We start from the raw sequence: 57,671 nt of genomic DNA, 5'->3' as shown, positions 1-57,671 counted from the left end.
GCGCCCTGCCATGCCTTCGAAGGCGTGCGTATCGTCATCACCCACAAGGACATTCCGGGGCTGAAAGACATCGGCCCGCTGCTGCCCGGCGACCCGCTGCTGGCCATCGACGACGTGCAGTTCGTCGGCCAGCCGGTGCTGGCCGTGGCCGCCCGCGACCTGGAGACCGCGCGCCAGGCGGCCATGGCCGCGGTCATCGAATACGAGGACCTGGAGCCAGTCCTGGACGTGGTCGAAGCCCTGCGCAAACGTCACTTCGTCCTCGACAGCCACACCCACCAGCGCGGCGACTCGGCCAAAGCCTTGGCCAGCGCCGAGCATCGCCTGCAGGGCACGCTGCACATCGGCGGCCAGGAACACTTCTACCTGGAGACCCAGATTTCCTCGGTGATGCCCACCGAAGACGGCGGCATGATCGTCTACTGCTCGACCCAGAACCCCACCGAGGTGCAGAAGCTGGTGGCCGAGGTGCTGGACGTGTCGATGAACAAGATCGTGGTCGACATGCGCCGCATGGGCGGTGGTTTCGGCGGCAAGGAAACCCAGGCCGCCAGCCCGGCATGCCTGTGCGCGGTAATCGCGCACCTCACCGGCCAGCCAACCAAGATGCGCCTGCCGCGGGTCGAAGACATGCTGATGACCGGCAAGCGCCACCCCTTCTATATCGAGTACGACGTCGGCTTCGACAGCACCGGGCGCCTGCATGGCATCCAGCTGGAGCTGGCCGGCAACTGCGGTTGCTCGCCGGACCTGTCGGCCTCGATCGTCGACCGGGCGATGTTCCACGCCGACAACTCGTACTACCTGGGCGACGCCACCATCAACGGCCATCGCTGCAAGACCAACACCGCGTCGAACACCGCCTACCGTGGTTTCGGCGGCCCGCAAGGCATGGTCGCCATCGAGGAAGTGATGGACGCCATCGCCCGCCATCTCGCCCTCGACCCGCTGGCAGTACGCAAAGCCAACTACTACGGCAAGACCGAACGCAACGTCACCCACTACTACCAGACCGTCGAGCACAACATGCTCGAAGAAATGACCGCAGAACTGGAAGCCAGCAGCCAGTACGCCGAGCGCCGCGAAGCGATCCGCCGCTACAACGCCGGCAGCCCGATCCTGAAAAAAGGTCTGGCGCTGACCCCGGTGAAATTCGGTATTTCCTTCACCGCCAGCTTCCTCAACCAGGCCGGCGCACTGGTGCACGTCTATACCGACGGCAGCATCCACCTCAACCACGGCGGCACGGAAATGGGCCAAGGCCTGAACACCAAGGTGGCGCAGGTGGTGGCCGAGGTGTTCCAGGTGGAGATCGACCGGGTGCAGATCACCGCGACCAACACCGACAAGGTGCCCAACACCTCGCCGACCGCCGCCTCCAGCGGTGCCGACCTGAACGGCAAGGCGGCGCAGAACGCAGCGGAAATCATCAAGAAACGCCTGGTGGAGTTTGCCGCCCGACAGTACAAGGTCAGCGAGGAAGATGTGGAGTTCCACAACGGCCATGTGCGGGTCCGCGACCAGATCCTGAGTTTCGAGGAGCTGATCCAGCAGGCCTATTTCGCCCAGGTCTCGCTGTCCAGCACCGGCTTCTACAAGACCCCGAAAATCTACTACGACCGTGCCCAGGCCCGTGGCCGGCCGTTCTACTACTACGCCTACGGCGCCGCCTGCGCCGAGGTGATAGTCGACACCCTGACCGGCGAGTACAAGATGCTGCGCACCGACATCCTGCATGACGTCGGCGCCTCGCTGAACCCGGCCATCGACATCGGCCAGGTGGAAGGTGGCTTCATCCAGGGCATGGGCTGGCTGACCATGGAAGAGCTGGTGTGGAACGCCAAGGGCAAGCTGATGACCAACGGCCCGGCCAGCTACAAGATTCCGGCAGTGGCCGACATGCCGCTGGACCTGCGGGTCAAGCTGGTGGAAAACCGCAAGAACCCGGAAGACACGGTGTTCCATTCCAAGGCCGTGGGCGAACCGCCGTTCATGCTCGGCATCGCCGCCTGGTGCGCGATCAAGGACGCCGTGGCCAGCCTTGGCGATTACCGGCACCAGCCGAAGATCGACGCACCGGCCACGCCGGAGCGGGTGTTGTGGGGCTGCGAGCAGATGCGCCAGCTGAAGGTGACGAAGGCCGTCGAGGCCGAGTCTGAACTGGCTCCGCTCTAGAACGAGGTGCGCCTATCGCGGGCAAGCCTCGCTCCTACAGACCCGTGCAGATCGGTAGGAGCGAGGCTTGCCCGCGATGAGGGCCGAACAGACAACAGCGATGTTGAGGTAAAACATGTACAACTGGATCAGCGCCCTCGCCGACCTGCAAACCCGCGGTGAACCCTGCGTGCTGGTGACCATCATCGAAGAGCTGGGTTCGACGCCACGCAATGCCGGCTCGAAAATGGTCATCAGCGCCACCCAGAGCTTCGACACCATCGGCGGCGGCCACCTGGAATACAAGGCCATGCAGATCGCCCGCGAGATGCTCGCCAGCGGCAAGCAGGACACCCACCTGGAGCGCTTCAGCCTGGGCGCCAGCCTCGGCCAGTGCTGCGGTGGGGTAACGGTGTTGCTGTTCGAACCCATGGGCCAGGTCCAGGCGCAGATCGCGGTCTTCGGCGCCGGCCATGTCGGCCGCGCCCTGGTGCCGCTGCTCGCCAGCCTGCCGTGCAAGGTGCGCTGGATCGACTCGCGGGAACAGGAATTCCCCGAGCAGATCCCCCAGGGCGTACGCAAGATCGTCAGCGAAGAGCCCGTCGATGAAATCGACGACCTGCCCGCCGGCAGCTACTGCATCGTCATGACCCACAATCACCAGCTCGACCTGGAGCTCACCGCCGCGATCCTCAAGCGCAACGACTTCGCCTACTTCGGCCTGATCGGCTCGAAGACCAAACGGGTGAAGTTCGAACACCGCCTGCGCGAGCGCGGCTTCGACAGCGGCGTGCTGCAACGCATGCGCTGCCCAATGGGGCTCGGCGAAGTCAAAGGCAAGTTGCCTGTGGAAATCGCCATCTCCATCGCCGGCGAAATCATCGCCACCTATAACGCCAATTTCGGCCAGCACAGTGCCCGCGCCGAATCCATTGCCAAGCTGCTGCCGGCCTCGCGCCGCAGCCATGCCACTCATTAAAAAGCCACGAACCGAGACTGCCTCATGCCTCTGACTCGCAAAGCCTACCGTGCCGCCATCCTGCACAGCATCGCCGACCCCGCCGAGGTCGGCATCGAAGCCTCCTACGAGTATTTCGAGGATGGCCTGCTGGTGGTCGACAACGGCCAGATCAGCGCCCTCGGCCACGCCAGCGAATTGCTCGCCAGCCTGCCCGCCGATATCGAGATCACTCACTACCAGGATGCGCTGATCACCCCAGGCTTTATCGACACCCATATCCACCTGCCGCAGACCGGCATGGTCGGTGCCTATGGCGAGCAGTTGCTGGACTGGCTCAACACCTACACCTTCCCTTGCGAAAGCCAGTTCGCCGACCAGGCCCATGCCGAAGAAGTGGCGGGAATTTTCATCAAGGAACTGCTGCGCAACGGCACCACCACCGCCCTGGTCTTCGGCAGCGTGCATCCGCAATCGGTGAATGCCTTTTTCGAAGCGGCCGAGAAGCTCGACCTGCGGATGATCGCCGGCAAGGTGATGATGGACCGCAACGCCCCCGACTACCTGACCGACACCGCCGAATCCAGCTACCTGGAAAGCAAGGCGCTGATCGAGCGCTGGCATGGCAAGGGCCGCCTGCACTACGCGGTGACACCGCGTTTCGCCCCGACCAGCACCCCGGAACAACTGACCCTGGCCGGGCAACTGCTCAGTGAATACCCCGACCTGTACATGCAGACCCATATCAGCGAGAACCTGCAGGAAGTCGAGTGGGTCAAGGAGCTGTTCCCCAAGCGCAAGGGCTACCTGGATGTGTACGACCACTACCAGTTGCTGGGCGAGCGCTCGGTGTTCGCCCACGGCGTGCACCTGTGCGACGACGAATGCGCGCGCCTGGCGCAGACCGGTTCGGCCGTGGCCTTCTGCCCGACCTCGAACCTGTTCCTTGGCAGCGGCCTGTTCAACCTGCCGATGGCCGAGAAGCACAAGCTGAATGTCGGCCTGGGCACTGACGTCGGCGGCGGCACCAGCTTCTCGCTGCTGCAGACCCTGAACGAAGCCTACAAGGTCATGCAGTTGCAGGGCGCGCGCCTGAGTCCGTTCAAGTCGCTGTACCTGGCCACCCTCGGCGGCGCGCGCGCACTGCGCCTGGAAGAGCGGATCGGCACCCTGCAGCCAGGCACCGACGCCGACTTCCTGGTGCTCGACTACAACGCCACGCCACTGCTGAGCTATCGCCTGAAACAATCCAAGAGCATCGCCGAGACGCTGTTCGTGCTGATGACCCTGGGCGATGACCGCACCGTGGCGCAGACCTATGCCGCGGGTAATCTGGTGCACCAGCGCTAAGTTGTTCCAGGCATAAAAAATCCCCCGTGATCGTTGGATTCCGGGGATTTTTTTGTGCCTTTCAGGCCATCATCGCGGGCAAGCCTCGCTCCTACGCGAACGTCGCAATCCGTAGGAGCGAGGCTTGCCCGCGAAGGGCCCGCCGCAATGTCTCAGAGCTTGGCGGGAGAGCGGCCCGGCTTCTTGGTTTGCAGCAGGTGCGAGAACACCGCATGCAGGTCGTCCGAGGCGCTTTCTTCGTCGAGGTTGAGCTTGCTGTCGATGTGATCCATGTGATGCATCATCAGGGTCACCGCCAGCTCCGCGTCGCGGGCCTCGATGGCGTCGATCAACTGGGTGTGCTCATCGTAGGAACAGTGCGAACGGTTACCGCTTTCGTACTGGGCGATGATCAGCGAGGTCTGCGACACCAGGCTGCGCTGGAAGCTGATCAGCGGGGCATTCTTCGCCGCCTCGGCAAGTTTGAGGTGGAACTCGCCCGACAAGCGGATACCGGCGCCGCGATCGCCGCGGGAAAAACTGTCGCGCTCGTCGTTGACCATCTGCCGCAGCTCGGCAAGCTGTTCGGCCGTGGCGTGCTGCACCGCCAGCTCGGTGATCGCCCGCTCCACCAGCCGGCGCGCCATGAACACCTGGCGGGCTTCCTCGACACTCGGGCTGGCCACGACCGCGCCGCGATTGGGCCGCAGCAGCACCACGCCTTCATGGGCCAGGCGCGACAGCGCACGACGAATGATGGTACGGCTGACCCCGAAAATTTCCCCCAGCGCCTCTTCGCTCAACTTGGTGCCGGGCGCCAGGCGCTGTTCGAGGATGGCCTCGAAGATATGCGCGTAGACAATATCGTCCTGGGTCCCGCTGCGACCGGCCTTGCCTGCTCGCGGTTGTTTCTTGAGGGGTTGCAACTGTTCGTTCATGGGCACTCGAGTCGGGAGAACTGCGGCGAATTGACCGTGACTGTAATACGGCACAGTGGGTCGCTGACAAGTATCGCGTAAAAACAATGGCACATTGTACACAACCCATAGGGTTTATTCGCAATAACTGTATGGTCCACGGGCTGTCGCAACGACTGTACGGCCATTTGCCGCCCTGGCTGTATTGCAATGAATGGTTACTTTTACGTTTAGGCTTGGCCCCTGCTTTCGTCACCCAACGCCCCTGCGCCGGGCTTTCGGGCGACAGATATCTTTATCAGAACAAGGAACAGCGCTCCATGTCCGACGCCTCCCTCGCGCCATTACGCCCCCTGGCCGATACTTCGCCCTCGGCCGTAGTCGCCGGCTTCATCGCCATGATGACCGGCTACACCAGCTCCCTGGTGCTGATGTTCCAGGCCGGACAGGCCGCCGGGCTGACCAGCGGGCAGATTTCCTCGTGGATCTGGGCCATCTCCATCGGCATGGCCATCTGCAGCATCGGCCTGTCCTTGCGTTATCGCACCCCGATCACCGTCGCCTGGTCGACCCCCGGCGCCGCGCTGCTGATCACCAGCCTGTCCGGGGTGAGCTACGGCGAAGCCATCGGCGCCTATATCACCTGCGCGGTGCTGGTAACCATCTGTGGCCTGACCGGCAGCTTCGAACGCCTGGTCAAGCGCATCCCGGCCTCCCTCGCCGCGGCACTGCTGGCGGGCATCCTGTTCAAGATCGGCAGCGAGATCTTCGTCGCCGCGCAGCACCGCACCGGCCTGGTGCTGGGCATGTTCTTCAGCTACCTGCTGGTCAAGCGCCTGTCGCCACGCTATGCGGTGCTCGCCGCGCTGCTGATCGGCACTGCATTGGCCGGGGTGATGGGCCTGCTGGACTTCAGCCAATTCCACCTGGAAGTTGCCACGCCAGTGTGGACCACCCCGCACTTCTCCCTGGCGGCGACCATCAGCATCGGCATCCCGCTGTTCGTGGTGGCCATGACCTCGCAGAACATGCCCGGGGTCGCCGTGCTGCGCGCCGACGGCTACAACGTCCCGGCCTCGCCACTGGTCACTACCACCGGTATCGCCTCCCTGCTGCTGGCGCCGTTCGGCTCCCACGGCATCAACCTAGCGGCCATCAGCGCGGCGATCTGCACCGGCCCCCATGCCCACGAGGACCGCAACAAGCGCTACACCGCGGCGGTCTGGTGCGGGATTTTCTACGGCATCGCCGGGGTCTTCGGCGCCACGCTGGCGGCGCTGTTCGCGGCCCTGCCCAAGGAACTGGTGCTGTCGATCGCCGCGCTGGCGCTGTTCGGCTCGATCATCAACGGCCTGAGCATCGCCATGAGCCAGGTGAAGGAACGCGAGGCGGCGCTAATCACCTTTATGGTGACCGCCTCGGGCCTGACCCTGTTCTCCGTCGGCTCGGCGTTCTGGGGAATCGTGGCCGGCGTGCTGACCCTCGCGATCCTGAACTGGAACAACGAATAAGCCTGTAGCCGCCCACGCGAAATCCCGGGAAACAGGCCCGAGGCATATAAAGGTTCTGCGGGGGAAATAAATAGAGAAGGCTGTACAGCGACAGCCGTGAGTCGGCGGCCCGGACGGGCCACCGACTCAGCACATCAGGCTACCGGATTGATCGAGTTTTCCGGGTACCAGACGTCCAGCAGCGGGCTGACTTCAACGCTGGTCAGCTCGGTGCGGGCCTTGAGCCAGGCTTCGACCTTGGCACGTTGCTCTTCGCTGACCGAACCGCGTTTGCTCAGGCAAACCAGGCCGAAGTCATCGCCACCAACATAGCCGAGGCCGTTGGCTTCCATCGCTTCTTTCAGGAACGCGTCGAGGAAAGCGTCAATAGCCTCTTCGGCCAGATCTTCTTTGAAATCCAGGTTCAGCTCAAAACCCAGCTCCTGAAATTCATCTACGCACAGTTTTTTGCGCAGACGGCGGGAACGGTTAGTGGCCATGGAACAATCCTCATAAGTAATAACGGGCGGCACTTTACCAGTTTAAGCAACCGATTGCCTGACTCTATGAGGGCCTTGGCCTGCCATTGGGAAAAAAATAGCGCATTAGCCCGCCGCGGCACGGCACAAGCCGCTATACCTTGGGGCATAATGCCGACACTTTCGTGACCACTGAGGGAATTTATCGTCATGCCCTCGTCTTTTCTCCCCTCGGCTGTAGGGTTTTACTTCACATGATCAAATCTTTGCGTCCACTTTTTCTTGCCGGTCTTCTTCTGCCCCTGGCCATTTCCGTTTCCGCCGCCCCCGTCAACACCACCCTTTCGCCCAAGGTTCAACAGGCCCTCAAGGCCAGCAAACTGCAAGACAACGCCCTGTCGCTGGTGATGATCCCGCTCAGTGGCCCGGGCACGGCCACCGTTTACAACGCCGATGTGTCGGTCAACCCGGCCTCGACCATGAAACTGGTTACCACCTACGCCGCCCTGGAAATGCTCGGCCCGACCCACCAGTGGAAAACCGAGTTCTACACCGACGGCACCCTGAGCGGCGGCATCCTCAATGGCAACCTGTACCTCAAGGGCGGCGGCGATCCCAAGCTGAACATGGAAAAACTCTGGTTGCTGATGCGCGACCTGCGGGCCAACGGCGTGCAGCAAGTGACCGGCGACCTGGTGCTGGACCGCAACTTCTTCGTGCAGCCGCAGCTGCCGCAGTTCAACGACGACGGTAACGACGAGAACAAGCCGTTCCTGGTCAAGCCCGATGCCCTGCTGGTTAACCTCAAGGCCCTGCGCTTCGTGGCGCGCAACGATTCGGGCAAGGTGCTGATTTCCGTCGAGCCGCCGATTGCCAGCATTCGCATCGACAACCAGGTCAAGGCCATCGGCGGCAAACAGTGCACCGGCAACGTGCGCTACAACCCGGTCCCACAGGCGGACGGCAGCGTCACCGTGACCGTCAACGGCCAGCTGGGCGACGGTTGCAGTTCGCAGACCTACCTGTCGCTGCTCGACCACGCGACCTACACCGCCGGCGCCGTACGCGCCATCTGGAAGGAACTGGGCGGCAGCATCCAGGGCAAGGACCGCCTGGCCGCCGTGCCATCCAGCGCCAAGGTGCTGGCCCGGGCCTTCTCGCCGGACCTGGCGGAAATCATCCGCGACATCAACAAATACAGTAACAACACCATGGCCCAGCAACTGTTCCTCAGCCTCGGCGCGCAATACCGCACCGAAGCCGATGGCGACGATGCCAAGGCGGCGCAACGGGTGGTGCGTCAGTGGCTGGCGAAGAAAGGCATCACCGCGCCGCACCTGGTGATGGAGAACGGTTCGGGCCTGTCCCGTGCCGAACGGGTCAGCGCCCGCGAAATGGCCTCCATGCTGCAAGCGGCCTGGAGAAGCCCGTACTCGGCGGAGTTCATCAGTTCGATGCCGATCGCCGGCATGGACGGCACCATGCGCAAGCGCCTGAAGCGCACCGCGATGTCCGGTGAAGCCCACGTGAAGACCGGGACCCTGAACACCGTCCGCGCCATCGCCGGCTACAGCCGTGACAGCAACGGCAACACCTGGGCCGTGGTAGCGATTCTCAACGATCCGAAGCCCTGGGGCGCGTCCTCGGTGCTCGATCAAGTGCTGCTGGATCTGTACCGCCAGCCGAAACTGGCAGACACCGCTTCGACCCTGTAAGCCGTCATTCAGGTGGCGCGAGGGCAACCTCGCGTCACCCCACTTCTGCGCCCCTGCCTACCCCATCTCGGCCTCGACCCGGTCGCGCCCAGCCTGCTTGGCCGCATAGACCCCGGAATCCGCCCGCAGCAACAGCCCGTCGGCCCCTTCGTGCTCCCGCCAGCTGGCGATGCCGAAACTGGCCGTGACAATGCCCACGCCATCGATCGGCGAGCTGCGCAGCCCGCGCCACAGCTCCTCGGCCAGGACATAGGCTTGCTGGCCATCGGTGTCCGGGCACAGCACCATGAACTCTTCGCCGCCCAGCCGGCAAAACACATCCGTGCGCCGCAGACGAAGGCCGATGCGCTCACAGACACCGCGCAGCACCATGTCGCCGATGGCATGCCCGTACTGGTCGTTGATCCGCTTGAAGTGGTCGATATCCAGCATGATCACCGCCAGGCTGCCCACCCCGCGCTCGACCCGCGCCATTTCCATCTGCAGGCGCTCCTGGAAATAGCGGCGGTTGTGGATACCGGTCAGCGAGTCGGTGACCGACAGGGCCCGCAACTCTTCCTCAACCCGCTTGAGGTCGGAGATGTCCGACAGATAGCCATGCCACAGCACCCCGCCCCCTGCCAGCTTTTCCGGGGTCGCTTCACCGCGTATCCAGCGCAGGCCGCGCTGTGGCAACTGCACCCGATATTCCTCGCGCCAGGGGCTGAGTTTTTTCGCCGAGGTCCAGATCGAGCCGCGCACCCGGGCCGCATCGTCCGGATGAATACGCTCGAACACCGGGTTGGCATCGCGCTGCAACTGCTGTGGATCGATCTCGTAGATATCGCGGATGCCGTCACTGACGTAGCTGAAGCTGGAATGGCCTTCGGTATCTACCTGGAACTGATAGATGGCGCCCGGTACATGGGCGCTGAGTTTCTTCAGCAGGCGATCGCGGGCCGCCAGCGCCTCGTGGACCCGCTTGCGTTCGGTGATGTCGATACAAATCGCCAGGTGCCCGACCCATAAACCGTGATCGTCCAGGACCGGGGTGGCCAGCATATTCACCACCAGATGGCTGCCATCGCGGCGCATCAGGGTCCACTCGCGGGTTGCCTCGCCCCGCTCTTCGGAACCGTCCACCAGCATCGCCTGGCACATCGGGATCTGCCGGCCGTAACGCTGGCTCAGGGCTTGCGCGCGCGCATTCAGCTCCGCGGGCAGGTGCAGGCTTTCCAGGGTCAAGTGGCCCACCACCTCGGCGCTGTTGTAACCGAGCATATGTTCGGCGCCGGCATTGAAGGTGCTGATCACGCCCCGCAGGTCGGTGGCGATGATCGCCACCTGGGTCGCCGCATTGAGCACGCTGCGCAGCTGTCCGTGGGTGCCACGCAACTCCTGCTCCCTGGCCCGCAGCTCCCCGGTGCGCTGCTCCACCAACCGCAGCGCGCGCTGCCGCTGGCTGACCAGGACATACAGCAAGGCACTGAGCAGCAGGCTCAGCAGCGTGCCCAGGACCACCTGGCTGGACACCGAAGAATGGTTGGCCTGGAGGAACACCGCGCTGGGGCGGATGTTCACCTGGTAATCATGATCGGCCAGGCTCAGCACCCGGCTCACCGCCAGTGGGCTGTCCCCCGGGCCGTTGCTCGATTCATAGAGTTTGCCGTACGACTCGGCGGTCGACAGGTCGATGATCTGCACGAACAGGTTGTCCTGACTCTGCTCGGGCAGACCATCGACCACCAGCTGGCGCATGCTGATCACCGCGATCACATAACCGTAAGGCTCGGGGGTCGACATGGCCACATCGGCACGCAGGCTGACGGGAGTCGCGAGGATGATGCCGCGCGCGTAGGAAGGCTCGACTCCGACCAAGCGCACCGGCTGCGAAACCGCCACGCCGCCGCGCCGCCGCGCCCGCTCGAGAGTGTCGCGGCGCATTGGCTGGGCCAGCAGGTCGAACCCCAGGGGCGAGCCCAGCGGGCTTTGGGTCTGACTGTAGAGCACCGGTATGTACTCATCGCGCTCGGCGGCTCGCTGCAGCTTGCCTTCGGCATTCAGGTCGGCAATGAAATAATCCGGCGCCCCCTGTTCCTGCGCCATGCGCTCGAACAGCGCACGCTCGGCACCGCTGACGCGCGGCGCCCAGGCGTAGGCCTGGGTGCGATGCAAGAGCGGTTGGGTGTAGCCGTCGAAATCCTGGCGCGAGACCGCGCCGGAATTGATGAAGAAGCGCTTGAGACCATCCAGGCGCTGCTCCTGATCTTCGAAGCGCTCTTCGATGCGGCTATAACGTTCGCTGGCCAGCAGCTGGAAGCGTTGGCGCAACTGCTGCTGATACAGATTGAGGGTCGACCAGGCCAGCAGCCCGGTCAATACACAGCCAAACAGCAATACCACTAACGCGACCAGCCAGGCCGACACGTCTTCGCTGATGAAGCCCAGGATTTTCGGGCGTACCGAGTGCAACGACATAAGCAAAACTCATAACGCCAGCGAACGTGAGCGTCACATGGGCTTGCATTGAGTTATAGCTATTCGCCACTAATTTGGCTAGAGCAAAGAGCCTTGAAAATCAAGGCTCTGTGGATCCAATCAACCTCAGCGGGCGGTGATTTTCCAGGCCCGGTGGATCTTGCCGTTACGGGCGAAATCCGGGTCGATGGTCTTGGCGGTGATCTCCTCGACGGCATAACGCGCCGCCAGGTTTTCCTCGAGCTGGAACTTGCGGAAGTTGTTGGAGAAATACAGCACGCCACCGCTGGCCAACCGGGCCATGGCCAGGTCGAGCAGTTGAACGTGGTCACGCTGCACGTCGAACACCCCTTCCATGCGCTTGGAGTTGGAGAAGGTCGGCGGGTCGATGAAGATCAGGTCGAACTCATCGCGGCAGGTCTCCAGCCAGGCCATGACATCGCCCTGCTCCAGACGGTTCTTGTCGGAGAAACCGTTGAGCGACAGGTTTCGTCGCGCCCAGTCCAGGTAGGTTTTCGACAGGTCGACGCTGGTGGTGCTGCGCGCACCGCCCTTGGCCGCGTGCACACTGGCGGTGGCGGTGTAGCAGAACAGGTTGAGGAATCGCTTGCCGGCGGCTTCTTTCTGGATCCGCAGGCGCATCGGCCGGTGGTCGAGAAACAGCCCGGTGTCGAGATAGTCGGTGAGGTTGACCAGCAGCTTCACGCCACCTTCGCTGACCTCGGTGAACTTGCCCTGGGCGCTCTGGCGTTCGTACTGCTTGGTGCCGCTCTGGCGTTCGCGGCGCTTGATCACCACCCGGCTCTTGTCGACGTTCAACGCTTGCGGAATGGCCGCCAGGGCATCGAACAGACGGGCCTGGGCCTTTTCCGGGTCGATGGATTTCGGCGCGGCGTATTCCTGCACGTGCACCCAGTCGTGGTACAGGTCGATGGCCAGGGAATATTCCGGCATGTCGGCATCGTAGACGCGATAGCACTCGACGCCTTCGCGCTTGGCCCACTTGCCCAGCAGCTTGAGGTTCTTCTGCAGGCGGTTGGCGAACATCTGCCCGCCTTCGCTCAGGCGCGCCTGCTCGACCACGGGGGCTGGCGCCGGCGCCGGTTTGATCGGGTTGCCGTTCTTGTTGTACTGGCGCTCCTGCGGAACCAGCGGCGCCTTGTCGGCCTCGGCCTGTTCGCGTTCGATCTGCCGTTGCTCCGGGGTACGCCGCTCGCCGGTGACGAACTGGTCTGGCTGCACCTTGATCAACAGCAGCTTGCACGGCAAGGCGCCGTTCCAGAACGAATACTGCTTGTGGCTGCGGATGCCCATGCGCTTGCCCAGATCCGGCGCGCCGGTGAATACCGCCGCTTCCCAGCCCAGGCAGGCCTGACGCAGGCGCTCGCCGAGGTTCTGGTAGAGATACAGCAGGCTGGCTTCGTCACCCAGGCGCTCGCCGTAGGGCGGGTTGCTGATCACCAGGCCTTTCTGGTTCTGGTCCGGGCGCGGCTCGAAAGTCGCCACTTCGCCCTGGTAGATCTTGATCCACTCACTGAGGCCGGCGCGCTCGACGTTGTTGCGCCCTGGCTGGATCAGCCGCGGGTCGGCTTCGTAACCGCGAATCCACAGCGGCGGCTTGGCCAGGCCGGCCTGTGCCCGCGCCTGGGCTTCTTCATGCAGCTTGCGCCACAGGGCCGGGACGTGACCGAGCCAGGCAGTGAAACCCCATTGCTCGCGCTTGAGGTTGGGGGCGATGTCGGCGGCGATCATCGCAGCTTCCACCAGGAAGGTCCCCACGCCGCACATCGGGTCGGCCAGGGCGCCGCCATTGGCCGCGATACGTGGCCAGCCGGAACGGATCAGGATCGCCGCCGCGAGGTTTTCCTTCAGCGGCGCCGCGCCCTGCTGCAGGCGATAGCCGCGCTGGTGCAGGCTGTGGCCGGACAGGTCGAGGGAGAGGATGGCTTCGCCGCGATCCAGGCGCAGGTGAATGCGCAGGTCCGGGTTGAGCTTGTCGATGGAGGGACGCTCGCCGGTCGGCGTGCGCAGCCGGTCGACGATGGCGTCCTTGACCTTCAAGGCGCCGAAGTGAGTGTTGTCGATGCCCGAGCCGTGGCCGCTGAACTCCACAGCCAGGGTGCCGTCCGCCAGCATGTGGTCCTGCCAGTCGACGTCATGCACGCCGTGATAGAGGTCTTCGGCGTCCTTCATCGGGAAGCGCTTGAGCACCAGCAGTACCCGGTTGGCCAGGCGCGACCAGAGGCACAGGCGGTAGGCGGTCTCCATGTCGGCCATGCCGCGCACGGCCGAGGTATGTTCGCGCGCGTCTTCAAGGCCAAGCCCGGCGGCTTCCTCGATGAGCAGGCCTTCAAGGCCTTTGGGACAGGTGAGGAAGAGTTCGTAGCGATCCGACATGGGAGTTCAGGGCCTTTAGCAATAAGTGAACGGACAACGCATCGTCCGCCCGGTTTTCAATCAAGCGCTTTTCTTGAAGAGCGCTCGCGTGGCACGAATCTGTGCCGTCCCGCCCCTGCTGTTCAGCTCGCCGCTAGCGGTGACCACTGGGGTCAAAAGAGCTTAGATGCCGGGGCAGATAATAAAGTCAGCGAAACAAAAGGTCATAACTCGACCTTTCATCGAATAATACCTGAGTGCAACGGAATGGAATTCTCACTAAAGCATTAAGCCCATCATCCAGTAAGAGGCTGATCAGAGCGAGGTTTGCCTGATCAACCCGATGTAAAGCAGGCCATTCTTATGGCCTCAACATCATTATCGTTACGTCCTTATGACAAAACGATCATTCCCTCGTTGTGACGCATTGGTTAGAAATCAACTCAGGTTGGCGCCGCAATGACGCCAACGCCACGCTCGCGACGCCGGCAGCGAGCACCAACGGCAGAAGCATTCTGCCCGGCCTCAAACGAGGCCGACGGGACATAAGACAGTCAACAAGTGAGGGAAACACCCTATGAGAAGACTTAAGCGTGATCCGTTGGAAAGAGCATTTTTGCGCGGATATCAGTATGGCGTTCATGGCAAGTCCCGTGAGCTTTGCCCATTTACTCTACCGTCGGTACGCCAAGCCTGGATCAATGGCTGGCGCGAAGGACGCGGCGACAACTGGGACGGTATGACCGGCACTGCGGGAATCCACAGACTCAACGAACTTCACGCCGTCGGCTAAAACAGGGCACACATTCCGACACCAAAATCTGAATACGTAACGACTTAACCACGCACGTCCCATCCGGACGGCGGGCTGCGGCCCAGGGGCTCCTTTCAGGAGCCCTTTTTATTGGCCGCGCAAAAAGCCGCTGCCCTCAGCGCAACGCGGCGATCGCGTCCACCGACTCGCGAATCAGCGCCGGGCCCTTGTAGATGAAGCCCGAATACAACTGCACCAGGCTGGCGCCGGCAGCGATCTTTTCCGCCGCATGCTTGCCTTCGGTGATACCGCCCACCGCAATGATCGGCAAACGCCCGGCCAGTTCGCCCGCCAGCACCTTCACGGTGTGGGTGCTCTTGTCGCGCACCGGCGCGCCGGACAGGCCGCCCGCCTCGTCGCCATGCTCCATACCTTCGACGCCAACGCGGCTCAGGGTGGTGTTGGTGGCGATGACCGCGTCCATTCCGGTCTCGATCAGCGCTTGCGCCACTTCGGCGGTTTCTTCGTCGGTCATGTCCGGGGCGATCTTGATCGCCAGCGGTACCCGCTTGCCATGCTGCATCGCCAGTTCCTGCTGACGCTGGCTGAGGGCGCCAAGCAACTGCTTGAGCGACTCGCCGAACTGCAGGCTGCGCAGGCCCGGGGTGTTGGGCGAACTGACGTTGACCGTCACGTAGCTGGCGTGGGCATACACCTTGTCCAGGCAGATCAGGTAATCATCCACCGCACGCTCGACCGGGGTGTCGAAGTTCTTGCCGATGTTGATCCCCAGCACGCCCTTGTACTTGGCCGCCGCCACCCGGGCCAGCAGGTGATCGACGCCCAGGTTGTTGAAGCCCATGCGGTTGATGATCGCCTCGGCTTCCGGCAGGCGGAAGATCCGCGGCTTGGGATTGCCCGGCTGCGGACGCGGAGTGATGGTGCCAATTTCAACGAAGCCGAAACCCAATTGGGCGAAGCCGTCGATGGCCGCGCCGTTCTTGTCCAGGCCGGCCGCGAGGCCGACCGGGTTCGGGAAGTCCAGGCCCATGACCTTCACCGGCATCTGCGCCGGCGCCTTGCACAGCAAGCCATTGAGGCCCAAACGCCCGCCCGCGCCGATCAGGTCCAGGGACAGATCGTGGGAGGTTTCCGGGGAGAGTTTGAACAACAGCTGGCGGGCCAGGGTATACATGGGCGGGCTTGACTCGGTGGCGGCGAAATGAGGCGGCGATTATAGCCGGGCATGGGGGCCGCAGGCGAGGCACGCGGCGAAATCAGCGGTGAATGGCATATGCCTTGCACCACAACCTGCATCAGCACCCAGGCCAATGGCGGCGTGGGTCGAAAGACAAAGGCGTCGTTACCCCGCCGGCTCTGCCTGGCGCGGGTGCGACGTTTTTTTATGGAAGCTTTTTATGGCCGCTTTTTTATGGAGGACGCCAGCCCATGAATGAACTCCCCGTCAGCCCGCTGGCCTGGGTCAACGGCAGCGATGCCCCGGAAAAGACCGCGATCAACCTCGGTTTCATGGCCTTGAGCGACTGCGCCTCGGTGGTGGTCGCCGCCACTCAGGGCTTCGCCCAACCTTACGGCCTGACCCTGAACCTCAAGCGCCAGGCGTCCTGGGCCAACCTGCGGGACAAGCTGGTGAGCGGCGAGCTGGATGCCGCCCACAGCCTGTACGGCCTGATCTACGCCGTGCACCTGGGCATCGGCGGGGTCAACGCCAGCGACATGGCGGTGCTGATGGGCCTGAACCAGAACGGCCAGAGCATCAACCTCTCGCGGGAGCTGCAAGCCCTGAACGTGACCACTCCTGAAGCGCTTCACCGGCACGTGCACCAAAGCCGGGCAAGGCTGACCTTCGCCCAGACCTTCCCCACCGGCACCCACGCCATGTGGCTGTATTACTGGCTGGCCGCCCAGGGCATCCACCCGTTGCAGGACGTCGACAGCGTGGTGGTGCCGCCGCCGCAAATGGTCGCGCACCTGCAGGCCGGGCGCATCGACGGTTTCTGTGTGGGCGAACCCTGGAGCGCCAGCGCGGTGAACCAGAACCTGGGCTTCACCCTGGCCACCAGCCAGGCGATCTGGCCCGACCACCCGGAAAAAGTCCTCGGCTGCACCCGTGCCTTCGTCGAGCAGTACCCGAACACCGCGCGGGCCCTGGTCATGGCAATCCTCGAGGCCAGCCGCTTCATCGAGCAGAGCCGCGAGAACCGCCAGAGCACCGCGCAACTGCTGAGCGCCCGCGAGTACCTCGATGCGCCGCTGGACTGCATCGAGCCGCGCCTGCTCGGCGAATATGCCGACGGCCTTGGCCACCGCTGGCAGGACCCGCACGCGCTACGCTTTCATAATGAAGGCGCGGTCAACCTGCCGTATCTGTCCGACGGCATGTGGTTCATGACCCAGTTCCGCCGCTGGGGCCTGCTGCGCGAAGATCCGGATTACCTGGGCATCGCGCGCCAGGTGCAGCAACTCGAACTCTATCGTGAAGCCGCCACCGCCGTCGGCGTCGCATCCTGGGGCCAGGACATGCGCAGCAGCCAGTTGATCGACGGCAAGCTATGGGACGGTTCGGACCCGGCCGCCTATGCCCGCAGCTTCCAGCTGCACGCCATGAGCGACAGCTCCCCTCTTCTCGCCAGCCGCTGACAGGAGCCCGAGACCATGTTGCGTATCCTGCTGATCAACGACACCGCCAAGAAGGTCGGTCGGCTCAAGGCGGCCCTGATGGAAGCCGGTTTCGAGGTGATCGACGAGTCGGGCCTGACCATCGACCTGCCGACGCGCGTCGAAACGGTGCGTCCGGACGTGATCCTGATCGATACCGAATCACCGAGCCGCGATGTGATGGAGCAAGTGGTGCTGGTCAGCCGCGACCAGCCACGGCCGATCGTGATGTTCACCGACGAGCACGACCCCGACGTGATGCGCCACGCTATCAAGTCCGGGGTCAGTGCCTACATAGTCGAAGGCATCCAGGCCCAGCGCCTGCAGCCCATTCTCGACGTGGCCATGGCCCGCTTCGAGAGCGACCAGGCCTTGCGCGCGCAGCTACAGGCCCGCGACCAGCAACTGGCCGAGCGCAAGCGCATCGAGCTGGCCAAGGGCCTGTTGATGAAGATGAAAGACTGCAACGAAGAACAGGCCTACACCCTGATGCGCCGCCAGGCCATGAGCCGCCAGCAGAAGCTGATCCAGGTGGCGGAGCAGATCATCGCCATGAGCGAGTTGCTGGGCTGAATCCCGCAGCTGTGGTGCGGCCGCCTATCGCGGGCAAGCCTCGCTCCTACGGAGACGACCGTGAGTTTCTGTAGGAGCGAGGCTTGCCCGCGATCCGGGACACCTGGACTGCAACTCTTGGCACAAATCTGGCTATGTAATCGACACAGGTAACCAACGGCGGTTGCCCCACCTACGACAAAGACGTCGCACACCCTTCTCGCCCCAGGCGATGCGGGTTGCGGCGTTTTTTCGTTTTGGCCCCACAGCCCGGGCCGGTGGAGCGGCCGTAATGGCGCCCCACGCAAAAGCTCATGACTCCTTTCGAGACTCTTAACAGCTGAGGTGCGCGATGAATTCAAGCTTCTGGAAATCCGGCCACACCCCGACATTGTTCGCGGCCTTCCTCTACTTCGACCTGAGCTTCATGGTCTGGTACCTGCTCGGCCCACTGGCCGTGCAGATCGCCGCCGACCTGCAACTGACCACCCAGCAGCGCGGGCTGATGGTGGCCACGCCGATCCTGGCCGGCGCCGTGCTGCGGTTCGCCATGGGCCTGCTGGCCGATCGCCTGTCCCCCAAGACCGCCGGGCTGATCGGCCAGGTGATTGTCATCGGCGCGCTGTTCTGCGCCTGGAAGCTGGGCATCCACAGCTATGAACAGGCCCTGCTGCTGGGGCTGTTCCTGGGCATGGCCGGCGCTTCGTTCGCCGTGGCCCTGCCGCTGGCCTCGCAATGGTATCCACCACAGCACCAGGGCAAGGCGATGGGCATCGCCGGGGCCGGCAACTCCGGCACGGTATTCGCGGCGCTGTTCGCACCGTTGCTGGCCGGTGCCTTCGGCTGGAGCAACGTGTTCGGCTTCGCCCTGATCCCACTGATCCTGACCCTGGTGCTGTTCGCCTGGCTGGCCAGGAACGCCCCGGAACGGCCCAAGGCCAAATCCATGGCCGACTACTTCAAGGCCCTGGGCGACCGCGACAGCTGGTGGTTCATGCTCTTCTACAGCGTGACCTTCGGCGGCTTCATCGGCCTGGCCAGCGCCCTGCCCGGCTACTTCAACGACCAGTACGGCCTGAGCCCGGTCACCGCCGGCTACTACACTGCCGCCTGCGTGTTCGGCGGCAGCCTGATGCGCCCGCTGGGCGGCGCGCTGGCCGATCGTTTCGGCGGCATTCGCACCCTGCTGGTGATGTACAGCGTCGCGGCGGTATGCATCGCCGCGGTCGGTTTCAACCTGCCCAGCTCCTACGCGGCCCTGGCCCTGTTCGTATGCACCATGCTCGGCCTGGGTGCGGGTAACGGCGCGGTCTTCCAGTTGGTGCCGCAACGCTTTCGTCGCGAGATCGGAGTGATGACCGGGCTGATCGGCATGGCCGGCGGCATCGGCGGTTTCGCCCTAGCCGCGGGCATGGGCGCGATCAAGCAAAGCACCGGCAGCTATCAACTGGCCCTGTGGCTGTTCGCCAGCCTGGGCGTGCTGGCCTGGTTCGGCCTGCACGGGGTGAAACGCCGCTGGCGGACCACCTGGGGCTCCGCCGCTGTCACCGCGGCGCGGGTCTGAGCCGTCCATGAGCCTGCAACTGAGCCACGCCCAGGCCAGCGCCATCGGTCCGCGCGCGGAGAACCAGGACGCCTTGCGCCTGGTCACCCCGGCGCCGACCCTGGCCGCCAGCAAGGGGCTGCTGTTCGCCATCGCCGACGGTGTCAGCCAATGCGCCGATGGCGGCCTGGCCGCGCGCTCGACCTTGCAGGCGCTGGCGCTGGACTACTACGCCACCCCGGAAACCTGGGCCGTGGCCCAGGCCCTGGAACGCCTGCTGCTCGCGCAGAATCGCTGGTTGCAGGCCAACGGCGGCGGCCAGCCGCTGCTGACCACCGTCAGCGCCCTGGTGCTGCGCGGCCGGCGCTTTACCCTGGCCCATGTCGGCGATTGCCGGGTCTATCGCTGGCATGCCGATCAGTTGCAACGCATCAGCGACGATCATGTCTGGGACCAACCCGGCATGCAGCATGTGCTCAAGCGTGCCCTGGGCCTGGACCAGCACCTGGTGGTGGACTTCCTCGACGGCGAGCTGCGGGAAAACGAAAGTTTCCTGATGCTCAGCGATGGCGTCTGGGCGACCCTGGGCGACACCGCCATCGCCGCGATCCTGCGCGACCAGCCCGACCTCGACAGCGCGGTGCAGACCCTGGTCAGCGCCGCGCACCTGGCCGGCAGCCAGGACAATGCCAGCGCCCTGCTGGTGCGGGTCGAAGCCCTGGGCGAAAGCTCCATCGGCGACGCCCTGATTCACTTGCAGCAATGGCCACTGCCGCCGCCTCTCAAACCGGGCCAGCACTTCGAAGGCTGGCAGGTCGTCGAGGTGCTCGGACAGAGCCAGCAATCCCTGCTGTACCGCGTGCTCGATGCGCAACAACAACCCTGGCTGCTGAAAACCCTGCCCGGTCATCTGCACGACGATCATCAGGCCGGGCAATCGCTGCTGTCAGAGGAGTGGTTCCTGCGTCGGGTGGCCGGCCGGCACTTTCCCGAAGTGCATGCCGCGACCAGCCGCCAGCATCTGTATTACGTGATGCGCGAATACCCGGGGCAGACCCTGGCCGAGCATCTGCAACAACATGGTCCCTTGCCGCTGGCGCAGTGGCAGGACCTGGCCGAGCGCCTGCTACGGGCCGTAGGCCTGCTGCACCGCCGGCAGATCCTGCACCGCGACATCAAGCCGGAAAACCTGCTGCTCGGGGACGACGGCGAACTGCGCCTGCTGGATTTCGGCCTGGCCTATTGCCCCGGCCTGTCCGAGGACCAGGCGCACCTGCTGCCCGGCACCCCGAGCTATATCGCCCCAGAGGCTTTCAACGGCGTGGCGCCGACACCGCGGCAGGACCTGTACGCGGTAGGCGTGACCCTCTACCACTTGCTGACCGGGCATTTTCCCTACGGCGAAATCGAAGCCTTCCAGCGCCCGCGCTTCACCACCCCGGTCAGCGCCAGCCGCTATCGCCCGGACCTGCCGGACTGGCTCGAACAGAGCCTGGAACGCGCGGTACAGGCCGATCCGGCCCAACGTTATGAAACCGCCGAAGAGTGGTTGCTGTTGCTGGAACAGGGCGAGCGCCGCAGCCTCAGCGTGCGCCCCAGACCGCTGCTGGAACGCGAGCCCTTGAAAGTCTGGCGCACCCTGGCGCTGGTCTCGCTGTTGCTCAACCTGCTGTTGCTGTACCTGTTCCTGCATCACTGACCTCAGTGTTCTCCTGTAGCCGCTGCCACAGGCTGCGACCGGCACCGCAGGGGCCGCAGAACCTGACGACGCGGTTTTACCCGCAGGTAGGGGATGCCGCCTTACGCCGGCTACGCCGTCGATCGCAGCCTGCGGCAGCGGCTACAGGGATCGCGCAGCGTGCGCCAGAAACGGGCAAGACGCTTTGAATCAGTGCAGAAAATCCTCCCTGCTGGCCAGAGGCAGGCTTTCAGCCCCGCTGAAACCGCCATTGGCGGAACTTGGCACAACCGCTGCATTAACTCTCCCAACAGCATATACGACCCGGCCTTCAACGACGAAGGATGGGTTTTCCCGAGAGAACGGGACCGGACAAAGGCGTCCTGCCAGGCAACTGGCGGGGCGCCTTTTTTGTTTGCGCAACGTTTATCGAGCCAGGCCCGGCATGCCCGACGGCCTGTCTACGCGGAGAGCGAAATGAACAAACTCAAGCTGGTGATGATCGGCAACGGCATGGCCGGGGTACGCACCCTGGAAGAGCTGCTCAAGCTGAGCAATGAGCTGTACGACATCACGGTCTTCGGCGCGGAGCCCCACACCAACTACAACCGCATCCTGCTCTCCCCGGTACTGGCCGGCGAACAGACCTTCGAAGAGATCGTGCTCAACGACCTGAGCTGGTACCTGGACAACCACATCAAGCTGCTGCTCAACCGCAAGGTGGTGCAGATCGACCGGGTCAAGCGCCGGGTGATCGCCGAAGACGGCAGCGAAGCCGAGTACGACCGCCTGCTGATCGCCACCGGTTCGACCCCGTTCATCCTGCCGATTCCCGGCAACGACCTGCAGGGCGTAATCGGCTACCGCGATATCGCCGACACCCAGGCGATGATCGACACCGCCAAGACCCACAAGCACGCAGTGGTCATCGGCGGCGGCCTGCTCGGCCTCGAAGCCGCCAACGGCCTGATGCTGCGCGGCATGGACGTGACCGTGGTGCACATCGGCGAATGGCTGCTGGAGCGCCAGCTGGACAAGACCAGCGGCCAGCTGCTGCAAAGCGCCCTGGAAAGCCGCGGCCTGAAATTCCGCCTGAGCGAACAGACCCAGGCCCTGCACGACGCGGGCAATGGCCGGGTCGGCTCGGTGCAGTTCAAGAACGGCGACATCATTCCCGCCGACCTGGTGGTGATGGCCGCCGGCATCCGGCCCAATACCGAGCTGGCGGAAAAAGCCGGGCTGCCGTGCAGCCGCGGGATCCTGGTCAACGACACCCTGCAGACCTACGACCCACGCATCTACGCCATCGGCGAATGCGCGAGCCATCGCGGCATCGCCTACGGCCTGGTGGCGCCGCTGTTCGAACAGGCCAAGGTCTGCGCCAACCACCTCGCTCAACTGGGCTTCGCCACTTACAAGGGCTCGGTGACCTCGACCAAGTTGAAAGTCACCGGCATCGACCTGTTCTCCGCCGGCGACTTCATGGGCGGCGAAGGCACCGAGACCATCACCCTCTCCGACCCCATCGGCGGCGTGTACAAAAAACTGGTGATCAAGGACGACATCCTGGTCGGCGCCTGCCTGTATGGCGATACCGCCGACGGCGGCTGGTACTTCCGGCAGATCCGCGAGAACCACGCCATCGGCGAGATCCGCGACCACCTGATGTTCGGCGAGAACGCCCTGGGCGATGTCGGCCACCAGGGCCAGGACAAGGCCATGAGCATGGCCGACAGCGCCGAAGTCTGCGGCTGCAATGGCGTGTGCAAGGGCACCATCGTCAAGGCGATCCAGGAGCACGGCCTGTTCAGCGTCGACGAGGTCAAGAAACACACCAAGGCCGCCAGCTCCTGCGGCTCCTGCGCCGGCCTGGTGGAACAGATCCTGATCAACACCGTGGGCGGCGCGGCCGACGTCAAGCCAAAAAGCGAGAAAGCCATCTGCGGCTGCAGCGACCTCAACCACGGGCAGATCCGCCAGGCGATCCGCGAACAGCACCTGCTGACCATCGCCGGCACCATGAGCTACCTGAACTGGCGCACGCCCAACGGCTGTGCCTCCTGCCGCCCGGCGCTGAACTACTACCTGATTGCCACCTGGCCGGGCGAGGCCAGGGACGACCCGCAATCGCGCCTGATCAACGAACGGGCCCACGCCAATATCCAGAAAGACGGCACCTATTCGGTGGTGCCGCGGATGTGGGGTGGCGTCACCACCCCCTCCGAACTGCGGCGCATCGCTGACGTGGCGGACAAGTACCAGGTGCCGATGGTCAAGGTCACCGGCGGCCAGCGCATCGACCTTTTGGGTATCAAGAAACAGGATTTGCCTGGGGTCTGGAAAGACCTGGACATGCCCTCCGGCCACGCCTACGGCAAGTCCATCCGCACCGTGAAAACCTGCGTCGGCAGCGAGTTCTGCCGCTTCGGCACGCAGAACTCCACCCAGCTGGGCATCGAACTGGAGCATGACCTGTTCAACATGTGGTCGCCGCACAAGGTCAAGCTGGCGGTCTCCGGCTGCCCGCGCAACTGCGCCGAGGCCGGGATCAAGGACGTCGGCATCATCGGCGTCGACTCGGGCTGGGAGATGTATATCGGTGGTAACGGCGGGATCAAGACCGAGGTCGCGGAGTTCTTCGTCAAGCTGAAAACCGCCGACGAAGTGCGCGAATACAACGGCGCTTTCCTGCAGCTGTACCGCGAGGAAGCCTTCTACCTGGAGCGCACTGTGCACTACCTGCAGCGGGTCGGCATGGCGTACATCAAGCAGGCCATCATCGAAGACCCGCAACGGCGCAAGGCCCTCAACGAGCGCCTGCAATTCTCCCTGTCCTTCGAACAGGACCCGTGGAAGGAGCGCCAGGAACAGCCGCAGTTGAAAAAAGAGTTCGAGCCGATCCGCGTCAAGCAACTGGAGGTGCTGCCATGAACTGGCTGGATATCTGCGCCCTGGACGAGATCAACGCCCTGGGCTCGCGCATCGTCAACGGCCCCAGGGGCGACATCGCGATCTTTCGCACCAGCGACGACGAAGTCTTCGCCCTCGACGACCGCTGCCCGCACAAGGGTGGGCCGCTGTCCCAGGGGCTGATCTACGGCAAGACGGTCGCCTGCCCGTTGCACAACTGGCAGATCGACCTGGAGTCCGGCGAAGCACAGGCGCCGGATATCGGCTGCGCCCATCACCATCTGGCGCGGGTGGAAAACGGCCGCGTGCTGCTGGCCCTGCGGGATGCCGGCTGATGAACCGCCAGACGACCGCCTCGACCTGCTGTTACTGCGGCGTTGGCTGTGGCGTGCTGATCGAGCACGACGGCGAACGCATCCTCGGCGTCAGTGGCGACCCGAGCCATCCGGCCAACCACGGCAAACTGTGCAGCAAAGGCTCCACCCTGCACCTGACCGGCGACCTCGCGGCCCGCGCCCTGTATCCGGAATTGCGCCTGGGCAAGGCCCTGGCGCGCAGCCGCACCGACTGGGACACCGCACTGGAACATGCGGCCAACCTGTTTGCCGAAACCATCGCCGAACACGGCCCGGACAGCGTGGCCTTCTATATCTCCGGGCAATTGCTTACCGAGGATTACTACGCCTTCAACAAGCTGGCCCGGGCCCTGGTGGGCACCAACAACATCGACAGCAATTCGCGGCTGTGCATGTCTTCGGCGGTGGTCGGCTACAAACGCAGCCTGGGCGCCGATGCCCCGCCCTGCAGCTACGAAGACCTCGAACTGAGCGATTGCGTGATGATCGTCGGCAGCAACATGGCCTACGCCCATCCGGTGCTGTTCCGCCGCCTGGAGCAGGCCAAGCGCCTGCGGCCGCAGATGAAAGTGATCGTCATCGACCCGCGGCGCACCGACACCTGCGACCTGGCCGACCTGCACCTGGCGATCCTGCCCGGCACCGATGTCGCACTGTTCCACGGCATCCTGCACCTGCTGCTGTGGCAGGACTGGATCGATCGCGACTTCATCCAGGCGCATACCGAAGGCCTGGCCGAGCTGAAGAACCTGGTCCACGACTACACCCCGCATATGGTCGCGCAGCTGTGCGGCATCAGCGTCGAGCAACTGCGCCAGTGCGCCGAATGGGTCGGCACCTCGCCGAGCTTCCTGTCGCTGTGGTGCATGGGGCTGAACCAGTCCAGTTCCGGCAGCGCGAAAAACAGCGCACTGATCAACCTGCACCTGGCCACCGGGCAAATCGGCCGCCCCGGGGCCGGCCCTTTCTCCCTCACCGGCCAGCCGAATGCCATGGGCGGCCGGGAAACCGGCAGCCTGTCGAACCTGTTGCCGGGACACCGGGACGCCGCCAACCCGGAGCACCGGGCTGAAGTCGCGGCCTACTGGGGCGTCGAGCAATTGCCGGCCAACCCCGGCCTGAGCGCGATCGAGCTGTTCGAACAGCTGCGCGGCGGCAAGATCAAGGCGCTGTGGATCGCCTGCACCAACCCGGCGCAATCGCTGCCCGACCAGAACGCGGTGCGAGAAGCCTTGCTGGCCTGCCCGTTCGTGATCCTGCAGGAAGCCTTTCGCACCACCGAGACCGCGACCTTTGCCGACCTGCTACTGCCCGCCGCCAGCTGGGGCGAGAAGGAAGGCAGCGTGACCAACTCGGAACGGCGCATCTCCCATGTGCGCCGCGCCGTGGCCGCGCCGGGCGAAGCACGCCCGGATTGGGCCATCACCCTGGACTTCGCCCGGCGCCTGGAACAGCGCCTGCGCCCGCAACGGCCCAGCCTGTTTGCCCTGGATACGCCTGCCCAGCTGTTCGATGAGTACAAACAGCTGACCCGCGGCCGCGACCTGGACCTTTCCGGCATCAGCCACGCGCTGATCGACCGTATCGGCCCGCAGCAATGGCCCTTCCCCGTCGGCGCCGAACAGGGGACGCCGCGGCTGTACGTCGACGGCCGCTTCCCGACCGCCAGCGGGCGGGCGCACTTCGTCAGCGACCCGTATCGCGCGGCCAAGGAACAGCGGGATGCGCGCTTCCCCCTGACCCTGATCACCGGCCGCCTGCGGGATCAATGGCACGGCATGAGCCGCACCGGCACCGCCGCCCAGCTGTTCGGGCATGTCAGCGAGGCCGCCCTCAGCCTGCACCCGGACGAACTGCGCCGGCAGAACCTGCAAGCGGGTGACCTGGTCTCGCTGAAAAGCCGTCGCGGCAGCGTGATAGTCGCAATAACGGATGACGACAGCGTGCGCCCGGGCCAGGCTTTCCTGCCGATGCATTGGGGCGATCGGTATCTCAAGGGCGGCGTCAATGCCGTGACTCAGCCGGCGTTCGATCCACTGTCCAAACAGCCAGAACTCAAGCACAGCGGTGTACGCCTGGAGCCGGTCCAGCTGCCGTGGCAATTGTTCGCCCTGATCGAAGGCGACGTGCAGCGGCATTTCGAAGCCCTGCGCCCGCTCTGTGAAAGTTTCGCCTACGTCAGTCTGAGCCTGGCCGGTCGCGAACGCCCGGCCCTGCTGCTGCGGGTGGCCAACGCCGAGGCGCCGGCGCCGCAACTGCTCAAGGACATCGACCAGTTGCTGGGGCTCAACGAAGGCCCGGTGCTGGCCTATGACGATCCTCGGCGCTCCATCGGCAAGCGGGTACGCATCGAACAGGGGCGGATCACCGCCATTCGCCTGGCCGGTGAAACCCTGGCCCGGCACTGGCTGCAGAACCTGTGGCTGGAAGGCAAGGCCGATGAGCAACTGCGCCGCTGGCTGCTGGCGCCGATGAGCGCACCGCCAGGGGCGGCCGGGTTGATTGCGTCGAACGGCAAGACCTTGTGCAACTGCAAGAACGTCAGCCAGAGCGCAGTCTGTGCCGGGATCTCCCGCGGCCTGGACCTCGATGGCCTGAAACAGGAGCTGGGCTGCGGCACTCAATGCGGCTCCTGCGTCCCCGAAATCAAACGTCTGCTGGCCAGCTCGGCACAGCCCGTCGCAATCCCCCTGTGAGGAAACAAACATGAGCGCAAAAGTCTGGCTGGTGGGTGCGGGCCCTGGCGATCCTGAACTACTGACCCTCAAGGCCGTGCGTGCCCTGGGCGAGGCGGATGTGGTGCTGATCGACGATCTGGTGAATCCGACGGTGCTGGAGCACTGCCCCCGGGCACGGGTTATTGCCGTGGGTAAACGCGGAGGCTGTCGTTCGACACCCCAGGCGTTCATTCATCGGCTGATGCTGCGCTACGCCCGGCATGGCAAGTGCGTGGTACGCCTCAAGGGTGGCGATCCGTGCATCTTCGGCCGTGGCGGCGAAGAAGCGCAGTGGCTGCAGGAACGTGGCGTCGAGGTGGAACTGGTGAACGGCATCACGGCCGGCCTGGCGGGAGCTACCCAGTGCGGTATCCCGCTGACCCTGCGCGGTGTCGCCCGTGGCGTCACCCTGCTGACGGCCCATACCCAGGACGACAGCAGCCTGAACTGGCAAGCCCTGGCACAAAGCGGTACGACGTTGGTGATCTATATGGGAGTGGCCAAACTGGGTGAGATCCGTGAACAGCTGATCGCTGGCGGCCTGGCGCCGCATACCCCGGTGGCCATGATTGAAAACGCGTCCCTGCCCGAGCAACGGCTGTGTCGGAGCGATCTGCACGCCATGCAGGACGATGCCCATGCCTTCCAGCTGAAAAGCCCGGCCATCCTGGTCGTCGGCGAAGTGGCCGCTTGCGGTGCACAACTGCCCGCCCTTTCCGAAGCGGCCCTGGCGGCGGCATTCTCGGCCTGACTCCAGGCGCGTTCATCAAATCGCGGACAAAGAAAAACCCGGCCTAGGCCGGGTTTTTCAAAGCTGCAAGCTACAGATTACTGAGCTTGTTGAGCTTGTGCTTCAACCTGCGCTTCTACGCGACGGTTTACAGCGCGGCCAGCTTCAGTTGCGTTGTCAGCAACTGGGCGGGACTCACCGTAACCAACGGATTGAACGCGGCTCGACTCAACACCGTACTGGCTGGTCAGAACTTGCTTAACGGCGTTTGCACGACGCTCAGACAGTTTCTGGTTGTAAGCGTCAGGACCGACGGAGTCAGTGTGACCTTCAACAACGGTGGTGGTTTGTGGGTACTGCTTCATGAAGTCAGCGAGGTTCTTGATGTCAGCGTAGCTGTTAGGCTTAACGACCGACTTGTCGAAGTCGAACTTCACGTCCAGCTCAACACGAACAACTTCAGCAACCGGAGCTTCTGGTTCTGGAGTTGGCTCTGGAACTGGAGCAGGAGCTGGAGCAACCTTGCCAGCGTTGCCGCCGAAGTTCACACCCAGACCAACCAGAGCGGAGTAGTCCCACTTGCCGTTGTCCATTGCGTAGTCGGCTTCAACGCCGGCACGAGCGAACAGGTTGTCGGTGAAGTAGTACTTAACACCGGTACCGATGATAGCCAGGGTCGACTGGTCGCGACCGCTGTGGCCGTCAGCCAGGACGTTGGTACGGCTCTGGTGACCGAAACCACCGGAAACGTATGGACGCAGGGAGTCCACGCCAGCTTGACCGAAGTGGTAGGTAGCCAGCAGGCTGCCGGTGTCACCTTTGATCTTCTGGTTGCCAGTGCCGTCGTTCGAACGGGTGTGGTTGGTTTTGTCGTAGTTCAGGTCCAACGACAGGTCATCGGTCAGGAAGTAGCCGATACGAGCGCCTGGGTTGAAGCCGTCTTCGATGTGCTTAACGCTGTCGTTGTACTGTTTTTTGTAAAACAGTTCACCCTCGACCGCGCCTTGGCCTTGCGCCAGAACGCCGAACGAAGTCACGGCAACAATAGAACCAATGGCAATGCCCAAGGTGTTTTTCAGTTTCATCCGTTAAATCCCCATCTGGTGATTGTAAAGCAGTCCCACATACCGGGGGACAACTCGGCGGTAAGTCTATCAGAACTTACCTAGACGTAAGAGATATTTGCGCCGAACTAAGTTTCAGCAATGCCTGCAAATTTCTCACGCAATTTATCAAGCGCACGCTTGTACCGCATTTTCGTAGCACTCAACCCCATGTGCATGATGTCTGCGATCTCCTGGAACTCCAGTTCTGCGACGAATCGTAGCACCAGAATCTCCCGATCGATCGGGTTCACATGCACCAACCAGCGGTCAAGTCCGCCCTTTTCCTCAGGTTTCGGCGCCTTATCTTCAGACGCTTCCTCGAGGGGATCAAGACTTAACGCATCCATCAAGCGGCGTTTCCGCCGTTCTTTCCGATACTGCGTGATGCATTCGTTGTACGTGATGCTATAGAGCCATGTCTTGAACTTCGATTTCCCCTCGAAGTTCTTGAGGCCATACAGCACCTTCAACATCACCTCCTGACAGACATCGTCAGCATCACGATCGTTCCCTAAATAACGTGCACAAACGTTGAAGAGGGTTCGCTGATAGCGTCGCATCAACTCTTCATACGCACGCGTTACGTGAAACAGCTCCGTGTGCGAGCGCGCAACCAACTCCTCGTCAGAGAGCTCACGGGGGTCATAGCGCGTGGATAGCGATTGGGCTTTATTCAAAACGAGTCGGGCCGACAGTCAGGTCAATGTCCACCGCAGCCCAGACACGGGCATTTTGCGGCGGCATACATTAGCAGGGTTTGCCGGGTTAGCGGCTACTTACATGCTGCTCCAGCATGATCCGATTGGAGAGCGAGACCAGCTCGCCCTCATCGGTCAGCAGTGTAGTCTTAACCGTGCCGATCTCCTCGATCTGCCCTTCGACCTCGCCAACTCGCACTTGTTGCCCAACCTGATACAACTCACGCACATAGATTCCCGCAAGAATCTGACCGGCAATATCCCGGCTTCCCAACCCCATGGCCAAGGCAACAGCCAGACCAACGGTAATCAAAACGATCACGATCACATGGTTGAGCAGGTCGGTTTTGACCTCCAACTGACTGATCGCAACGGAAATACTGATGATGATCACCAGGCCCTGGGCGATTCGCCCCAGGCCACTGGCGTAATCCAGACCGACCCCTTCGGCCGCTCCGCGCACCAGCCCATTGGCCAATTGCGCCAGCAATACCCCCACCAACAGCACCAGCGCGGCCCCGAAAACCTTCGGTAAATACAACGCCAGCATGTCGAGCGTAGCCGAAACCCGCTCCAAGCCAAGGGATTCTGCAGCAGAAACCAGAAAAATCAGTAATACGAACCAATACACGATTTTACCGATCAAGGTAGAAATCGGTACCTGCAAGCCCGCACGGGACAGCAGCTTGGTCAAACCGGTACCGCCCATCAAACGGTCCAGGCCCAGTTTGGCGAGCAATTTGGAAAGCAGGGTATCAAGCAGTTTGGCAACCACAAAACCCAGCAGCAGCACGACCAGCGCGCCAAACAGATTGGGAATGAAGTTCGCTACCTTGGTCCACAACGCAGTCATCGCAGTGACGAGGCTCTGAGTCCAGAGATCAAGTTCCATATTCAATCAGCCTTATCAGCAGTGCGAGCAGTAGGTTTACGACGGGAAACCGGCGAGATATGGGCCGATCCGTTATTCAGAGCAATCATCAGCGCCGGCAACCAGCGGCCGAGCAGGCTGAACAGATCGCCCGCTCCCACCTGCCGGTTGGCGGTTTTCAGTACGCGGCCCAGGCACGCATCGTCGTCCCGGGTGGACGGTGTGGCCTTGAGCATGTCACGCAACGACTGTTCAAACGGATCGTGCATACGCACCTCTCGATATGTCAGTGAAAGACGCGATCAAAATTCCTTGGGTCACATAGTTCATGATCAGACCCAGCGCAAACGTCGGAATAACCACCACTGTCCCAGCGCGACCAGCGCCATCAACAGGCAGGCCACCAGAAACCCGTAGGGGCTGTTGGAAAGCGGAATGCCTCCCACGTTGATCCCCAGCAAGCCGGCCAGAAAACTCATCGGCAGAAAGACCCCGGTGATGATCCCGAAGCGAAACATGATGCGGTTCATGCGCACGCTCAGGCGCCGGTCTTCGGCCTCCAGCACAAGCCCCACGCGCTCTCGGGTCAATTCGAGCTCTTCCAGGTAGCGGGTCAGGCTGTTGTTCAATTCATTCCAGTAATCGCCATCGTCATCGGCGAACCAAGGCAGCCTGATGCGGCTGAGCTGACCGAAAATATCCCGCTGCGGAGCGAGGAAACGCTTGAGTCCGGCAGCCCGTCGACGAATCTGCAGAATGTTGCTGTGCTCGGGGGTATACCGTTCGTCGGCATCCAGTTTTTCTTCCTCGGCATCGACCACTTCCGACAGGTCGCTGACCAGATCCTGCACTTTATGGGTCAGGTACTCAGCCATATAAAGGATGAGTTCGGAAGCGGTTTTCGGTCCCTTGCCTTCACCCAGTTGCACCAGCAGCTCATCCGTCGCGCGCAATGGCCGCAGGCGCAGGGAGATCACTCGCTGGGCCGAACCGAAGATGCGTACCGAAACCATGTCCTCCGGCTCGGCACCGGGGTTGAGGTTGATGCCGCGTAAAAACAGCAGGAACTCGGAGTCCGGCAGCGCCAACAGGCGCGGCCGGGTGTTTTCTTCGAGTAGGAGGTCACAGCTGAACTCGCTCAGACCGCTGGATTTACGCAGCCAGGTCTGGGTTTGCGGATGGCTGCGATCCCAATGCAGCCAGAGGCTCTCATGGGCTTGCAGTTGCAAGTCGTCCAGTTCAGTTCGGGCAATCGCACGCGCACCACCTTTACCGTCCAGCACCAGGGCATGTACCAGCCCCCATTGCGCGTTGTCTTCCTCGAACATCCTCATCCCTTGCTTGGTCGACTGCTTATTCGGGCATTTTCAGCGGGCTTGGCGAAACGATCACGCCATTGTTGTCGGCATAGACATATTCGCCCGGACGGAACGTCACCCCGGCAAAAGTCACCACCACGTTGAGATCGCCAATGCCGCGCTTGTCGGTTTTCATCGGGTGACTGGCCAGCGCCTGAACGCCCAGGTCGGTTTGCGCGATGACATCGACATCACGGATACAACCGTAGATCACCAGCCCTTCCCAACCGTTCTTCGCCGCCTTCTCGGCCAGCATATCGCCCAGCAGCGCACGGCGCAGGGAGCCGCCACCGTCGACCACCAGCACCTTGCCGTGGCCCTTGAGCTCGACCTGTTCCTTGACCAGCGAGTTGTCTTCGAAGCATTTGATGGTCACGATTTCGCCGCCAAAGGAGTCGCGGCCACCGAAATTGCTGAACATCGGTTCAACCACCTGTACCAGATCCGGGTAGGCGTCGCACAGGTCGGGAGTGAGGTAATGATTCATCGAGAAACTCCTGTAATGGAAAGAACACGTCGCGGTGTCGGAATTCGCAGGGTTCATGCTGAGTGATACGAGGGCAGACGGAGAATGTTTAACATTTCAGCTAGCCCTCACCATACGCCAATTTCAGCAGGCTCGGCGGCACGAACAAGATGCTTGACCGGAGACCGAATGTGACCAGAATCGCTCAACGCGTCATATCTTAGCCGCAAGCGCATCGGAACGAAATGCTCTTGTCAGAGCCTTCTGAACTCAACTGGCGGCAGCCAGTTCAGTGCCCGACGCCAACAACGGGCTCTGCTGATCCTTCAACCAACGCGCGACCAAAGGCCAGACTTCGGCCTGGGCGGCTTTGCTCACCAGCATCTCCACATGGCCGAAATTGCCGCTGAACCCTTGTTCGCGCCCCAGGCAGACAAACTGCTTATGCTCGGAACTCAACTGGTCAAACAGCTTGCGACAAGCCCAGGTCGGATCCTGATGATCCCCGGCCGCGCTCACCGCCAATACCGGCAGCGAAACATCGGACAAGCCGGCCCACCAGTCCTTCTGCCCATCGCCGAAACGCCCGAACAGCCCGTACCAGCGCATGCCTTCCAGGGCCAGGCCAATGGGCTCGTCCTCGGGACCGCGCTTGAGTCGCGAGCCGGACAACTGGGCAAAACGCTTGAGAATGAAACGACCGCCCCACTCCACCGCCGGGATTTTCAATGGCCAATAGGTGCGGCTGACCTGACAGCCGAACAGCGCCGCCGACGCCACTGCCGGCTCTCCCAGGTACTGGCCGCCCAGGGCCGCCGCCAGGGTAATGCCGCCCAGGGAATGACCGATCCAGTGCGGAACCTGGCCGCTTTGTTCCCGCACGAAGGCGCCGATGGCAGGCAGATCGTACTGCGCATAGTCGGCGACGCGATTCTTGCGATAGTCGGCATTGCGTCGCGACAGGCCGTGACCGCGCATCTCGGGGATCCATACATCGAAGCCCATGCGCGCCAGATACGCGCCCAGGCCGATGCCCTTGGGCGAATACCAGAAACGCCGATTGGAGAAGCTGCCGTGCAGCAGGATCACCGGGACACCGCGGGATTCGGGCTCGTCCGCCATCCCCAGGCGGGTGACGGCCAGCTCGACCGTGGCGTCCGGGCTATTGCCGGGCTTCAGGCGGTAGACGTCTTCACTCAGGTCACCTCGACGTTCGGCACTGATCAAGGCGACGGGAAACAGGTTGCTGCTGCTTTGCATAATGCTCTTGCACAAAAAAGGGCGGCTTCCAGATGGAGCCCGCCCTACTTGAATCTCAAAGCCCCGGCCAACCCGAAGGCTGGCCGGGGCTTCATTCTGCTTAGACCGCACCCTGCCCCTCGGCCAGGAAGAACCAGGTTTCCAGTACGGAATCCGGGTTCAGCGAGACGCTTTCGATGCCCTGTTCCATCAGCCACTTGGCCAGGTCCGGATGGTCGGACGGGCCCTGGCCGCAAATACCAATGTATTTGCCGGCCTTGTTGCAAGCGGCGATGGCGTTGGCCAGCAGTTTCTTGACCGCCGGATTACGCTCGTCGAACAGGTGCGCGATGATGCCCGAATCGCGGTCCAGGCCCAGGGTCAGCTGGGTCAGGTCGTTGGAGCCGATGGAGAAACCATCGAAGAACTCGAGGAACTCTTCGGCCAGGATCGCGTTGGAAGGCAGCTCGCACATCATGATCACGCGCAGGCCGTTTTCACCGCGCTTGAGACCGTTTTCAGCCAGCAGATCCACCACTTGGCTGGCTTCACCCAAGGTACGGACGAACGGCACCATGATCTCGACGTTGGTCAGGCCCATGTCGTTGCGCACGCGCTTGAGGGCGCGGCATTCGAGCTCGAAGCAGTCACGGAAGGATTCGCTGATGTAACGCGAAGCGCCGCGGAAGCCCAGCATCGGGTTTTCTTCTTCCGGCTCGTAGAGCTTGCCGCCGATCAGGTTGGCGTATTCGTTGGACTTGAAGTCCGACAGGCGCACGATGACCTTTTTCGGCCAGAAGGCCGCAGCCAGGGTGCTGATGCCTTCAACCAGCTTGTCGACGTAGAAACCGACCGGCTCGTTGTAACCGGCGATGCGCTTGTCGACGCTGTCCTTGATTTCATGGGGCAGGCCGGCGTAGTTCAGCAGCGCCTTGGGGTGCACGCCGATCATACGGTTGATGATGAACTCCAGGCGGGCCAGGCCGACACCGGCGTTCGGCAGCTGGGCGAAGTCGAAGGCGCGGTCCGGGTTGCCGACGTTCATCATGATCTTGAACGGCAGCTCCGGCATGGCGTCGACGGAGTTTTTCTTCACGTCGAAGCCCAGCTCGCCTTCGAAGATGAAACCGGTGTCGCCTTCAGCACAGGACACGGTCACGCCCTGGCCGTCTTTCAACAGTTCGGTGGCATTGCCGCAACCGACAACGGCCGGAATCCCCAGCTCGCGCGCAATGATCGCGGCGTGGCAGGTACGGCCGCCACGGTTGGTGACGATGGCGCTGGCGCGCTTCATCACCGGCTCCCAGTCCGGGTCGGTCATGTCGGATACCAGCACGTCGCCGGCCTGGACCTTGTCCATCTCCGACACGTCCTTGATGATCCGCACCTTGCCGGCGCCGATGCGCTGGCCGATGGCGCGACCTTCCACCAGCACGGTGCCGGTCTCCTTCAACAGGTAACGTTCCATGACGTTGGCCTGGGTGCGGCTCTTCACGGTTTCCGGACGGGCCTGGACGATGTACAGCTTGCCGTCGTCGCCGTCTTTGGCCCATTCGATGTCCATCGGGCACTTGTAGTGCTTCTCGATGATCATCGCCTGCTTGGCCAGCTCGCTGACTTCGGCGTCGGTCAGGCAGAAACGCGCGCGATCGGCCTTGTCGACGTCGACGGTCTTGACCGAGCGACCGGCCTTGGCTTCGTCGCCGTAGATCATCTTGATCGCCTTGCTGCCCAGGTTGCGGCGCAGGATGGCCGGGCGACCGGCTTGCAGGGTGCCTTTGTGGACGTAGAACTCGTCCGGGTTCACCGCACCTTGAACGACGGTTTCACCCAGGCCGTAGGCACCGGTGATGAATACCACATCACGGAAGCCCGACTCGGTGTCGAGGGTGAACATCACGCCGGCGGTACCGGTTTCCGAACGCACCATGCGCTGCACGCCGGCAGACAGGGCGACCAGCTTATGGTCGAAGCCCTGGTGCACGCGGTAGGAAATGGCGCGGTCGTTGAACAGGGAAGCGAAGACTTCCTTGGCGGCGCGAATGACGTTCTCGACGCCACGGATATTGAGGAAGGTTTCCTGCTGGCCGGCGAAGGAAGCGTCCGGAAGGTCTTCGGCGGTAGCCGAGGAGCGCACGGCCACGGCCATGTCAGGGTTGCCCGCGGACAGCTTGGCGAACGCGGTGCGGATTTCGCTATTCAGTTGCTCGGGGAACTCGGCTTCCATGATCCATTGACGGATCTGAGCGCCGGTCTTGGCCAGAGCATTCACGTCATCGACGTCCAGGGCGTCGAGCGCGGCGTGGATCTGGTCGTTAAGACCGCTCAATTCGAGAAAATCACGATAGGCCTGGGCCGTCGTGGCAAAGCCTCCAGGGACGGATACACCGGCGCCTGCAAGGTTACTGATCATCTCGCCCAGGGATGCGTTCTTGCCCCCCACATGCTCTACATCATGGACGCCGAGCTTATCGAGGGAAACTACGTACTCTACCAAGGTGATCTCTCCACTAACTGTGTTGGAAAAGCTCAGAAGCCGGCTGCTCGGGGGAGCGCTTGCCAGCTGTATGGCCTGGACCTGGAAAATAAGTGAGAATGCGGGCCATTGGAGGCCGGCAAATCGCGCCTATCATATCCAAGATTCGTCACTAGCTTAAGGCCCAAGGTGCAAATGAAACGATCTGCTTTCTTTATCTCCGACGGTACCGGCATCACCGCTGAAACCCTCGGCCAGAGCCTCCTGGCGCAGTTCGAAAACATTACCTTCAGCAAAATCACGCGGCCGTATATCGACAGCGTAGATAAAGCGCGGGCCATGGTACAACAAATCAACATCGCCGCCGAAAAGGACGGATTTCGCCCGATTATCTTCGACACCATCGTCAATCAGGACATCCGTGAGATCCTCGCGACGTCCAATGGTTTCATGATCGACATCTTCTCGACCTTCCTCGCCCCCCTGGAGCTGGAGTTGAGCGAGCACTCGTCGTACTCGGTCGGCAAGTCCCACTCCATTGGCGGCAACTCCAACTATATGGAGCGGATCGAGGCGGTGAACTTCGCCCTCGACAACGACGACGGCGCCCGCACCCACTACTACGACAAGGCTGACCTGATCCTGGTCGGCGTGTCGCGCTGCGGCAAGACCCCGACCTGCCTGTATATGGCCATGCAGTTCGGGATCCGCGCCGCCAACTACCCGCTGACCGAAGACGACATGGAACGCCTGCAGCTGCCGACGGCCCTGCGCGCCCACCAGCACAAGCTGTTCGGCCTGACCATCGACCCCGACCGGCTTACCGCCATCCGCAACGAGCGCAAGCCCAACAGCCGCTACTCGAGCTACGCCCAGTGCGAGTTCGAAGTGCGCGAGGTGGAAAACCTGTTCCGCCGCGAGAACATTCCGCACATCAATTCCACCCATTTCTCGGTGGAAGAGATCTCGGCGAAGATCCTCGTGGAAAAAGGCGTCGAGCGGCGCTTCAAGTAGCGTTATCTGACCAATAGAAGGCTATCGCGAGCAATCGAACGTCGACCGGCTGCTCCTGCATGGTTTACAAGATCTTGTAGGAGCGAGCTTGCTCGCGATCGGACCAACGGTCCGCCCTGCTCTCAAATCACCAACAGATCCACGAACCGGTGCACCGCCGTGGCTTCCAGCTGCGCCTGGTCCTTGCACAGGGCAAAGATCTGCGCTGAACGCTGGGCCGTGAAGCGGGTGGCCAGGTTGGCCTTGAACTTGTCTTCCAGCAGCGCAATGCCTTCGGCGCGACGCCGGCGATGGCCAATCGGGTATTCCACCACCACCTGCTCGGTGCTCGAGCCATCCTTGAAAAACACCTGTAGCGCATTGGCGATGGAGCGCTTGTCGGCCTCCAGGTACTCGCGGGTGTAGCGCGGCTCCTCGACGACCTGCATCTTCTCGCGCAACTGATCGATGATCGGATGGGCGGCATGGAAGCTGTCTTCATAGTGCTCGGCCACCAGGTTGCCGAACGCCAGCGGCACGGCGGTCATGTACTGGATGCAGTGGTCGCGGTCGGCGGCGTTGGCCAGCGGGCCCACCTTGGAAATGATGCGGATCGCCGATTCGTGGGTGGTGATGACGATCCTGTCGATCTCGCACAGGCGATTGCGCACCAGCGGGTGCAGGGTCACCGCCGCCTCGCAGGCGGTCTGCGCATGGAACTCGGCCGGGAAGCTGATCTTGAACAGCACGTTTTCCATCACATAGCTGCCGTACTGCTGCGACAGGCTGAAACGGCGCTGGTCTTCGGGCTTGAGCGCCAGGTCCTTATTGGTGTGGCTGAACAGCACGTCGTAGAAGCCCCACTGCGGCGCACTCAGCACTCCCGGGATACCCATCTCGCCACGCAGGGCGATATCCGCCAGGCGCACGCCACGGCTGGTAGCATCGCCCGCCGCCCAGGATTTGCGCGAACCGGCGTTCGGCGCATGGCGATAGGTACGCAGCGCCTGGCCATCGACAAAGGCATGGGACAGCGCCGCCAGCAACTGCTCGCGGTTGGCCCCCATCAACTTGGCGGTGACCGCGGTCGAGGCGACTTTCACCAGCAAGACATGGTCGAGGCCGACCCGGTTGAAGGAGTTTTCCAGGGCAATCACCCCCTGGATCTCATGGGCCATGATCATGGCCTCGAGCACCGCGCGCATGGTCAGCGGCGCCTCGCCATTGGCCACGCGTTTTTGCGACAGGTGATCGGCCACGGCGAGAATGCCACCGAGGTTGTCGGAAGGATGGCCCCACTCGGCGGCGAGCCAGGTGTCGTTGTAATCCAGCCAACGGACAATGCAGCCGATATCCCAGGCCGCCTTGACCGGGTCCAGGCGCAAGCGGGTGCCCGGCACCCGCGCGCCAAACGGCACGAGCGTGCCCTCGACGATGGGCCCAAGGTGCTTGGTGCACTCGGGAAAGCGCAGGGCCAGCAAGCCACAGCCGAGGGTGTCCATCAAGCAGTTGCGGGCGGTATCCAGAGCCTCGCGGGACTCGATCCGATAGTTCAGAACGTAGTCGGCGATGTCCTGCAAGACATGGTCGTAATCGGGGCGTTCGTTCAGATCAACGTTGGCGCTCATGGGCAGTTCACTCCATCAAGGGTTGGGTTGCATCCTCAAGGTCAGGCTGATCGGGTTATTTTTTTATTCACCCCATTGTAGGAGCGAGCTTGCTCGCGATGACGGATGGACTGTCGGCATCGATGTCGACCGTGGTATCGCTATCGCGAGCAAGCTCGCTCCTACAGGGGCCGTTTATGATTTAGAACGCGTCGCCGGGCACACGTACCCAGCCTTCCATCAAGACCCGCGCGCTACGGCTCATGATGGCCTTGGTCACGCTCCATTCGCCGTTGTCCTGCACAGCTTCGGCGCCGACGCGCAGGGTCCCCGACGGGTGGCCGAAACGCACCGCGCTGCGCTCTCCGCCGCCGGCCGCCAGGTTGACCAGGGTCCCGGGGATCGCCGCCGCCGTGCCAATGGCCACCGCGGCGGTGCCCATCATCGCGTGGTGCAGCTTGCCCATGGACAGCGCGCGCACCAGCAGATCGACATCCGCGGCCTGCACCGCCTTGCCACTGGAAGCCTGGTAGCCCGCGGGCGGCGCGACAAAGGCGACCTTGGGCGTGTGCTGACGCTTGGCCGCTTCATCCAGATTCTGGATCAGCCCCATGCGCAGCGCGCCGTGGGCGCGAATGGTCTCGAACATCGCCAACGCCTTGGGGTCGCCGTTGATATCGCCCTGCAGCTCGGTACCGCTGTAGCCGATGTCGCGGGCGTTGATGAAAATCGTCGGGATCCCGGCATTGATCATGGTGGCCTGGAAAGTCCCGACGCCCGGCACCTCCAGGTCGTCCACCAGGTTGCCGGTGGGGAACATCGAACCGCCGGCGCCCTCTTCCTCGGCCGCCGGGTCAAGGAACTCCAACTGCACTTCGGCCGCCGGGAAAGTCACCCCGTCCAGCTCGAAATCGCCGGTTTCCTGGACCGCGCCGTTGGTGATCGGCACATGGGCGATGATGGTCTTGCCGATATTGGCCTGCCAGATGCGCACCACCGCCACGCCGTTCTGCGGAATGCGCTCGGCATCCACCAGGCCGCTGCTGATGGCGAAGGAACCGACCGCCGCCGACAGGTTGCCGCAGTTGCCGCTCCAGTCGACGAAAGGCTTGTCGATGGACACCTGGCCGAACAGGTAATCCACGTCGTGGCCGGGCTTGATGCTTTTCGACAGGATCACCGTCTTGCTGGTGCTGGACGTGGCGCCGCCCATGCCGTCGATCTGCTTGTCGTACGGGTCGGGGCTGCCGATCACCCGCAACAGCAACGCATCGCGGGCCGCGCCCGGCAGCTGCGCCGCCTCGGGCAGGTCCTGCAGGCTGAAGAACACACCCTTGCTGGTGCCGCCCCGCATATAGGTGGCGGGAATCTTGATTTGCGCTACGAAAGCCATGGATTTCGGTCCTGATAAAGACCGAGGGCGGCGCCTTGCGGCCCGCCCCCGGTACGTCACTTAACTGGCGACAGCCGATTCGAGGAAGTCCTGGGTAAAGCGCTGCAACACGCCACCCGCTTCGTAGATCGACACCTCTTCGGCGGTGTCGAGCCGGCAGGTCACCGGCACCTCGACCCGTTCGCCGTTCTTGCGCTGGATCACCAGGGTCAGCGTGGCACGCGGCTTGCGCTCGCCCACCACGTCGAAGGTTTCGGTGCCGTCGATGCCCAGGGTCTTGCGGTCGGTGCCTGACTTGAACTCCAACGGCAGCACGCCCATGCCCACCAGGTTGGTGCGATGGATGCGCTCGAAGCCTTCGGCGGCGATGGCTTCTACCCCGGCCAGGCGCACGCCCTTGGCCGCCCAGTCACGGGACGAGCCTTGGCCGTAGTCGGCGCCGGCGATGATGATCAGCGGCTGCTTGCGCTGCATATAGGTCTCGATGGCTTCCCACATCCGGGTGACCTGGCCTTCCGGCTCGATCCGCGCCAACGAACCCTGCTTGACCTTGCCGCCTTCCTGGACCATTTCGTTGAACAGTTTCGGGTTGGCGAAGGTCGCGCGTTGCGCGGTCAGGTGGTCGCCCCGGTGGGTCGCGTAAGAGTTGAAGTCCTCTTCCGGCAGGCCCATTTTCGCCAGGTACTCGCCGGCCGCGCTGTCGAGCATGATGGCGTTGGACGGCGACAGGTGATCGGTGGTGATGTTGTCCGGCAGCACCGCCAGCGGGCGCATGCCGGTCAGGCTGCGCGCCCCGGCCAGGGCGCCTTCCCAGTACGGCGGACGGCGGATGTAGGTGCTCATCTCACGCCAGTCGTACAACGGCTCGACCTTGGGCCCGGTGTCTTCGTGAATGGCGAACATCGGGATGTACACCTTGCGGAACTGCTCGGGTTTCACCGATGCCTTGACCACCGCATCGATCTCTTCGTCGCTCGGCCAGATGTCCTTGAGGCGGATTTCCTTGCCGTTGGCGTCCAGGCCCAGCACGTCCTTCTCGATGTCAAAGCGAATGGTCCCGGCAATCGCATAGGCCACCACCAGCGGCGGCGACGCGAGGAACGCCTGCTTGGCATAGGGATGGATACGCCCGTCGAAGTTGCGGTTGCCCGACAGCACCGCGGTGGCATACAGGTCGCGGTCGATGATTTCTTTCTGGATCACCGGGTCCAGCGCGCCGGACATGCCGTTGCAGGTGGTGCAGGCGAAGGCCACGACGCCAAAGCCCAATTGCTCCAGCTCGTGGGTCAGGCCGGCTTCGTCCAGGTACATGGCCACTGTCTTGGAACCCGGTGCCAGCGACGACTTGACCCAGGGTTTGCGGGTCAGGCCGAGCTTGTTGGCGTTGCGCGCCAGCAGGCCGGCGGCGATCACGTTGCGCGGGTTGCTGGTGTTGGTGCAGCTGGTGATGGCCGCGATGATCACCGCGCCATCGGGCATTTGTCCCGGCACCTCTTCCCACTGGCCGGCAATGCCCTTGGCCGCCAGGTCGCTGGTCGCCACCCGGGCGTGGGGGTTGCTCGGGCCCGCCATGTTGCGCACCACCGAGGACAGGTCGAACTGCAAGCCGCGCTCGTACTGCGCGTTCTTCAGGCTGTCGGCCCACAGGCCGGCCTGTTTGGCATAGGTCTCGACCAGTTGTACTTGCTCGTCTTCACGACCAGTGAGCTTGAGGTAGTCGATGGTCTGCTGGTCGATGTAGAACATCGCCGCGGTGGCGCCGTATTCCGGGGCCATGTTGGAGATGGTCGCGCGGTCGCCCAGGGTCAGCGCCGCGGCGCCCTCGCCGAAGAACTCCAGGTAGGCGCCCACTACCTTCTGCTTGCGCAGGAATTCGGTCAGCGCCAGCACCATATCGGTGGCGGTGATGCCCGGTTGCAGCTTGCCGGTCAGCTCGACGCCGACGATTTCCGGCAGGCGCATCCAGGACGCCCGGCCGAGCATCACGCTTTCGGCTTCCAGGCCGCCGACGCCGATGGCGATCACGCCCAGGGCATCCACGTGCGGGGTGTGGCTGTCGGTGCCAACGCAGGTATCGGGGAAGGCCACGCCATCGCGCGCCTGGATCACCGGGGACATTTTCTCCAGGTTGATCTGGTGCATGATGCCGTTGCCCGGCGGGATCACGTCGACGTTCTTGAAGGCCTTCTTGGTCCAGTTGATGAAGTGGAAACGGTCTTCGTTGCGCCGGTCTTCCACGGCGCGGTTCTTGGCGAACGCATCCGGGTCGAAGCCGCCGCACTCCACCGCCAGCGAGTGGTCGACGATCAACTGGGTCGGCACCACCGGGTTGACCTGGGCCGGGTCGCCGCCCTGGTCGGCGATGGCGTCACGCAAGCCGGCCAGGTCCACCAGGGCGGTCTGGCCAAGAATGTCGTGGCACACCACGCGGGCCGGAAACCACGGGAAGTCGAGGTCGCGCTTGCGCTCGATCAGTTGCTTCAGGGAAGCGGTCAGGGTCGCCGGATCGCAACGCCGCACCAGGTTTTCCGCGAGCACGCGCGAGGTGTACGGCAGGCTGTCGTAGGCGCCGGGCTGGATCGCCTCGACAGCCGCGCGGGTGTCGAAGTAGTCCAGTCGGGTACCGGGTAACGGTTTACGAAATTCAGTGTTCATCGTCAGGACTCGGTCACGGTGATTGCAAAAGGTGGGGCTGGCACCGGCACTGAACCGCCCTCTGTAGGAGCGAAGCTTGCTCGCGATAGCGGTGTAACGGTCGACATAGATGTTGAATGTCATTCCGTCTTCGCGAGCAAGCTTCGCTCCTACAGGGCTTTGGGTTCAGCCAGTGACAGGGCCACCGGTCAGCGACGTTCGATTGGCACGAACTTGCGCTGTTCAACGCCGACGTACTCGGCGCTTGGACGGATGATGCGGTTGTTGGCGCGCTGTTCGAACACATGGGCGGCCCAGCCGGTCAGGCGCGAGCAGACGAAGATCGGGGTGAACAGCTTGGTCGGGATGCCCATGAAGTGGTACGCCGAGGCATGGTAGAAATCGGCGTTGGGGAACAGCTTCTTCTGCTCCCACATGGTCTTGTCGATGGCTTCGGAAACCGGGAACAACACCTTGTCGCCCACCTCAATGGCGAGCTTTTTCGACCAGCCCTTGATCACCTCGTTGCGCGGGTCGTTGTCTTTGTAGATCGCGTGGCCGAAGCCCATGATCTTGTCCTTGCGCTCGAGCATGCCGAGGGTGCCCTTGATCGCCTCTTCCGGCGAAGCAAAGCGCTCGATCATCTCCATCGCCGCCTCGTTGGCACCGCCGTGCAGCGGGCCGCGCAGCGAACCGATGGCCGCGGTGACGCAGGAGTACAAGTCCGACAGGGTCGAGGCACAGACTCGGGCAGTGAAGGTCGAGGCGTTGAATTCGTGCTCGGCGTAGAGGATCAGCGAGACGTTCATCACCTTGGTGTGCAGCTCGCTCGGTTTCTTGCCGTGCAGCAGGTGCAGGAAGTGGCTGCCGATGCACGGCTCGTCGGTCACGCAATCGATGCGTTTGCCGTCGTGGCTGAAGCGGTACCAGTAACACATGATCGCCGGGAACGCGGCCAGCAGGCGGTCGGTGACGTCACGTTGCCGGGAGAAGTCCTGTTCCGGCTCGATATTGCCGAGGAACGAACAACCGGTGCGCATCACATCCATCGGATGGGCGTCGGCCGGGATGCGTTCCAGCACTTCTTTCAGCGCCTGCGGCAGGTCGCGCAGCTTGCTCAGCTTCTGGGTGTAGGCGTCCAGTTGCGCCTGGGTCGGCAGCTCGCCGTACAGCAGCAGGTAGGCCACTTCCTCGAACTGCGCGTCGGCCGCCAGTTCGCGTACGTCGTAACCCCGGTAGGTCAGCCCGGCACCGGCCTGGCCCACGGTCGACAAGGCAGTCTGTCCGGCCACCTGGCCACGCAGGCCAGCGCCACTCAATACTTTTGCTTCGGCCATTGCTCTCTCCAATCTTGAATTTGTTAGGGAATCGGCAAATCGTCAAAACCAATACTGCTTTATGTAGCCGCTGCCGCAGGCTGCGACAGGACCGAAGGTCCTCCTGCGTCGAGAGGCGCGCCGCGGCCGTGCCGGCCGATCGCAGCCTGCGGCAGCGGCTACAGGTTTTGCATCAGTAGTCAAACCGCGTTCGGGTTCAGCTTTTCTTCTGGGCGAACAGCGCATCGAGCTTCTGCTCGAAGGTGTGGTAGTCGATGCGGTCGTACAGTTCCATGCGGGTCTGCATGGTGTCGATCACGTTCTGCTGGGTGCCATCGCGACGGATCGCGGTATAGACGTTTTCCGCCGCCTTGTTCATGGCGCGGAACGCCGACAGCGGGTACAGCACCAGGGAAACATCCACGGATTTCAGTTGTTCGGTGGTGTACAGCGGCGTGGCGCCGAACTCGGTGATGTTGGCCAGGATCGGCGCTTTCACCCGGCTGGCGAAGATCTTGTACATCTCCAGCTCAGTGATGGCTTCCGGGAACACCATGTCGGCGCCGGCCTCGATGCAGGCGGCGGCGCGATCCAGGGCCGACTCCAGCCCCTCCACCGCCAGGGCGTCGGTGCGGGCCATGATCACGAAGCTGTCGTCGGTGCGGGCATCCACCGCGGCCTTGATGCGGTCGACCATTTCCTGCTGGGAAACGATCTCCTTGTTCGGCCGGTGGCCGCAGCGCTTGGCGCCGACCTGGTCCTCGATATGAATCGCCGCCGCGCCGAACTTGATCATCGACTTGACGGTGCGCGCCACGTTGAACGCCGACGAACCGAAACCGGTGTCCACGTCCACCAGCAACGGCAGGTCGCAGACGTCGGTGATGCGGCGCACGTCGGTCAGCACGTCGTCCAGCCCGGTGATGCCCAGGTCCGGTACGCCGAGGGAGCCGGCCGCCACCCCGCCTCCGGACAGGTAGATCGCCTTGAACCCGGCTCGCTTGGCCAGCAGCGCATGGTTGGCATTGATGGCGCCGACCACCTGCAACGGTCGTTCGCTGGCGACCGCATCGCGAAAGCGCTGGCCTGGAGTGCTCTTGTTGTTGGAACTCATGACTCACCTCGTGGAGTGGCTGTCTGCGGGGCGCCGTCCTGGTAATGACGGGCAATGTTGCGTTTGGAAGCACCGATGTGACGGCGCATCAACAACTCGGCCAGTTCGCCGTCGCGATCGGCAATGGCATCGAGAATCCGGTGGTGCTCGGCGAACGCCTGGTGCGGGCGGTTGGGCGTGGCGGAAAACTGGATGCGGTACATGCGCACCAGCTGGTACAGCTCGCCACAGAGCATCTGCGTGAGGGTGCGGTTGCCCGCGCCCTGGATGATCCGGTAATGGAAGTCGAAATCGCCTTCCTGCTGGTAGTAGCCGAGCCCGGCCTGGAACGCCGCGTCGCGCTCGTGGGTATCGAGGACCCGGCGCAGCTCGTCGATTTCCTCGTTGGTCATGCGCTCGGCGGCCAGGCGGCAGGCCATGCCTTCCAGGGATTCGCGGATTTCATAGAGTTCGATCAGTTCGGCATGGCTCAGGGACACCACCCGCGCCCCGACATGGGGCACCCGCACCAGCAGGCGCTGGCCTTCCAGACGGTGGATCGCCTCGCGCAAGGGGCCACGGCTGATGCCGTAGGTGCGCGCCAGTTCCGGCTCGGAAATCTTGCTGCCCGGGGCGATCTCGCCCTTGACGATGGCCGCCTGAATGCGTCTGAAGACGTTTTCGGACAAGGTTTCCGAATCGTCCTGCATCACGGCGGGGGGATCGAGCTGATCCAGCATATTGTCGACACCTTGAAAATCAATGCGACAAAAATTAGCTAATACAGCTCAAACAGTCAAAGGAAAAATAGATATTGTCGACAATCGTCTAATAACCCTTTACACCAAACCGGCACAAAAGCCCCCGCCCCGCCGCTGGCGCCATAAAACCAGCATGCTAGAATGCCGCCCGCATTTGCCTGTCACATTAATAAGGCAGCACACGAGGGAGCTTGCGCAGCAATGCCAGTCGCCTTGAACTGAAGAACCCATGCAACGCACCAGGATCTATGAGACTCAAGGCCTTCTCCATACTGTTCTGCCTGCTCGGCCTGCCGGGCCTGAGTGCCGCCGCCGGCAAGACCGTTTACGGTCTGAATGAATACGCCAGACTGTCCGGGATCGACCTGGAAGTCGCCGCCAAGCTCGACACCGGCGCCAAGACCGCCTCCCTCAGCGCCCGCGATATCAAGCGCTTCAAGCGCAATGGCGAGTCCTGGGTACGTTTTTACCTGGCCATCGACGCCGCCCATTCCCACCCCATCGAACGTCCGCTGGCCCGCGTCAGCAAGATCAAGCGCCGCGCCGGCGACTACGACCCCGATGAGGAAAACAACAAGAAGTACACCGCGCGCCCGGTCATCGAGCTGGATATCTGCATGGGCGGTGCCCTGCGCAGCATAGAAGTGAACTTGACCGACCGCAGTGCATTCCAATACCCGCTCTTGATCGGTTCCGAAGCGCTCAAACGCTTCGATGCACTGGTCGACCCCAGTCTTAAATACGCTGCTGGCAAACCTGCCTGCGCCACCGACGCTCATACCGCAGAGTAATTCCAATGCGCTCTCTTACCCTCCATCTGAAAATCCTGATCGCCATCCTGGTGGTGCTGGGCATTTCGATCACGGCCTATCAGATTTTCGTGCTCGGCATCCCGGTGACCGAAGACGCCACCGACGACCTGTGGAACATCGACGCCAAGGTCGAGTTCGTCGCCAACGCCAAGGACCCGATCAAGATCCAGATGTTCGTGCCGCCGTTGAGCCGCGACTATGTCAGCCTGAACGAGAGCTTCATCTCCAATAACTACGGGGTGGCGGTGAACCGCGTCGATGGCAACCGCAAGGTGACCTGGTCGGCCCGCCGCGCCAAGGGCAACCAGACCCTCTACTACCGCCTGGTGCTGACCAAGCGCTACACCGCGGAAAAAGCCAAGATCAAGGGCCCGACCTTCCGCGACAGCATCGCCGTCGAAGGCCCGGAAAAGATCGCCGCCGAAGCCCTGCTCGCGCCGATCCGCCAGCACTCGGCCGACGTCGAGACCTTCATCAGCGAAGCCATCAAGCGGGTCAACAACAGCAGCGACGACAACGCCAAGATGCTCCTGGCGGGCGATCCGTCGCCGGCGAACAAAGCCAAGATCGTCGACCTGCTGCTGTCCATCGCCCACGTGCCGATGGAAAAGGTCCACACCATTCGCCTGGTGGCCGACCAGCCGCAGGCCCCGGAACTGTGGCTGCGCAGCTTCAACGGTACCGACTGGCTGTACTTCAACCCGGAAACCGGCGAACAAGGCCTGCCCAGCGACCGCCTGTTGTGGTGGATCGGTGACGACAGCCTGATCACCGTCGATGGCGGCAAGAAAGCCACCGTCACCTTCAGCCTGAACAACAGCGAAATGAACGCCATTCGCCTGGCCAAGCTGACCGACGAGAACACCGACGCCAATTTCCTCGAATACTCGCTGTACGGCCTGCCGCTGCAGACCCAGCAGACCTTCATGATCATGGTGATGATCCCGATCGGCGTGCTGGTGATCCTGGTGCTGCGCAACCTGATCGGCCTGCAGACCCTGGGTACCTTCACCCCGGTGCTGATCGCCCTGGCCTTCCGCGAAACCCAGCTGGGCTTCGGTATCGTGCTGTTCACGGTGATCACCGCGCTCGGGCTGTCGCTCAGGTCCTACCTGGAACACCTGAAGCTGCAGATGCTGCCGCGGCTGTCGGTGGTGCTGACCTTCGTCGTGGTGCTGATCGCCGCCATCAGCCTGTTCAGCCACAAGCTCGGCCTGGAACGCGGCCTGTCGGTGGCCCTGTTCCCGATGGTGATCCTGACCATGACCATCGAACGCCTGTCGATCACCTGGGAAGAACGGGGCGCCGGCCATGCGATGAAAGTCGCCATCGGCACGCTGTTCGCCGCCTCCCTGGCGCACCTGATCATGAGCGTGCCGGAGCTGGTCTACTTCGTCTTCACCTTCCCGGCGATGCTGCTGATCCTGGTGGGCTTCATGCTGGCGATGGGTCGCTACCGCGGCTACCGCCTGACCGAGCTGATCCGTTTCAAAGCCTTCGTCAAGGCTGATTCATAATGTTCGGCCTGTGGAAGACCTGGAAGGCCCTGGAAGCCCGGGGCATCATGGGGATCAATCGGCGTAATGCGGACTACGTGCTCAAGTACAACAAGCGCAGCCTGTACCCGATCGTCGACGACAAGATCATCACCAAGGAACGCGCGATCAAGGCCGGCATCCATGTGCCGGAACTGTACGGCGTGATCTCCACCGAGAAGGAAATCGACAAGCTCGACGAGATCATCGGCGGGCGCAACGACTTCGTGATCAAGCCGGCGCAAGGCGCCGGCGGCGACGGCATCATCGTGATCGCCGACCGTTTCGAGGGTCGCTACCGCACGGTATCGGGCAAGATCATCAGTCATGAAGAAATCGAGCACCACATCTCCAGCATCCTCACCGGCCTCTATTCCCTGGGCGGCCACCGTGACCGGGCGCTGATCGAATACCGGGTGACCCCGGACCAGATCTTCAAGAGCATCAGCTACGAAGGCGTACCGGACATCCGCATCATCGTGCTCATGGGCTACCCGGTGATGGCCATGCTGCGCCTGCCGACCCGCCAGTCCGGCGGCAAGGCCAACCTGCACCAGGGCGCCATCGGCGTCGGGGTCGACCTGGCTACCGGCCTGACCCTGCGCGGCACCTGGCTGAACAACATCATCGCCAAGCACCCGGACACCACCAACGCGGTGGACGGCGTGCAACTGCCCTACTGGGACGGCTTCATGAAGCTGGCGGCCGGCTGTTACGAGCTGTGCGGCCTGGGCTACATCGGGGTCGACATGGTGCTGGACCAGGAAAAGGGCCCGTTGATCCTCGAGCTCAACGCCCGCCCCGGCCTGAACATCCAGATCGCCAACGACTGCGGCCTGACCCAGCGCACCCACGCGGTCGAAGCGCACCTGGCAGAACTGAAAGCCCGCGGCATCAGCGAAACCGTCGAGCAGCGCGTGCAGTTTGCCCAGGACCTGTTCGGCCATATCCCGGCGGTGGAAGGCTGAACCACAGCAACGGAAAACCCTGTAACCGCTGCCGCAGGCTGCGCCCGACCGCGAAGCGGGCGCCGCTTTCGACATCACCGAGGACCTTCGGTCCTTTCGCAGCCTTCGGCAGCGGCTACAGGGTATGCGGCGAGGCGGGCAATGCGTCGTAAACAGGGCAATCCCCGACATCCCCACTAGGAGCAAATCCCTGAGGGGACTACAATCGCCAGCCGCGCTCCTCCGATGGCTGATCCGCCCCGCATGTCGACCTGCTCCGTACACCCGCTGCCCTATCGCACCAACCCCGCCGAGTATTTCGCGGCGATCCGCCATGCCCCTGGCGCCGTCCTGCTCGACAGCGGCTGGCCCAGTGCCGAACGCGGCCGCTATGACCTGCTCAGCGCCTGGCCACGGACGCAGTTGGCCGTCCTCAAGGACGAAAGCGGCGAAGATTTCCTGCAACGCCTGCGACTCAACCTGGATCAATTGGGCCAGGCAGCGATCCCGGCGCCTTACCAGTTGCCTTTCGCCGGCGGACTGATCGGCTACCTGAGCTACGACTTCGGACGCCATCTGGAACGCCTGCCCAGCCAGGCCCTGGATGACCTGCAACTGCCCGATGCGCGCTTCGGCCTCTACAACTGGGCGCTGATCAGCGACCATCAGCAGTGCACCAGCCAACTGGTGTTCCACCCCGCGCTTGCCGCCAGCGAACGCCAGCGCCTGATCGCCCTGTTCGGCCAGGCGCCGGCCAGCGCCAACGACAGCTTCAAGCTCAGCGGGCCGATGCTGCCTGACCTCAGCGCCGCGCAGTACCAACAGGCGTTCGAGCGCATCCAGGCGTACATCCAGGCCGGCGACTGCTATCAGGTCAACTTCGCCCAGCGCTTTCGCGCGCCCTGCGCTGGCGATCCGTGGGTTGCCTACTGCGCGCTGCGGGCGGCCTGCCCGACGCCTTTTTCCGGGTTCCAGAGCCTGCCGGAAGGTGGCGCGGTGCTGAGCCTGTCGCCGGAGCGCTTCGTGCGGATCAGTGAGCGACAGGTGGAAACCCGGCCGATCAAGGGCACCCGCCCGCGCGGCCAGGATGCCGCCGAAGACGCGGTGAACGCCGCCGAGCTGCTGGCCAGCCCCAAGGACCGCGCGGAAAACCTGATGATCGTCGACCTGCTGCGCAACGACCTGGGCCGCACCTGCCGCATCGGCTCGGTGCGGGTACCGGAGCTGTTCAGCCTGGAGAGTTACCCCAACGTGCACCACCTGGTGAGCAGCGTCACCGGCGAACTGGCGGACGACAAGGACGCCCTGGACCTGATCGCCGGCAGCTTCCCCGGCGGCTCGATCACCGGCGCACCGAAGATTCGCGCGATGCAGATCATCGACGAGCTGGAACCGACCCGGCGCGGGCTGTATTGCGGTTCGTTGCTGTACCTGGACGTGCGTGGCGAGATGGACAGCTCGATCGCCATCCGCAGCCTGCTGGTCAAGGATGGGCAAATCTGCTGCTGGGGCGGTGGCGGGATTGTCGCGGACTCGGACTGGCAGGCCGAGTATCAGGAGTCCATCACCAAGGTGAAGGTGCTGCTGGAGACCTTGCAGAGCCTTTAAAAGCATCGCGGGCAAGTCGGATCGCCGTCCGGGTCGATGTCGTTCACCGCAATGTGGTACGACGCAGACCTGTAGGAGCGAGGCTTGCCCGCGATGGCTGCGCCGCGAACCTACAGGCTCAACTCACGGTTCGACGCCTTGAGGAACTCCTGCTTCAGCTCGGCAAAGCAGTGCACCGCCGGGAATTGCGGGAACTCGCGAATCACGTTGTCCGGGGCATGGAACAGAATGCCGGCATCGGCCTCGCCGAGCATGCTGGTGTCGTTGTACGAATCCCCCGCCGCGATCACCCGGTAATACAGGCTCTTGAAGGCCAGCACCGACTGGCGCTTGGGGTCTTTCTGGCGCAGCTGGTAACCGGTCACCCGGCCGCTGTCGTCGGTGACCAGGCGGTGGCACAGCAGCGTGGGAAAGCCCAGCTGGCGCATCAGCGGCTGGGAAAACTCATAGAAGGTGTCGGACAGAATCACCACCTGGAAACGCTCGCGCAGCCAGTCGACGAACTCGATGGCACCGTCCAGCGGCTTGAGGGTGGCGATCACCTCCTGAATGTCCGACAGCTTCAGGCCGTGCTCGTCGAGAATCCGCAGGCGCTGCTTCATCAACACATCGTAATCGGGGATATCCCGGGTGGTCGCCTTGAGGGATTCAATCCCGGTTTTTTCGGCAAAGGCGATCCAGATTTCCGGGACCAGTACACCTTCCAGGTCGAGACAGGCAATTTCCACAGGACACTCCCATTTGTATTGGTTATTCGAGCGAGCAAAAGGACTGCCGAACTCTAGCGATTCGACCTGGCCCACGCAACGCGAGGAGCGCGCCAGCCGGGGGCGGATTTTGTTACCATCGCCAGTATCTAGAGCGCTCAGCGCCACCGACCTGTAGGAAACCGCCCTGATGAGCCCATCGTTCAATGTCGCTGAACTCGCCGCGACCTATGCCCAAAAATCCGCCCAGGACATTCTCAAACTGGCATTCGCCGAGTTCGGTGATGACCTGTGGATCTCTTTCAGTGGTGCCGAGGATGTGGTGCTGGTGGACATGGCCTGGAAGCTGAACAAGAACGTCAAGGTGTTCAGCCTCGACACCGGGCGCCTGCACCCGGAAACCTACCGCTTCATCGAGCAGGTACGCGAGCACTACAAGATCGACATCGAAGTGGTTTCGCCGGACCACGCCAAGCTCGAGCCCTTCGTCAAGGAGAAAGGCCTGTTCAGCTTCTACAAGGATGGCCACGGCGAGTGCTGCGGCATCCGCAAGATCGAGCCGCTGCGCCGCAAGCTGTCCACCGTCAGCGCCTGGGCCACCGGCCAGCGCCGCGACCAGAGCCCGGGTACCCGCAGCCAGGTGGCGGTACTGGAGATCGACAGCGCCTTCTCCACCCCGGAACGCACCCTGTACAAGTTCAACCCGCTGGCGCAGATGACCAGCGAAGAGATCTGGGGGTACATCCGCATGCTCGAGCTGCCGTACAACAGCCTGCACGAACGCGGCTTCATCAGCATCGGCTGCGAGCCTTGCACCCGCCCTGTGCTGCCGAACCAGCATGAGCGCGAAGGCCGCTGGTGGTGGGAAGAAGCCACGCAGAAGGAATGTGGCCTGCACGCCGGCAATATCATCAGCAAGGGCTAAAGCCCCAATTCCTCTTTCTTCTGTAGGAGCGAAGCTTGCTCGCGAGACGGTGTATCTGACACACCGCTTCGCGAGCAAGCTTCGCTCCTACAGAAACCCCTCCTCCCGGTAAAAATCTTGTACACATAAGTGTCACCACGGGTGCCATTTTTGTGTGCACTTTATGCCTCTACGCCCCAAAAAGTTACACCCTCCTCCCTGGGCCATTCTCCACCGCGCTCCCCCCCTACCCCCTCGAAAAATAAATACCTGTTCGAACGGTCAATTTATAACTTCGTAATTTCAGTCATTTAGAAATTATTAAGAACAAAGCGAAATTATCGGTCGCTTGCTTAGATTGGGATCTGGCACGGAAGTGGCTTAAGTCGTTTCGTATCTTGTATACAACTTAAATAAAAAATACATACACTTTATATCCGCAAGCCGGGTTCCCGAATCCGCCTGCAGATGCCCAGAACCCAGTGATTCCCGGACTGCGCCGAAGACTGCCGAGCCTTGCGCTCAAGCACAGTCAGCGCGGATTCGCGATCAGGAGCCTGCCGGAATGCGTACCAGTCCTTCCAATAACATCGCACTGGATTTGCCCTCCTCCCATACCCACGCCAACCTCGACCCCAGCATCGCCCACGACACCGCTTCGCCGGTCGACCTCAGCCCGCGCCTGCACAACCGCGACCTGGCGCCGACCAAGGTCGAAGGCCGGCGCTGGGGTGGCTACAGCATCTTTGCCCTGTGGACCAATGACGTGCACAACATCGCCAATTACTCCTTCGCCATCGGCCTGTACGCCCTGGGCCTGGGCGGCTGGCAGATCCTCCTGTCCCTGGGGATCGGCGCGGCGCTGGTGTACTTCTTCATGAACCTGTCCGGCTACATGGGCCAGAAGACCGGCGTGCCCTTCCCGGTGATCAGCCGTATCAGCTTCGGCATCCATGGCGCGCAGATTCCGGCGCTGATCCGCGCGGTGATCGCCATCGCCTGGTTCGGTATCCAGACCTACCTGGCCTCGGTGGTGTTCCGGGTATTGCTCACGGCCATCCACCCCGGCTTCGCCGACTACGACCACAACTCGATCCTCGGCCTGTCGAGCCTGGGCTGGGTGTGTTTCGTGGCGATCTGGCTGGTGCAGTTGGCGATCCTCGCCTACGGCATGGAAATGGTCCGGCGCTATGAGGCCTTTGCCGGCCCGGTGATCCTGGTGACCGTTGCCGCCCTCGCCGCCTGGATGTACACCCAGGCCAACGCCAGCATCGCCTGGTCGATCCATGAGCCGCTGAGCGGTGGCGAGATGTGGCGCCAGATCTTCGCCGGCGGTGCGCTGTGGCTGGCGATCTACGGCACACTGGTGCTCAACTTCTGCGACTTCGCCCGCTCCTCGCCGTGCCGCCGGACCATCAAGATTGGCAATTTCTGGGGGCTGCCGGTGAACATCCTGGTGTTCGCAGCCATCACCGTATTGCTCTGCGGCGCGCAGTTCCAGATCAACGGCAAGATCATCGAAAGCCCGACCGAAATCATCGCCTCGATCCCCAACACCTTCTTTCTGGTGCTCGGTTGCCTGGCATTCCTGATCGTCACCGTGGCGGTGAACATCATGGCCAACTTCGTCGCCCCGGCCTTCGTGCTCAGCAACCTGGCGCCGAAATACCTGACCTTCCGCCGCGCCGGGCTGATCAGCGCGACCCTCGCGGTGCTGATCCTGCCGTGGAACCTCTACAACAGCCCGCTGGTGATCGTGTACTTCCTGTCCGGGCTCGGTGCCCTGCTGGGGCCGCTGTACGGGGTGATCATGGTCGACTACTGGCTGCTGCGCAAAGGCCGGATCAACGTGCCCGAGCTGTACAGCGAGCACCCGCAAGGCGCGTATTTCTACAGCCATGGGGTCAACCTGCGGGCGGTGGCGGCATTCGTTCCCTCGGCGCTGATCGCCATCGTCCTGGCCCTGGTGCCGGGGTTTGCCAGCGTCTCGCCCTTCTCCTGGCTGATCGGCGCCGGCATTGCCGGCCTGCTGTACCTGATCGTCGCCAAACGCCAGCCCTACTATGCGGATGTCAGCGGTGAATCCATCGCCGTCGATAACGTCAGCCACTAACCTTGAACGGCCCGTCTGCGGCGGGCCCCGAATGCCTCAACGATAAGGACAGCCCATGCGAATTCTCGTGGTCAACGTCAACACCACCGACTCCATCACCCAAGCCATCGCCCGCCAGGCCCAGGCCGTGGCCGCGCCCGGCACCGAAATCATCGGCCTGACCCCACACTTCGGCGCCGACTCCATCGAAGGCAACTTCGAAAGCTACCTGGCCGCCATCGCCGTCATGGACCGCGTGTTGTCCTACGACCAGCCCTACGACGCGGTGATCCAGGCCGGTTATGGCGAGCACGGCCGCGAAGGCCTGCAGGAGCTGCTCAACGTGCCGGTGGTGGACATCACTGACGCCGGCGCCAGCACCGCGATGTTCCTCGGCCACGCCTATTCGGTGGTGACGACCCTGGATCGCACCGTGCCGCTGATCGAGGACCGCCTGAAACTCTCCGGCCTGTACGACCGTTGCGCCTCGGTTCGGGCCAGCGGGCTGGCGGTGCTGGAGCTGGAAGAGGACCCGGCGCGCGCCGTGGAAGCCATCGTGCGCCAGGCCGAACTGGCGGTCAGTGAAGACAAGGCCGAGGTGATCTGCCTGGGCTGTGGCGGCATGGCCGGCCTGGACGAACAGATCCGCCAGCGCACCGGCGTGCCGGTGGTGGACGGCGTGACCGCAGCGGTGACCATCGCCGAATCCCTGGTGCGGCTGGGGCTGTCCACCTCCAAGGTGCGCACCTACGCCACGCCACGGCCAAAAACCATCATCGGCTGGCCAGGGCGCTTCGGGCGCTGAGCCTTCGCTTGTCGCGAGCAAGCCCGCCTCTATTAGGGAAGCGGGTTTGCGCGCCTCTTCAAACCGCGCTGAAGCGTTGCTCCAGGCCCTGCTCGGCGAACTGCTCGATCACGAAGTCGACGAAGGCCCGGGTCTTGCCCGGCAACAGTTTGTGCTCGGCGTAGTAGATCGAGATGTTGCCGTCGTCGACGTACCAGTCCGGCAATACCCGCACCAGGGTGCCGGCGCTCAAGTAACCGACGGCGAACGGCATGCTCACCAGGGCCACCCCCAGGCCCTGGGCGGCAGCGGCGCAGGCCGCTTCCGAATCGCTCATGGTCATCCGCGCCTTCAGGTTCAGCGGGCTTTGCTGCCGGGTGCGGCTGGTCAGGGCCCAGGAGCGCACCCGCCCGGTCTGTGGCGAGCGGATCAGGATGCCTTCGCAATATTGCAAGTCCTCGGGCTGCTCGACCGCCGCACAGCGCGCCAGATAGTCCGGCGAGGCCACCAGGATGCGGTGAGCCGGGGTCAGCCGTCGCGCCACCACCCCCTGGGGCAGCTCAAAGCCGCCGCCGATCGCCGCGTCGAAACCCTGGCCGATCAGGTCCACCTGACGGTTATCGAAATGCCAGTCCGGGCTGATCTCTGGGAAACGCCGCAGGAATTCGCCGAGCATGGGCACGATGTACAGCCGTCCGAACACCGTGCCCATGCTGACTTTCAGGGTGCCCGCCGGGCGCCCTTCGGCGCTGGCCAGGTTGGCCACAGCGTTCTGGATGGTGTACAGGCTGGCGCTGACCTCGCCAAGAAACAGTTTGCCGGCCTCGGTCAGGGTCAGGCTGCGGGTGCTGCGCTGAAACAGCCGGACCCCGAGCCGGGCCTCGAGCTTGGCCACGCTTTTACCCACCGCGGCGGGGGTCAGGCTCAAGCGTCGCGCGGCTTCGGCAAAGCTGCCGACTTCGGCGCTGCGCACAAAGCATTCGATGCTGCTGAAGGTTTCCATGGCGCCTCACTACAAACTTCTGGTTTACACAGACTAGAGCGATTCCTATCTACACAGCACCTAATCCGAAGTCGATACTCGACTCCAACCACAAGGCAGCCCGCCTTGGACTTTTTTGGAGAACGACATGACCACTCAATCCCTCAGCGGCAAAGTAGCCCTGGTTCAAGGCGGTTCCCGCGGCATTGGCGCGGCCATCGTGCAACGCCTGGCGGCCGAAGGCGCCGCTGTCGCCTTCACCTATGTCAGCTCCACCGCCAAGGCCGAAGCCTTGCAGGACAGCATCACCGCCGCTGGCGGCAAGGCCCTGGCGATCCTCGCCGACAGCGCCGATGCCGCGGCCATCCGCCAGGCGGTCGAGAGCACGGTCGAAACCTTTGGTCGCCTGGACATCCTGGTCAACAACGCCGGCGTCCTGGCCATTGGCCCGCTGGAAGACTTCAAGCTGGAAGACTTCGACCGGACCCTGGCCATCAACATCCGCAGCGTGTTCGTCGCCACCCAGGAAGCGGCCCGGCATATGGGCGAAGGCTCGCGCATCATCAACATCGGCAGCACCAACGCCGAGCGCATGCCCTTTGCCGGCGGCGGCACCTATGCCATGAGCAAGTCGGCCCTGGTCGGCCTGACCAAAGGCCTGTCCCGCGACCTCGGCCCACGGGGCATCACCATCAACAATGTGCAACCCGGCCCGGTCGACACCGACATGAACCCGGCCCACGGCGATTTCGCCGAAAGCCTGATCCCGCTGATGGCCATCGGGCGCTATGGCCACGCGGAAGAAATCGCCAGCTTCGTGGCTTACCTGGCAGGCCCGGAAGCGGGTTACATCACCGGCGCCAGTCTGACGATCGACGGTGGCTTCAGCGCCTGATTCCTGCGCCCATGAAAAACGCCGGGCCACCCTCATCAGGTGGCCCGGCGTTTTTGTAGCCGCTGCCGCAGGCTGCGATCGACTCCACAGAAGGCGCCGCACTTGAGACCGCTGAAGCTCTGGCGGGCTTATCGCAGCCTGCGGCAGCGGCTACAGGTTCAGCTCCATTGCAGCAGCGGCAAACCACAGGCCGCCGGCTGGAACCCCTTCAGCGAACGCAGAATGGCATCGGCATGGGCGTACTTGGCGTCCGCCATCGCCGGATCGGGAATGGCGATCGCGGTCATTCCCGCCGCCTTCGCCGCGGTGACACCGAAAGGCGAATCCTCGAACACCAGGCAATCCTCGGGGGCAACGCCCAGGCGCCGCGCGGCGGTCAGGAAGATATCCGGCGCCGGCTTGGCCGCGCCCACTTCCGGGTCGTCGGCGGTGACTATGGTGTCGAACAGCGCGAACCAGTCGCCGTGCAAGGTGGTTTTCTGAGCGAAAGACTGGCGCGAAGAACTGGTGCCCACGGCAATCGGCACATTATTGGCCTTGAGGTGCTGCACCAGTTCCTGCGCGCCCGGCATCGCCAGCGCCCGGGGAAAGCGTTCGCGC

45 protein-coding genes (2 of these 45 only partly in view) are annotated in these 57,671 nt (G+C 63.1%); 23 read left to right on the top strand and 22 right to left on the bottom strand.

From position 1 onward, the window contains the following. The 3 genes from xdhB to guaD form a co-directional block, all read left to right on the top strand. Positions 1–2,175: the 3' portion of a xanthine dehydrogenase molybdopterin binding subunit gene (xdhB, locus tag PMI20_RS12990; protein ID WP_007922357.1), read on the top strand. It extends 225 nt beyond the left edge of the window; 2,175 of the gene's 2,400 nt are visible here — the last part of the coding sequence; its start codon lies beyond the left edge, outside the window; the stop codon is at positions 2,173–2,175. Between the two features lie 115 nt (positions 2,176–2,290). After that, positions 2,291–3,133 carry a xanthine dehydrogenase accessory protein XdhC gene (xdhC, locus tag PMI20_RS12985; protein ID WP_007932195.1) on the top strand — a complete coding sequence of 281 codons (843 nt, stop codon included), beginning with the start codon at positions 2,291–2,293 and terminating at the stop codon, positions 3,131–3,133. Between the two features lie 24 nt (positions 3,134–3,157). Then, entirely contained in the window at positions 3,158–4,462 is a 1,305-nt protein-coding gene (gene guaD / locus PMI20_RS12980; RefSeq protein ID WP_007932194.1) for a guanine deaminase, read from the top strand. A 152-nt stretch (positions 4,463–4,614) separates the two neighbouring features. On the opposite strand, the gene PMI20_RS12975 is transcribed toward guaD, so the two are convergent. Continuing rightward, entirely contained in the window at positions 4,615–5,379 is a 765-nt protein-coding gene (locus PMI20_RS12975) for a GntR family transcriptional regulator (protein WP_007932193.1), read from the bottom strand. A gap of 299 nt (positions 5,380–5,678) precedes the next feature. On the opposite strand from PMI20_RS12975, the gene PMI20_RS12970 reads away from it, so the two are divergent. Beyond that, positions 5,679–6,869: a benzoate/H(+) symporter BenE family transporter gene (locus PMI20_RS12970; RefSeq protein WP_007932192.1), complete on the top strand. Its 1,191-nt coding sequence runs from the start codon at positions 5,679–5,681 to the stop codon at positions 6,867–6,869. A gap of 134 nt (positions 6,870–7,003) precedes the next feature. On the opposite strand, the gene PMI20_RS12965 is transcribed toward PMI20_RS12970, so the two are convergent. Further along, a complete protein-coding gene (locus tag PMI20_RS12965) occupies positions 7,004–7,348 on the bottom strand; it encodes a YggL family protein (RefSeq protein WP_007932191.1) in 345 nt (114 codons plus the stop codon). Positions 7,349–7,581: 233 nt separating this feature from the next. Between PMI20_RS12965 and dacB the strand changes: the two genes are divergently transcribed. Then, complete coding sequence (gene dacB, locus PMI20_RS12960; RefSeq protein WP_007932190.1) at positions 7,582–9,042, top strand: D-alanyl-D-alanine carboxypeptidase/D-alanyl-D-alanine endopeptidase; 1,461 nt, start codon at positions 7,582–7,584, stop codon at positions 9,040–9,042. Positions 9,043–9,099: 57 nt separating this feature from the next. On the opposite strand, the gene PMI20_RS12955 is transcribed toward dacB, so the two are convergent. Continuing rightward, positions 9,100–11,499 (bottom strand): sensor domain-containing diguanylate cyclase, encoded by a 2,400-nt coding sequence (locus tag PMI20_RS12955; protein ID WP_007932189.1) that lies wholly within the window; start codon positions 11,497–11,499, stop codon positions 9,100–9,102. A gap of 126 nt (positions 11,500–11,625) precedes the next feature. Then, on the bottom strand, positions 11,626–13,896 hold the full coding sequence (gene rlmKL / locus PMI20_RS12950) for a bifunctional 23S rRNA (guanine(2069)-N(7))-methyltransferase RlmK/23S rRNA (guanine(2445)-N(2))-methyltransferase RlmL (protein ID WP_007932188.1): 2,271 nt from the start codon (positions 13,894–13,896) through the stop codon (positions 11,626–11,628). A 556-nt stretch (positions 13,897–14,452) separates the two neighbouring features. On the opposite strand from rlmKL, the gene rmf reads away from it, so the two are divergent. After that, a complete protein-coding gene (rmf, locus tag PMI20_RS12945; protein ID WP_002553055.1) occupies positions 14,453–14,668 on the top strand; it encodes a ribosome modulation factor in 216 nt (71 codons plus the stop codon). A gap of 136 nt (positions 14,669–14,804) precedes the next feature. On the opposite strand, the gene PMI20_RS12940 is transcribed toward rmf, so the two are convergent. Next, complete coding sequence (locus tag PMI20_RS12940; protein WP_007932183.1) at positions 14,805–15,824, bottom strand: quinone-dependent dihydroorotate dehydrogenase; 1,020 nt, start codon at positions 15,822–15,824, stop codon at positions 14,805–14,807. 254 nt (positions 15,825–16,078) lie between these two features. Between PMI20_RS12940 and PMI20_RS12935 the strand changes: the two genes are divergently transcribed. From PMI20_RS12935 to cobA, 8 genes are all read left to right on the top strand, one after another. Then, positions 16,079–17,290, top strand: a complete 1,212-nt coding sequence (locus tag PMI20_RS12935) for a CmpA/NrtA family ABC transporter substrate-binding protein (protein ID WP_007932182.1) — start codon at positions 16,079–16,081, stop codon at positions 17,288–17,290. Between the two features lie 15 nt (positions 17,291–17,305). Next, positions 17,306–17,881, top strand: a complete 576-nt coding sequence (locus PMI20_RS12930; RefSeq protein ID WP_007932173.1) for an ANTAR domain-containing response regulator — start codon at positions 17,306–17,308, stop codon at positions 17,879–17,881. Between the two features lie 331 nt (positions 17,882–18,212). Next, complete coding sequence (locus PMI20_RS12925; protein WP_007932172.1) at positions 18,213–19,424, top strand: nitrate/nitrite transporter; 1,212 nt, start codon at positions 18,213–18,215, stop codon at positions 19,422–19,424. Between the two features lie 7 nt (positions 19,425–19,431). Continuing rightward, complete coding sequence (locus PMI20_RS12920; RefSeq protein WP_284172921.1) at positions 19,432–21,102, top strand: bifunctional protein-serine/threonine kinase/phosphatase; 1,671 nt, start codon at positions 19,432–19,434, stop codon at positions 21,100–21,102. A 456-nt stretch (positions 21,103–21,558) separates the two neighbouring features. After that, positions 21,559–24,012 (top strand): nitrite reductase large subunit NirB, encoded by a 2,454-nt coding sequence (gene nirB, locus PMI20_RS12915; RefSeq protein ID WP_007927532.1) that lies wholly within the window; start codon positions 21,559–21,561, stop codon positions 24,010–24,012. Further along, entirely contained in the window at positions 24,009–24,326 is a 318-nt protein-coding gene (gene nirD, locus PMI20_RS12910) for a nitrite reductase small subunit NirD (protein ID WP_007927531.1), read from the top strand. The genes nirB and nirD overlap by 4 nt, the downstream gene beginning before the upstream one ends. Beyond that, positions 24,326–27,043, top strand: coding sequence for a nitrate reductase (locus PMI20_RS12905; protein ID WP_007927529.1), 2,718 nt, complete (start codon positions 24,326–24,328; stop codon positions 27,041–27,043). The genes nirD and PMI20_RS12905 overlap by 1 nt, the downstream gene beginning before the upstream one ends. Before the next feature lie 10 nt (positions 27,044–27,053). After that, positions 27,054–27,815 (top strand): uroporphyrinogen-III C-methyltransferase, encoded by a 762-nt coding sequence (cobA, locus tag PMI20_RS12900; protein ID WP_007927527.1) that lies wholly within the window; start codon positions 27,054–27,056, stop codon positions 27,813–27,815. Positions 27,816–27,892: 77 nt separating this feature from the next. Here cobA and PMI20_RS12895 read toward each other — a convergent pair whose 3' ends face one another. From PMI20_RS12895 to ppsA, 8 genes are all read right to left on the bottom strand, one after another. Further along, positions 27,893–28,879 (bottom strand): OmpA family protein, encoded by a 987-nt coding sequence (locus PMI20_RS12895; protein ID WP_007927525.1) that lies wholly within the window; start codon positions 28,877–28,879, stop codon positions 27,893–27,895. A 107-nt stretch (positions 28,880–28,986) separates the two neighbouring features. Further along, positions 28,987–29,577 carry an RNA polymerase sigma factor SigX gene (gene sigX, locus PMI20_RS12890; protein WP_009042922.1) on the bottom strand — a complete coding sequence of 197 codons (591 nt, stop codon included), beginning with the start codon at positions 29,575–29,577 and terminating at the stop codon, positions 28,987–28,989. 88 nt (positions 29,578–29,665) lie between these two features. Further along, positions 29,666–30,490, bottom strand: coding sequence for a mechanosensitive ion channel family protein (locus tag PMI20_RS12885; protein ID WP_007927520.1), 825 nt, complete (start codon positions 30,488–30,490; stop codon positions 29,666–29,668). Positions 30,491–30,492: 2 nt separating this feature from the next. Continuing rightward, entirely contained in the window at positions 30,493–30,738 is a 246-nt protein-coding gene (locus PMI20_RS12880; protein WP_007927518.1) for a hypothetical protein, read from the bottom strand. Between the two features lie 63 nt (positions 30,739–30,801). Next, entirely contained in the window at positions 30,802–31,797 is a 996-nt protein-coding gene (cmaX, locus tag PMI20_RS12875) for a divalent cation transporter CmaX (RefSeq protein ID WP_007927513.1), read from the bottom strand. Between the two features lie 25 nt (positions 31,798–31,822). Further along, entirely contained in the window at positions 31,823–32,314 is a 492-nt protein-coding gene (gene rraA, locus PMI20_RS12870; RefSeq protein WP_007927511.1) for a ribonuclease E activity regulator RraA, read from the bottom strand. A 249-nt stretch (positions 32,315–32,563) separates the two neighbouring features. Further along, on the bottom strand, positions 32,564–33,553 hold the full coding sequence (locus PMI20_RS12865) for an alpha/beta fold hydrolase (RefSeq protein WP_007927509.1): 990 nt from the start codon (positions 33,551–33,553) through the stop codon (positions 32,564–32,566). Positions 33,554–33,653: 100 nt separating this feature from the next. Continuing rightward, positions 33,654–36,029, bottom strand: a complete 2,376-nt coding sequence (ppsA, locus tag PMI20_RS12860) for a phosphoenolpyruvate synthase (RefSeq protein ID WP_007927507.1) — start codon at positions 36,027–36,029, stop codon at positions 33,654–33,656. Positions 36,030–36,203: 174 nt separating this feature from the next. On the opposite strand from ppsA, the gene ppsR reads away from it, so the two are divergent. After that, positions 36,204–37,022, top strand: coding sequence for a posphoenolpyruvate synthetase regulatory kinase/phosphorylase PpsR (gene ppsR, locus PMI20_RS12855; protein WP_007927505.1), 819 nt, complete (start codon positions 36,204–36,206; stop codon positions 37,020–37,022). Positions 37,023–37,144: 122 nt separating this feature from the next. Here ppsR and prpD read toward each other — a convergent pair whose 3' ends face one another. The 6 genes from prpD to PMI20_RS12825 all read right to left on the bottom strand — a co-directional run bounded on the left by prpD (position 37,145) and on the right by PMI20_RS12825 (position 45,784). Further along, complete coding sequence (prpD, locus tag PMI20_RS12850) at positions 37,145–38,629, bottom strand: 2-methylcitrate dehydratase (RefSeq protein WP_007927503.1); 1,485 nt, start codon at positions 38,627–38,629, stop codon at positions 37,145–37,147. Positions 38,630–38,810: 181 nt separating this feature from the next. Next, positions 38,811–40,001 carry a 2-methylaconitate cis-trans isomerase PrpF gene (gene prpF, locus PMI20_RS12845; RefSeq protein ID WP_007927498.1) on the bottom strand — a complete coding sequence of 397 codons (1,191 nt, stop codon included), beginning with the start codon at positions 39,999–40,001 and terminating at the stop codon, positions 38,811–38,813. A 60-nt stretch (positions 40,002–40,061) separates the two neighbouring features. Beyond that, complete coding sequence (acnD, locus tag PMI20_RS12840; RefSeq protein WP_037035022.1) at positions 40,062–42,656, bottom strand: Fe/S-dependent 2-methylisocitrate dehydratase AcnD; 2,595 nt, start codon at positions 42,654–42,656, stop codon at positions 40,062–40,064. Between the two features lie 188 nt (positions 42,657–42,844). Further along, the gene (gene prpC / locus PMI20_RS12835) at positions 42,845–43,972 is read right to left on the bottom strand and encodes a bifunctional 2-methylcitrate synthase/citrate synthase (protein WP_007927495.1); all 1,128 of its coding nucleotides are present in this window, start codon (positions 43,970–43,972) and stop codon (positions 42,845–42,847) included. Between the two features lie 196 nt (positions 43,973–44,168). Further along, positions 44,169–45,065, bottom strand: a complete 897-nt coding sequence (prpB, locus tag PMI20_RS12830) for a methylisocitrate lyase (RefSeq protein ID WP_007930643.1) — start codon at positions 45,063–45,065, stop codon at positions 44,169–44,171. Further along, complete coding sequence (locus PMI20_RS12825; protein WP_007930641.1) at positions 45,062–45,784, bottom strand: GntR family transcriptional regulator; 723 nt, start codon at positions 45,782–45,784, stop codon at positions 45,062–45,064. Before PMI20_RS12825 ends, prpB begins: the two co-directional genes overlap by 4 nt. A gap of 269 nt (positions 45,785–46,053) precedes the next feature. On the opposite strand from PMI20_RS12825, the gene rloA reads away from it, so the two are divergent. From rloA to pabB, 4 genes are all read left to right on the top strand, one after another. Continuing rightward, positions 46,054–46,596 (top strand): retropepsin-like aspartic peptidase RloA, encoded by a 543-nt coding sequence (gene rloA, locus PMI20_RS12820; RefSeq protein ID WP_007930640.1) that lies wholly within the window; start codon positions 46,054–46,056, stop codon positions 46,594–46,596. Positions 46,597–46,601: 5 nt separating this feature from the next. Continuing rightward, positions 46,602–48,134: an osmotic stress tolerance membrane protein RloB gene (gene rloB, locus PMI20_RS12815; RefSeq protein WP_007930639.1), complete on the top strand. Its 1,533-nt coding sequence runs from the start codon at positions 46,602–46,604 to the stop codon at positions 48,132–48,134. After that, positions 48,134–49,120, top strand: coding sequence for an alpha-L-glutamate ligase-like protein (locus PMI20_RS12810; protein ID WP_007930638.1), 987 nt, complete (start codon positions 48,134–48,136; stop codon positions 49,118–49,120). The genes rloB and PMI20_RS12810 overlap by 1 nt, the downstream gene beginning before the upstream one ends. Before the next feature lie 243 nt (positions 49,121–49,363). After that, a complete protein-coding gene (gene pabB / locus PMI20_RS12805; RefSeq protein ID WP_037035693.1) occupies positions 49,364–50,707 on the top strand; it encodes an aminodeoxychorismate synthase component I in 1,344 nt (447 codons plus the stop codon). Positions 50,708–50,817: 110 nt separating this feature from the next. On the opposite strand, the gene thrH is transcribed toward pabB, so the two are convergent. Continuing rightward, on the bottom strand, positions 50,818–51,435 hold the full coding sequence (thrH, locus tag PMI20_RS12800) for a bifunctional phosphoserine phosphatase/homoserine phosphotransferase ThrH (RefSeq protein WP_007930636.1): 618 nt from the start codon (positions 51,433–51,435) through the stop codon (positions 50,818–50,820). Positions 51,436–51,604: 169 nt separating this feature from the next. Here thrH and PMI20_RS12795 point away from each other — a divergent pair, with 169 nt between their 5' ends. From PMI20_RS12795 to PMI20_RS12785, 3 genes are all read left to right on the top strand, one after another. Continuing rightward, positions 51,605–52,339: a phosphoadenylyl-sulfate reductase gene (locus PMI20_RS12795; protein ID WP_007930635.1), complete on the top strand. Its 735-nt coding sequence runs from the start codon at positions 51,605–51,607 to the stop codon at positions 52,337–52,339. A 544-nt stretch (positions 52,340–52,883) separates the two neighbouring features. After that, positions 52,884–54,431, top strand: coding sequence for an NCS1 family nucleobase:cation symporter-1 (locus tag PMI20_RS12790; RefSeq protein WP_007930634.1), 1,548 nt, complete (start codon positions 52,884–52,886; stop codon positions 54,429–54,431). A 55-nt stretch (positions 54,432–54,486) separates the two neighbouring features. Then, positions 54,487–55,215 carry an aspartate/glutamate racemase family protein gene (locus PMI20_RS12785; RefSeq protein WP_007930633.1) on the top strand — a complete coding sequence of 243 codons (729 nt, stop codon included), beginning with the start codon at positions 54,487–54,489 and terminating at the stop codon, positions 55,213–55,215. Positions 55,216–55,273: 58 nt separating this feature from the next. On the opposite strand, the gene PMI20_RS12780 is transcribed toward PMI20_RS12785, so the two are convergent. Beyond that, complete coding sequence (locus PMI20_RS12780; RefSeq protein WP_007930632.1) at positions 55,274–56,197, bottom strand: LysR family transcriptional regulator; 924 nt, start codon at positions 56,195–56,197, stop codon at positions 55,274–55,276. A 127-nt stretch (positions 56,198–56,324) separates the two neighbouring features. Between PMI20_RS12780 and PMI20_RS12775 the strand changes: the two genes are divergently transcribed. Then, entirely contained in the window at positions 56,325–57,071 is a 747-nt protein-coding gene (locus PMI20_RS12775) for a 3-oxoacyl-ACP reductase family protein (protein ID WP_007930631.1), read from the top strand. A gap of 158 nt (positions 57,072–57,229) precedes the next feature. Here PMI20_RS12775 and PMI20_RS12770 read toward each other — a convergent pair whose 3' ends face one another. Beyond that, positions 57,230–57,671, bottom strand: partial view of an HAD-IA family hydrolase gene (locus PMI20_RS12770; RefSeq protein WP_007923013.1) — the 3' portion only. 254 nt of this gene lie beyond the right edge of the window; the window shows 442 of its 696 coding nt (coding positions 255–696); its start codon lies off the right edge, out of view — the gene reads right to left on this strand; the stop codon is at positions 57,230–57,232.

Origin of the sequence: Pseudomonas sp. GM17 (assembly GCF_000282175.2) — a bacterium.
Classification (GTDB): Bacteria; Pseudomonadota; Gammaproteobacteria; order Pseudomonadales; family Pseudomonadaceae; genus Aquipseudomonas; species Aquipseudomonas chlororaphis.
This window is presented reverse-complemented; position numbering and strand designations above follow the sequence as displayed.

Excerpts from the sequence above, each read along its gene's own strand:
- xdhC (WP_007932195.1), top strand. The coding sequence starts at position 2,291 with ATGTACAACTGGATCAGCGCCCTCGCCGACCTGCAAACCCGCGGTGAA.
- guaD (WP_007932194.1), top strand. The coding sequence starts at position 3,158 with ATGCCTCTGACTCGCAAAGCCTACCGTGCCGCCATCCTGCACAGCATC.
- PMI20_RS12975 (WP_007932193.1), bottom strand. The coding sequence starts at position 5,379 with ATGAACGAACAGTTGCAACCCCTCAAGAAACAACCGCGAGCAGGCAAG.
- PMI20_RS12970 (WP_007932192.1), top strand. The coding sequence starts at position 5,679 with ATGTCCGACGCCTCCCTCGCGCCATTACGCCCCCTGGCCGATACTTCG.
- PMI20_RS12965 (WP_007932191.1), bottom strand. The coding sequence starts at position 7,348 with ATGGCCACTAACCGTTCCCGCCGTCTGCGCAAAAAACTGTGCGTAGAT.
- dacB (WP_007932190.1), top strand. The coding sequence starts at position 7,582 with ATGATCAAATCTTTGCGTCCACTTTTTCTTGCCGGTCTTCTTCTGCCC.
- PMI20_RS12955 (WP_007932189.1), bottom strand. The coding sequence starts at position 11,499 with ATGTCGTTGCACTCGGTACGCCCGAAAATCCTGGGCTTCATCAGCGAA.
- rlmKL (WP_007932188.1), bottom strand. The coding sequence starts at position 13,896 with ATGTCGGATCGCTACGAACTCTTCCTCACCTGTCCCAAAGGCCTTGAA.
- rmf (WP_002553055.1), top strand. The coding sequence starts at position 14,453 with ATGAGAAGACTTAAGCGTGATCCGTTGGAAAGAGCATTTTTGCGCGGA.
- PMI20_RS12940 (WP_007932183.1), bottom strand. The coding sequence starts at position 15,824 with ATGTATACCCTGGCCCGCCAGCTGTTGTTCAAACTCTCCCCGGAAACC.
- PMI20_RS12935 (WP_007932182.1), top strand. The coding sequence starts at position 16,079 with ATGAATGAACTCCCCGTCAGCCCGCTGGCCTGGGTCAACGGCAGCGAT.
- PMI20_RS12930 (WP_007932173.1), top strand. The coding sequence starts at position 17,306 with ATGTTGCGTATCCTGCTGATCAACGACACCGCCAAGAAGGTCGGTCGG.
- PMI20_RS12925 (WP_007932172.1), top strand. The coding sequence starts at position 18,213 with ATGAATTCAAGCTTCTGGAAATCCGGCCACACCCCGACATTGTTCGCG.
- PMI20_RS12920 (WP_284172921.1), top strand. The coding sequence starts at position 19,432 with ATGAGCCTGCAACTGAGCCACGCCCAGGCCAGCGCCATCGGTCCGCGC.
- nirB (WP_007927532.1), top strand. The coding sequence starts at position 21,559 with ATGAACAAACTCAAGCTGGTGATGATCGGCAACGGCATGGCCGGGGTA.
- nirD (WP_007927531.1), top strand. The coding sequence starts at position 24,009 with ATGAACTGGCTGGATATCTGCGCCCTGGACGAGATCAACGCCCTGGGC.
- PMI20_RS12905 (WP_007927529.1), top strand. The coding sequence starts at position 24,326 with ATGAACCGCCAGACGACCGCCTCGACCTGCTGTTACTGCGGCGTTGGC.
- cobA (WP_007927527.1), top strand. The coding sequence starts at position 27,054 with ATGAGCGCAAAAGTCTGGCTGGTGGGTGCGGGCCCTGGCGATCCTGAA.
- PMI20_RS12895 (WP_007927525.1), bottom strand. The coding sequence starts at position 28,879 with ATGAAACTGAAAAACACCTTGGGCATTGCCATTGGTTCTATTGTTGCC.
- PMI20_RS12885 (WP_007927520.1), bottom strand. The coding sequence starts at position 30,490 with ATGGAACTTGATCTCTGGACTCAGAGCCTCGTCACTGCGATGACTGCG.
- PMI20_RS12880 (WP_007927518.1), bottom strand. The coding sequence starts at position 30,738 with ATGCACGATCCGTTTGAACAGTCGTTGCGTGACATGCTCAAGGCCACA.
- cmaX (WP_007927513.1), bottom strand. The coding sequence starts at position 31,797 with ATGTTCGAGGAAGACAACGCGCAATGGGGGCTGGTACATGCCCTGGTG.
- rraA (WP_007927511.1), bottom strand. The coding sequence starts at position 32,314 with ATGAATCATTACCTCACTCCCGACCTGTGCGACGCCTACCCGGATCTG.
- PMI20_RS12865 (WP_007927509.1), bottom strand. The coding sequence starts at position 33,553 with ATGCAAAGCAGCAGCAACCTGTTTCCCGTCGCCTTGATCAGTGCCGAA.
- ppsR (WP_007927505.1), top strand. The coding sequence starts at position 36,204 with ATGAAACGATCTGCTTTCTTTATCTCCGACGGTACCGGCATCACCGCT.
- prpD (WP_007927503.1), bottom strand. The coding sequence starts at position 38,629 with ATGAGCGCCAACGTTGATCTGAACGAACGCCCCGATTACGACCATGTC.
- prpF (WP_007927498.1), bottom strand. The coding sequence starts at position 40,001 with ATGGCTTTCGTAGCGCAAATCAAGATTCCCGCCACCTATATGCGGGGC.
- acnD (WP_037035022.1), bottom strand. The coding sequence starts at position 42,656 with ATGAACACTGAATTTCGTAAACCGTTACCCGGTACCCGACTGGACTAC.
- prpC (WP_007927495.1), bottom strand. The coding sequence starts at position 43,972 with ATGGCCGAAGCAAAAGTATTGAGTGGCGCTGGCCTGCGTGGCCAGGTG.
- prpB (WP_007930643.1), bottom strand. The coding sequence starts at position 45,065 with ATGAGTTCCAACAACAAGAGCACTCCAGGCCAGCGCTTTCGCGATGCG.
- PMI20_RS12825 (WP_007930641.1), bottom strand. The coding sequence starts at position 45,784 with ATGCTGGATCAGCTCGATCCCCCCGCCGTGATGCAGGACGATTCGGAA.
- rloA (WP_007930640.1), top strand. The coding sequence starts at position 46,054 with ATGAGACTCAAGGCCTTCTCCATACTGTTCTGCCTGCTCGGCCTGCCG.
- rloB (WP_007930639.1), top strand. The coding sequence starts at position 46,602 with ATGCGCTCTCTTACCCTCCATCTGAAAATCCTGATCGCCATCCTGGTG.
- PMI20_RS12810 (WP_007930638.1), top strand. The coding sequence starts at position 48,134 with ATGTTCGGCCTGTGGAAGACCTGGAAGGCCCTGGAAGCCCGGGGCATC.
- pabB (WP_037035693.1), top strand. The coding sequence starts at position 49,364 with ATGTCGACCTGCTCCGTACACCCGCTGCCCTATCGCACCAACCCCGCC.
- PMI20_RS12795 (WP_007930635.1), top strand. The coding sequence starts at position 51,605 with ATGAGCCCATCGTTCAATGTCGCTGAACTCGCCGCGACCTATGCCCAA.
- PMI20_RS12790 (WP_007930634.1), top strand. The coding sequence starts at position 52,884 with ATGCGTACCAGTCCTTCCAATAACATCGCACTGGATTTGCCCTCCTCC.
- PMI20_RS12785 (WP_007930633.1), top strand. The coding sequence starts at position 54,487 with ATGCGAATTCTCGTGGTCAACGTCAACACCACCGACTCCATCACCCAA.
- PMI20_RS12780 (WP_007930632.1), bottom strand. The coding sequence starts at position 56,197 with ATGGAAACCTTCAGCAGCATCGAATGCTTTGTGCGCAGCGCCGAAGTC.
- PMI20_RS12775 (WP_007930631.1), top strand. The coding sequence starts at position 56,325 with ATGACCACTCAATCCCTCAGCGGCAAAGTAGCCCTGGTTCAAGGCGGT.